Annotated in this window: 54 protein-coding genes and 2 pseudogenes (2 of these 56 running past the window's edge); 37 read left to right on the forward strand and 19 right to left on the reverse strand. The window is 66.5% G+C overall.

Annotated elements, in window-relative coordinates; genetic code table 11:
- Together TEP_RS17905 and TEP_RS17910 are read right to left on the reverse strand one after the other, a co-directional pair.
- Positions 1-148 carry the start of an MFS transporter gene (locus TEP_RS17905; protein WP_132826176.1) on the reverse strand. The gene continues 1217 nt to the left of window position 1, outside the view, so only the first 148 of its 1365 coding nucleotides appear in the window; it begins with the start codon at positions 146-148; the stop codon falls past the left edge of the window.
- Positions 145-945, reverse strand: a complete 801-nt coding sequence (locus tag TEP_RS17910; protein ID WP_132826177.1) for an exodeoxyribonuclease III — start codon at positions 943-945, stop codon at positions 145-147. Before TEP_RS17910 ends, TEP_RS17905 begins: the two co-directional genes overlap by 4 nt.
- 163 nt (positions 946-1108) lie before the next feature.
- On the opposite strand from TEP_RS17910, the gene pyrE reads away from it, so the two are divergent.
- The 8 genes from pyrE (at position 1109) to TEP_RS17950 (ending at position 10567) form a co-directional block, all read left to right on the forward strand.
- Entirely contained in the window at positions 1109-1768 is a 660-nt protein-coding gene (gene pyrE / locus TEP_RS17915; RefSeq protein ID WP_025879424.1) for an orotate phosphoribosyltransferase, read from the forward strand.
- Between the two features lie 18 nt (positions 1769-1786).
- Positions 1787-2461 carry a hypothetical protein gene (locus TEP_RS17920; RefSeq protein ID WP_132826178.1) on the forward strand — a complete coding sequence of 225 codons (675 nt, stop codon included), beginning with the start codon at positions 1787-1789 and terminating at the stop codon, positions 2459-2461.
- Between the two features lie 174 nt (positions 2462-2635).
- Positions 2636-2728, forward strand: coding sequence for a potassium-transporting ATPase subunit F (locus TEP_RS17925; protein ID WP_005407770.1), 93 nt, complete (start codon positions 2636-2638; stop codon positions 2726-2728).
- Positions 2729-2740: 12 nt separating this feature from the next.
- Positions 2741-4450, forward strand: coding sequence for a potassium-transporting ATPase subunit KdpA (kdpA, locus tag TEP_RS17930; protein ID WP_132826179.1), 1710 nt, complete (start codon positions 2741-2743; stop codon positions 4448-4450).
- Positions 4451-4459: 9 nt separating this feature from the next.
- Positions 4460-6520, forward strand: a complete 2061-nt coding sequence (kdpB, locus tag TEP_RS17935; protein WP_025879421.1) for a potassium-transporting ATPase subunit KdpB — start codon at positions 4460-4462, stop codon at positions 6518-6520.
- On the forward strand, positions 6517-7161 hold the full coding sequence (kdpC, locus tag TEP_RS17940) for a potassium-transporting ATPase subunit KdpC (RefSeq protein ID WP_132826180.1): 645 nt from the start codon (positions 6517-6519) through the stop codon (positions 7159-7161). Before kdpB ends, kdpC begins: the two co-directional genes overlap by 4 nt.
- A gap of 51 nt (positions 7162-7212) precedes the next feature.
- Positions 7213-9873 carry a sensor histidine kinase KdpD gene (locus tag TEP_RS17945; protein ID WP_132826181.1) on the forward strand — a complete coding sequence of 887 codons (2661 nt, stop codon included), beginning with the start codon at positions 7213-7215 and terminating at the stop codon, positions 9871-9873.
- A complete protein-coding gene (locus tag TEP_RS17950) occupies positions 9854-10567 on the forward strand; it encodes a response regulator transcription factor (RefSeq protein ID WP_132826182.1) in 714 nt (237 codons plus the stop codon). The genes TEP_RS17945 and TEP_RS17950 overlap by 20 nt, the downstream gene beginning before the upstream one ends.
- Positions 10568-10885: 318 nt before the next feature.
- On the opposite strand, the gene TEP_RS17955 is transcribed toward TEP_RS17950, so the two are convergent.
- Genes TEP_RS17955 through coaBC form a run of 3 tightly spaced genes read right to left on the reverse strand, consistent with a single transcriptional unit; the run spans position 10886 to position 14988 of the window.
- Positions 10886-13234 carry a phosphomannomutase/phosphoglucomutase gene (locus TEP_RS17955; protein WP_132826183.1) on the reverse strand — a complete coding sequence of 783 codons (2349 nt, stop codon included), beginning with the start codon at positions 13232-13234 and terminating at the stop codon, positions 10886-10888.
- 12 nt (positions 13235-13246) lie between these two features.
- On the reverse strand, positions 13247-13735 hold the full coding sequence (gene dut, locus TEP_RS17960) for a dUTP diphosphatase (RefSeq protein WP_089241345.1): 489 nt from the start codon (positions 13733-13735) through the stop codon (positions 13247-13249).
- Positions 13732-14988 (reverse strand): bifunctional phosphopantothenoylcysteine decarboxylase/phosphopantothenate--cysteine ligase CoaBC, encoded by a 1257-nt coding sequence (gene coaBC / locus TEP_RS17965; RefSeq protein ID WP_132826184.1) that lies wholly within the window; start codon positions 14986-14988, stop codon positions 13732-13734. Before coaBC ends, dut begins: the two co-directional genes overlap by 4 nt.
- A gap of 225 nt (positions 14989-15213) precedes the next feature.
- Between coaBC and TEP_RS17970 the strand changes: the two genes are divergently transcribed.
- The 4 genes from TEP_RS17970 (at position 15214) to TEP_RS17985 (ending at position 19337) form a co-directional block, all read left to right on the forward strand.
- Entirely contained in the window at positions 15214-15840 is a 627-nt protein-coding gene (locus tag TEP_RS17970) for a response regulator transcription factor (protein WP_093821309.1), read from the forward strand.
- Between the two features lie 71 nt (positions 15841-15911).
- Entirely contained in the window at positions 15912-16616 is a 705-nt protein-coding gene (radC, locus tag TEP_RS17975) for a DNA repair protein RadC (protein WP_032977045.1), read from the forward strand.
- 114 nt (positions 16617-16730) lie between these two features.
- Entirely contained in the window at positions 16731-18419 is a 1689-nt protein-coding gene (gene argS, locus TEP_RS17980; protein ID WP_132826185.1) for an arginine--tRNA ligase, read from the forward strand.
- 21 nt (positions 18420-18440) lie between these two features.
- Positions 18441-19337 carry an SPOR domain-containing protein gene (locus TEP_RS17985; RefSeq protein WP_132826186.1) on the forward strand — a complete coding sequence of 299 codons (897 nt, stop codon included), beginning with the start codon at positions 18441-18443 and terminating at the stop codon, positions 19335-19337.
- 85 nt (positions 19338-19422) lie between these two features.
- Here the strand turns inward: TEP_RS17985 and TEP_RS17990 are convergent, their stop codons facing one another.
- Entirely contained in the window at positions 19423-20175 is a 753-nt protein-coding gene (locus TEP_RS17990; protein WP_132826187.1) for an SDR family NAD(P)-dependent oxidoreductase, read from the reverse strand.
- Between the two features lie 88 nt (positions 20176-20263).
- Positions 20264-20758, reverse strand: coding sequence for a hypothetical protein (locus TEP_RS17995; protein WP_132826188.1), 495 nt, complete (start codon positions 20756-20758; stop codon positions 20264-20266).
- Positions 20759-20843: 85 nt separating this feature from the next.
- On the opposite strand from TEP_RS17995, the gene TEP_RS18000 reads away from it, so the two are divergent.
- On the forward strand, positions 20844-21311 hold the full coding sequence (locus TEP_RS18000) for a DUF1456 family protein (RefSeq protein ID WP_025878370.1): 468 nt from the start codon (positions 20844-20846) through the stop codon (positions 21309-21311).
- Here the strand turns inward: TEP_RS18000 and TEP_RS18005 are convergent.
- Positions 21280-22133 (reverse strand): annotated as a pseudogene (locus TEP_RS18005) (LysR family transcriptional regulator). The gene TEP_RS18000 and the pseudogene TEP_RS18005 sit on opposite strands and share 32 nt — an antisense overlap.
- On the opposite strand from TEP_RS18005, the gene TEP_RS19980 reads away from it, so the two are divergent.
- Both TEP_RS19980 and TEP_RS18010 read left to right on the forward strand, forming a co-directional pair.
- On the forward strand, positions 22053-22220 hold the full coding sequence (locus tag TEP_RS19980; RefSeq protein ID WP_240790724.1) for a hypothetical protein: 168 nt from the start codon (positions 22053-22055) through the stop codon (positions 22218-22220). The pseudogene TEP_RS18005 and the gene TEP_RS19980 overlap by 81 nt on opposite strands.
- A gap of 90 nt (positions 22221-22310) precedes the next feature.
- Positions 22311-23459: an MFS transporter gene (locus TEP_RS18010; RefSeq protein WP_343134009.1), complete on the forward strand. Its 1149-nt coding sequence runs from the start codon at positions 22311-22313 to the stop codon at positions 23457-23459.
- On the opposite strand, the gene TEP_RS18015 is transcribed toward TEP_RS18010, so the two are convergent.
- Entirely contained in the window at positions 23456-24154 is a 699-nt protein-coding gene (locus TEP_RS18015) for a TorF family putative porin (protein ID WP_132826190.1), read from the reverse strand. The two genes, TEP_RS18010 and TEP_RS18015, sit on opposite strands and share 4 nt — an antisense overlap.
- A gap of 165 nt (positions 24155-24319) precedes the next feature.
- Between TEP_RS18015 and TEP_RS18020 the strand changes: the two genes are divergently transcribed.
- On the forward strand, positions 24320-24709 hold the full coding sequence (locus TEP_RS18020) for a DUF6165 family protein (RefSeq protein ID WP_132826191.1): 390 nt from the start codon (positions 24320-24322) through the stop codon (positions 24707-24709).
- A gap of 9 nt (positions 24710-24718) precedes the next feature.
- On the opposite strand, the gene TEP_RS18025 is transcribed toward TEP_RS18020, so the two are convergent.
- Both TEP_RS18025 and TEP_RS18030 read right to left on the reverse strand, forming a co-directional pair.
- Positions 24719-25396, reverse strand: a complete 678-nt coding sequence (locus tag TEP_RS18025; protein WP_132826192.1) for a response regulator transcription factor — start codon at positions 25394-25396, stop codon at positions 24719-24721.
- Positions 25397-25587: 191 nt separating this feature from the next.
- Positions 25588-26160 (reverse strand): Ax21 family protein, encoded by a 573-nt coding sequence (locus TEP_RS18030; protein WP_025878364.1) that lies wholly within the window; start codon positions 26158-26160, stop codon positions 25588-25590.
- A 279-nt stretch (positions 26161-26439) separates the two neighbouring features.
- Between TEP_RS18030 and TEP_RS18035 the strand changes: the two genes are divergently transcribed.
- Positions 26440-26799 carry a DUF1428 domain-containing protein gene (locus tag TEP_RS18035; protein ID WP_132826193.1) on the forward strand — a complete coding sequence of 120 codons (360 nt, stop codon included), beginning with the start codon at positions 26440-26442 and terminating at the stop codon, positions 26797-26799.
- 15 nt (positions 26800-26814) lie between these two features.
- On the opposite strand, the gene TEP_RS18040 is transcribed toward TEP_RS18035, so the two are convergent.
- Both TEP_RS18040 and TEP_RS18045 read right to left on the reverse strand, forming a co-directional pair.
- Positions 26815-27507, reverse strand: coding sequence for a hypothetical protein (locus TEP_RS18040; protein ID WP_132826194.1), 693 nt, complete (start codon positions 27505-27507; stop codon positions 26815-26817).
- A 137-nt stretch (positions 27508-27644) separates the two neighbouring features.
- Positions 27645-28262, reverse strand: a complete 618-nt coding sequence (locus TEP_RS18045) for a histone (protein ID WP_132826195.1) — start codon at positions 28260-28262, stop codon at positions 27645-27647.
- Positions 28263-28751: 489 nt separating this feature from the next.
- Between TEP_RS18045 and TEP_RS18050 the strand changes: the two genes are divergently transcribed.
- From TEP_RS18050 to TEP_RS18095, 10 genes are all read left to right on the forward strand, one after another.
- The gene (locus tag TEP_RS18050) at positions 28752-30185 is read left to right on the forward strand and encodes a Do family serine endopeptidase (RefSeq protein ID WP_025878360.1); all 1434 of its coding nucleotides are present in this window, start codon (positions 28752-28754) and stop codon (positions 30183-30185) included.
- A 104-nt stretch (positions 30186-30289) separates the two neighbouring features.
- A complete protein-coding gene (locus tag TEP_RS18055) occupies positions 30290-30652 on the forward strand; it encodes a hypothetical protein (RefSeq protein ID WP_025878359.1) in 363 nt (120 codons plus the stop codon).
- Positions 30653-30660: 8 nt separating this feature from the next.
- Positions 30661-31131, forward strand: coding sequence for a phage holin family protein (locus tag TEP_RS18060; RefSeq protein ID WP_025878358.1), 471 nt, complete (start codon positions 30661-30663; stop codon positions 31129-31131).
- The gene (locus TEP_RS18065) at positions 31128-31565 is read left to right on the forward strand and encodes a protein sip-5 (RefSeq protein ID WP_132826196.1); all 438 of its coding nucleotides are present in this window, start codon (positions 31128-31130) and stop codon (positions 31563-31565) included. The genes TEP_RS18060 and TEP_RS18065 overlap by 4 nt, the downstream gene beginning before the upstream one ends.
- Before the next feature lie 67 nt (positions 31566-31632).
- Positions 31633-32739 carry an AI-2E family transporter gene (locus TEP_RS18070; RefSeq protein WP_025878356.1) on the forward strand — a complete coding sequence of 369 codons (1107 nt, stop codon included), beginning with the start codon at positions 31633-31635 and terminating at the stop codon, positions 32737-32739.
- Between the two features lie 96 nt (positions 32740-32835).
- Complete coding sequence (locus tag TEP_RS18075; RefSeq protein WP_132826197.1) at positions 32836-33306, forward strand: hypothetical protein; 471 nt, start codon at positions 32836-32838, stop codon at positions 33304-33306.
- A gap of 62 nt (positions 33307-33368) precedes the next feature.
- Complete coding sequence (locus tag TEP_RS18080; protein ID WP_132826198.1) at positions 33369-34097, forward strand: HAD-IA family hydrolase; 729 nt, start codon at positions 33369-33371, stop codon at positions 34095-34097.
- A 3-nt stretch (positions 34098-34100) separates the two neighbouring features.
- On the forward strand, positions 34101-35468 hold the full coding sequence (locus TEP_RS18085) for a M17 family metallopeptidase (RefSeq protein ID WP_132826199.1): 1368 nt from the start codon (positions 34101-34103) through the stop codon (positions 35466-35468).
- 167 nt (positions 35469-35635) lie between these two features.
- Positions 35636-36742, forward strand: a complete 1107-nt coding sequence (locus TEP_RS18090; protein ID WP_132826200.1) for a catalase family peroxidase — start codon at positions 35636-35638, stop codon at positions 36740-36742.
- On the forward strand, positions 36739-37275 hold the full coding sequence (locus TEP_RS18095; protein ID WP_132826201.1) for a cytochrome b: 537 nt from the start codon (positions 36739-36741) through the stop codon (positions 37273-37275). The genes TEP_RS18090 and TEP_RS18095 overlap by 4 nt, the downstream gene beginning before the upstream one ends.
- Before the next feature lie 530 nt (positions 37276-37805).
- On the opposite strand, the gene TEP_RS18100 is transcribed toward TEP_RS18095, so the two are convergent.
- The 3 genes and pseudogenes from TEP_RS18100 to TEP_RS18110 form a co-directional block, all read right to left on the reverse strand.
- Positions 37806-38408 (reverse strand): response regulator transcription factor, encoded by a 603-nt coding sequence (locus TEP_RS18100; protein ID WP_025878350.1) that lies wholly within the window; start codon positions 38406-38408, stop codon positions 37806-37808.
- Entirely contained in the window at positions 38405-39619 is a 1215-nt protein-coding gene (locus tag TEP_RS18105; RefSeq protein WP_132826202.1) for a sensor histidine kinase, read from the reverse strand. Before TEP_RS18105 ends, TEP_RS18100 begins: the two co-directional genes overlap by 4 nt.
- A gap of 33 nt (positions 39620-39652) precedes the next feature.
- Positions 39653-39961, reverse strand: a pseudogene (locus tag TEP_RS18110) (ATP-binding cassette domain-containing protein); the annotation flags it as partial.
- Positions 39962-40163: 202 nt separating this feature from the next.
- Between TEP_RS18110 and TEP_RS18115 the strand changes: the two are divergent.
- From TEP_RS18115 to TEP_RS18135, 5 genes are all read left to right on the forward strand, one after another.
- Positions 40164-41411, forward strand: coding sequence for an efflux RND transporter periplasmic adaptor subunit (locus tag TEP_RS18115; RefSeq protein WP_132826203.1), 1248 nt, complete (start codon positions 40164-40166; stop codon positions 41409-41411).
- Positions 41412-41527: 116 nt separating this feature from the next.
- Positions 41528-42217 (forward strand): ABC transporter ATP-binding protein, encoded by a 690-nt coding sequence (locus TEP_RS18120; protein ID WP_025878346.1) that lies wholly within the window; start codon positions 41528-41530, stop codon positions 42215-42217.
- 14 nt (positions 42218-42231) lie between these two features.
- The gene (locus tag TEP_RS18125; protein ID WP_132826204.1) at positions 42232-43389 is read left to right on the forward strand and encodes an FtsX-like permease family protein; all 1158 of its coding nucleotides are present in this window, start codon (positions 42232-42234) and stop codon (positions 43387-43389) included.
- Between the two features lie 13 nt (positions 43390-43402).
- Complete coding sequence (locus tag TEP_RS18130) at positions 43403-44719, forward strand: ABC transporter permease (RefSeq protein ID WP_025878344.1); 1317 nt, start codon at positions 43403-43405, stop codon at positions 44717-44719.
- Between the two features lie 426 nt (positions 44720-45145).
- Entirely contained in the window at positions 45146-48004 is a 2859-nt protein-coding gene (locus TEP_RS18135) for a TonB-dependent receptor (RefSeq protein ID WP_132826205.1), read from the forward strand.
- A 116-nt stretch (positions 48005-48120) separates the two neighbouring features.
- Here the strand turns inward: TEP_RS18135 and rarD are convergent, their stop codons facing one another.
- Together rarD and yedA are read right to left on the reverse strand one after the other, a co-directional pair.
- The gene (rarD, locus tag TEP_RS18140; RefSeq protein WP_132826206.1) at positions 48121-49020 is read right to left on the reverse strand and encodes an EamA family transporter RarD; all 900 of its coding nucleotides are present in this window, start codon (positions 49018-49020) and stop codon (positions 48121-48123) included.
- The gene (yedA, locus tag TEP_RS18145) at positions 49017-49922 is read right to left on the reverse strand and encodes a drug/metabolite exporter YedA (protein WP_025878341.1); all 906 of its coding nucleotides are present in this window, start codon (positions 49920-49922) and stop codon (positions 49017-49019) included. Before yedA ends, rarD begins: the two co-directional genes overlap by 4 nt.
- A 651-nt stretch (positions 49923-50573) precedes the next feature.
- Here yedA and TEP_RS18150 point away from each other — a divergent pair.
- The 5 genes from TEP_RS18150 (at position 50574) to TEP_RS18170 (ending at position 55847) form a co-directional block, all read left to right on the forward strand.
- Positions 50574-51509, forward strand: coding sequence for a HEAT repeat domain-containing protein (locus TEP_RS18150; RefSeq protein ID WP_132826207.1), 936 nt, complete (start codon positions 50574-50576; stop codon positions 51507-51509).
- An 8-nt stretch (positions 51510-51517) separates the two neighbouring features.
- Positions 51518-52444 carry a transposase gene (locus TEP_RS18155; RefSeq protein ID WP_132826208.1) on the forward strand — a complete coding sequence of 309 codons (927 nt, stop codon included), beginning with the start codon at positions 51518-51520 and terminating at the stop codon, positions 52442-52444.
- Positions 52431-53171: an ATP-binding cassette domain-containing protein gene (locus TEP_RS18160; RefSeq protein WP_132826209.1), complete on the forward strand. Its 741-nt coding sequence runs from the start codon at positions 52431-52433 to the stop codon at positions 53169-53171. Before TEP_RS18155 ends, TEP_RS18160 begins: the two co-directional genes overlap by 14 nt.
- A 47-nt stretch (positions 53172-53218) precedes the next feature.
- On the forward strand, positions 53219-54289 hold the full coding sequence (locus TEP_RS18165) for an ABC transporter permease (RefSeq protein ID WP_240790725.1): 1071 nt from the start codon (positions 53219-53221) through the stop codon (positions 54287-54289).
- Positions 54290-54512: 223 nt separating this feature from the next.
- The gene (locus TEP_RS18170; protein ID WP_093820724.1) at positions 54513-55847 is read left to right on the forward strand and encodes an MFS transporter; all 1335 of its coding nucleotides are present in this window, start codon (positions 54513-54515) and stop codon (positions 55845-55847) included.
- A 185-nt stretch (positions 55848-56032) separates the two neighbouring features.
- Here the strand turns inward: TEP_RS18170 and TEP_RS18175 are convergent, their stop codons facing one another.
- A protein-coding gene (locus tag TEP_RS18175) for a M28 family metallopeptidase (protein ID WP_132826570.1) crosses the window boundary here: on the reverse strand, positions 56033-56224 show its final stretch. 1461 nt of this gene lie beyond the right edge of the window; only the last 192 of its 1653 coding nucleotides appear in the window; its start codon lies beyond the right edge, outside the window; it ends in the stop codon at positions 56033-56035.

A 56224-nucleotide genomic window follows, 5' to 3' on the forward strand; every position in this document is an offset into this window, starting at 1 on the left:
TGCGCATCCAGAAGCCAAGCGTGTTGCCCACCAGGTAGATCGGGAGCCCCGAACTGAAGCCCAGCAGCAGCATCGCCAGCACCTTGCGCTGGCGCAGGTTGGCCAGCACCTGCCGCCAGGATCGGCGCGGCTTGGCAGCCTCGGTCACAGGTCGTAATCCACGATGAACGGCGCGTGGTCGGAGAAGCGCTGGTCGCGGTAGATCGAGCAGCTGCGCAGGCGGTCACGCAGGCCCGGGGTGATGAACTGGTAGTCGATGCGCCAACCAACGTTGTTGGCGCGGGCGGCGCCTCGGTTGCTCCACCAGGTGTAGTCCTCGCCGGTCGGGTTGAGCAGGCGGTAGGCATCGGCCCAGCCGCGACCTGCGCCCACATCGGTTGCCTGGCCATGGTCGGCACACAGGGCATTGAGCCAATCGCGTTCCTCGGGCAGGCAGCCGGAGTTCTTCTGGTTGGACTTCCAGTTCTTGATGTCCAGCGCAGAGCGGACGATGTTCCAGTCGCCACACAGCACGTAGTCGCGGCCGCTGCGCGCCCATTCCTCGAGGATCGGCCGCAACCACTCCATCACTTCGAACTTGAAGCCCTGGCGCAGGTCGCCCGAACTGCCCGACGGGATATAGAAGGAGACCACGCTGAGGTTGCCGTAGCGCGCCTCGATGTAGCGGCCTTCGTCGTCGAACGGGGCCCAGCCCAGCGAGGTGATGACCTGGTCCGGTTCGCGCTTGCTGTAGATCGCCACGCCGCTGTAGCCCTTCTTGGTGATGGCATCGCGGTAGAAGCAATGGTGGCCGTCCGGGCGGAACATCGGGTCGGTCAGCTGGTCTTCCTGGGCCTTGGTCTCCTGGATGCACAGGACGTCGGCGTCCTGGCCACGGAACCAGTCGAGGAAGCCCTTGGTGGCGGCCGAGCGGATGCCATTGGCGTTGAAGCTGATGATGCGCATGCGGAAGAACCTACGGCGGGAAACCGGGCAAGCATACCGGTTGCCTGCCGGGCTGAGCAGCCCGCGGGGGCAGCTGCCGATACCTGCGTGAAGGGGCCGGACGAGCGCAGAAAGCCCAGCTGGATTAGGATTTGCGCTCCAAATGAAGATGAATCGAGTTTTGATGAGCGACCACCGTCACCGTTTCCTGCAGCTGGCCCTGACCGCCGACGCCCTGCGCTTCGGCCAGTTCACCCTCAAGTCCGGCCGGCTGAGCCCCTATTTCTTCAACGCCGGCCGTTTCGACTCCGGTTCCCTGCTGTCGCAGCTGGGTGCGTGCTATTCCGACGCCATCGACGCCACCGGGATCAAGTACGACGTGGTGTTCGGCCCGGCCTACAAGGGCATTCCGCTGGCCACCGCAATGGCCTGCGAGCTGGCCCAGCGTGGCCGCGACCTGCCGCTGTCGTTCAACCGCAAGGAAGTGAAGGACCATGGTGAAGGCGGCCAGTTGATCGGCGCCGACATGACCGGCAAGCGCGTGCTGATCGTCGACGACGTGATCACCGCCGGCACCGCCATCCGCGAGGCGCTGGCGATCATCCGCGCTGCGGGCGGTATTCCGGCCGGCATCGTGGTGGCCCTGGACCGCCAGGAGATCGCCTCGGACAGCGACCATCGCTCCGCCGCACAGGCCGTGGCCGAAGAAGCCGGCATCCCGGTGATCGCCGTGGCGACGCTGGCCGACCTGCTTGATTTCGCATCCGGAAATCCGGAACTTGTAGGCTACCGGCAGCCGCTGGAGGCCTATCGCGCCCAGTACGGCGTCCGTTCCACGCGCTGACCACCAGGGGAAGGTCGCATGTTCCGAGTTCCTGCCATCGTCGCCGCCAGCCTGCTGCTGGTGATGCCGCAGACGCTGCTGGCACAGTCCAGCGGCAAGGCCGCAGACAAGAAGCTGTACTGCTGGAACGAGGGCAAGGAGCGGATCTGCAGCGATGCGCTGCCGGCCGATGCGGTCAACCACGCCCGTGATGAGTTCAGCGCCAACAGCGGCCTGCGCAACGCGCAGGTGCAGCGCGCGTTGAGCGATGAGGAACGCGCTGCCGCCAGCACGGCGGCAGCGCAGGCCCAGCTGGACCAGATGGCCGAGCAGACCCGGCAGCGTACCGAACAGGCGATGCTGACCACCTACGGTGATGAGAATGCGCTGCGGCGCGTGTTCGCCGAGCGCCAGGAGGTGCTCGACAACAACCTCAAGACCGCCCAGTACAACGTGGCCAGCCTGCGCGAATCGCTGGTGGCCCTGCTCGCTGCCGCCGGCGATCGCGAACTGGCCGGTGCCAAGGTGGCCGACAAGCAGGCCCAGGCGATCGGCCAGCGCCATGCGCAGCTGCAGTCGCAGCAACGGCTGCTGGCCAGTTTCGAACAGCAGCAGCAGGCATTGAAGGTCGAAATCGAAAGCAGCCTGCAGCGCTATCGGCAGCTGAAGGGATTGGCGCCGGTGGACATGCCGGCACAGCCCCCGGCGGGTTGAGCGGCGCGCTGCGCGCCGGGCATGGCCCGGTGCTGCCGCATGCCGGGTTACGGCCTGGCCCCCGAAATTTATGCACTCTTTACGCGTCGGCCCTGTCCGGCGCGTAGTGCGTTTATGGGGGCGGGGACGACGATGGCGGCCTGAGGTGGAGGGGTTCCACCAGGTCTCAATTCCATGTCCCCCTGGCTGTCGTTGCTGTGTGGCGTGCTGGTGCTGGTTGCCGCCGCCTATCTTCTTTATGTCGTGCTGCGGCCCGAGTCGTTCTGAGCGGAGCCTGCCATGACTGAAATTCTTGCCATTCTTGCCGCCAGCCTGCTGCTGGCCTGGCCCCTGGGCCTGTATCTGGCCCGGGTGATGCGCGGCACGCCGATGAAGGTCGACGTGCTGTTCCACTGGATCGAAAAGCCGCTGTACAAGGTGCTCGGCGTTGATCCTTCACGTTCGATGTCCTGGCGCGGCTACGTGCTGGCATTCGTGCTCAGCAACGTGGTGATCGCGGTGCTGACCCAGGCCGTGTTCATGACCCAGGCGTGGTTGCCGTTGAATCCGGACCAGATCCCGAACATGCGCTGGGACACGGCGCTGCACACGATGATCTCGTTCCTGACCAACACCAACCAGCAGCACTATTCCGGCCAGGCCCAGCTGTCCTACTTCTCGCAGATGACCGGTATCACCGGCCTGCAGGTGGTGACGCCGATGATGGGCCTGGCGCTGGCCGTGGCCACGTTGCGTGCATTGTTCTCGCGCGCGCCGAAATCGGTTACCGCGCCCGCCGCGGGCGATGACCGCCAGGTGGCGGTGGGCAATTACTACGCCGACGTCGTGCGCCTGTGCGTGCGCTTCCTGCTGCCGCTGTGCCTGGTATGGACGCTGCTGCTGACCAGCCAGGGCGTGCCCTCCACGATGGCCGGTGGCCCCCAGGCCACGCCGATCGATGCCAGTGCCGGCATGGCGCAGCAGAAGCTGCCGCTGGGCCCGGTTGCGGCAATGGTCGCGGCCAAACAGCTGGGCGCCAACGGCGGCGGCTGGTATGGCCCCAACAGCAGCTTCCCGCTGGAGAACCCGACCCCGGTGTCGAACATGCTGGAGGTGATCGGCATCCTGCTGGTGCCGATGGCGGTGATCTTCATGATCGGCGCGTTCACCGGGCGCCGTCGTTTCGGCGCGCTGGTGTTCAGCTGCATGCTCGGCATGTCGCTGCTGTCCACCGGTGCGATGGTATGGAGCGAGGGCCATAGCGCCAGCGCGACCACGCCGCTGCTGATGGAAGGCAAGGAAGTACGCTTCGGCGCCGATGGCACCGCGCTGTGGGCGGCGGTGACCACCCAGGTCTCCAACGGTTCGGTCAACGGCATGCACGATTCGCTGAGCCCGCTGTCTGGCGGCCTGGCGATGGTCAACATGCTGGTCAGCGCGATCTGGGGCGGCATCGGCTGCGGCCTGCAGCAGTTCATCGTGTACCTGCTGCTGGGTGTGTTCCTGGCCGGGCTGATGACCGGCCGTACACCGGAACTGTTCGGCCGCAAGCTGGAAACGCCGCAGGTGCGCCTGCTGGCACTGCTGGTGCTGCTGCAACCGATCACCCTGCTGCTGTTCACCGCGATCACGCTGGCCGTGCCGGGTCTGGCGGGCACCTCCAATCCCGGCTTCCATGGCATCAGCCAGGTGTTCTACGAGTACGTCTCGGCCTACGCCAACAACGGCTCGGGCTTCGAGGGGCTGGGTGACGCCACGCCCTGGTGGAACCTGAGCTGTTCGCTGGTGCTGCTGCTGGGCCGCTTCCCGCTGCTGATCATCCCGCTGGTGGTGGCCGCGCAGCTGGCCGCCAAGCGGCAGGCCCCTGAATCGGCCGGCAGCCTGCAGATCGAAACCCCGACGTTCGCCCTGACCCTGGTCTCAGTGATCGTCATCCTGACCGTGCTGCAGTTCATGCCGGCGCTGGTACTCGGCCCGATCGCCGACCACCTGAGCCTGGGACTGCACTGAGGACACCCCATGAGTAGTCACGCAACCGCAAACCGTTCCTCTTCCGTGGCTTCCCGCCCGGCCCTGCTCGATGCCGCCGGCCTGCGCCGGGCGCTCATCGAGGCCGTACGCAAGCTGTCGCCGATGCATCTGGTGCGCAGCCCGGTGATGGCGGTGGTGATGGCCGGCACGATCGTCGCCGCGATCATCACCCTGACCGGCAATGCACCACTGGGCTTCGGCCTGGCGGTGACCGCGATCCTGCTGGTCACCGTGCTGTTCGGCAATTTCGCCGAGGCCGTGGCCGAAGCACGTGGCCGTGGCCAGGCCGCCTCGCTGCGCCGCGCCCGCCAGGACCTGGTGGCGCGTCGTCTGGCGTCGGCGCAGGCCGGTGCCAGCGAGACCCAGGTGCCCGCCGCGGAACTGCGCCCCGGTGATCATGTGATCGTCAGTGCCGGCGAGCTGGTGCCGGCCGATGGCGAGATCGTGCAGGGCCTGGCCACCATCAACGAAGCGGCGGTGACCGGCGAGTCGGCACCGGTGCTGCGCGAGGCGGGTACTGATCGCTCCGGCGTGATCGGCGGCACCAAGGTGCTGTCCGATCAGATCGTCGTACGCATCACTGCCGAGCCGGGACACAGCTTTCTGGACCGCATGATCGCGCTGGTGGAAGGCGCCAACCGTCAGAAGACCCCGAATGAAATCGCGCTGACCCTGCTGCTGGCGGCGATGACGCTGACCTTCCTGGTGGTGGTGGCAACGCTGCCGGCGATCGGTGCGTCGGTGGGCGTCAAGGTGGATCCGCTGCTGCTGATCGCACTGCTGGTGTGCTTGATCCCGACCACCATCGGTGGCCTGCTGCCGGCCATCGGCATCGCCGGCATGAACCGTGCGCTGGCGGCCAACGTGCTGGCCAAGTCGGGCAAGGCGGTGGAAGTGGCCGGTGACGTCGACGTGCTGCTGCTCGACAAGACCGGCACCATCACCTACGGCGACCGCCAGGCCAGCCACTTCCACGCACTGGCCGGAATCGACGCCGACCAGCTGCGTGAGGCGGCACTGCTGTCATCGCTGGCCGACCCGACCCCGGAAGGCAAGTCGATCGTGCGCCTGGCCCGCGAACAGGGCTGCACCACCGCCGAGCCGGACCAGGCCGACTACCTGGCCTTCAGTGCGCAGACCCGCATGTCCGGTGTCGACCTGATGCACGGCCGGCAGATCCGCAAGGGCGCTGCCGATGCGATCCGCGCCCATGTGCAGGCGCTCGGCGGCACCGTACCGGCCGAACTGGCCGGGCGCGTGGACCAGGTCGCGCGCAACGGTGCCACGCCGCTGGTAGTGGCCGAGGGCCGCCATGTGCTGGGCGTGATCGAGCTGTCGGACGTGGTCAAGCACGGCATGCGCGAGAAGTTCGCACAGCTGCGGGCGATGGGCATCCGCACGGTGATGATCACCGGTGACAACCCGCTGACGGCTGCTGCGATCGCCGCCGAAGCCGGCGTGGATGACTACATCGCCGAGGCACGGCCCGAGGACAAGCTGGCCCGCATCCGTGCCGAGCAGGCCGGTGGCCGCCTGGTGGCGATGGTCGGCGACGGTACCAACGATGCGCCGGCGCTGGCCCAGGCCGACATCGGCCTGGCGATGAATTCGGGCACGCAGGCGGCCAAGGAAGCCGGCAACATGGTCGATCTGGATTCGGATCCGGCCAAGCTGCTGGCGGTGGTGGAGGTGGGCAAGCAGCAGCTGATCACCCGCGGCGCGCTGACCACGTTCTCGCTGGCCAACGATGTGTCCAAGTACTTCGCGATCCTGCCGGCGTTGTTTGCCGCCACCGTGCCTGCGATGGCCGCGCTGAACGTGATGCAGCTGTCGAGCCCGCGCAACGCGGTGCTGGCGGCGCTGATCTTCAATGCCCTGGTGATTCCCGCCCTGATCCCGCTGGCATTGCGCGGTGTGCGCTTCCGCCCGGCCACCGCAACGGCGCTGCTGCGCCGGAACATGCTGGTGTACGGCCTGGGTGGCGTGCTGCTGCCGTTCGCGGCGATCAAGTTGATCGACCTCCTTCTTGTCCTGGTATTCGGCGCATGAACCGTTCTGACTCCCCTTCCCTTTCCCGCGAGCTGAAGCGCGGGGCGCGCGTGGCCACGCTGCAGGATGGCGCCAGCTGGCGCCCGGCCATCGGCCTGGGCGTGGCCACCCTGCTGCTGGCCGGTGCGGTCTACGCCGGCATCGCCACCGGTTTTGCCGGCCTGTCCTTCCCGGCGCAGGCCGAAGGCAGCCTGCTGCGCGATGGCAGCGGCCAGGTGCGTGCGTCGGCATGGCTGTCGCAGCCGTTCACCGGCGATGGCTACTTCCAGGCGCGACCGTCGGCCGCCAACTACGACCCGATGGCGGCGGCCGGCTCCAACCTGGCCCGCAGCAGCCCGGCGCTGGCCGAGCGTGTGGCGGCGAGCACCGCAGCAGTGGCCGCGCGCGAAGGCGTAACGCCCGCGCAGGTGCCTGCCGATCTGGTCACCCAGTCCGGCGGCGGGCTGGATCCGCAGTTGTCGCCGGCGGCAGCGCAGCTGCAGGTGGCCCGGGTGGCACGTGCACGCGGCCTGCCCGTCGAGCAGGTGCAGGCACTGGTGAAGGCCAACACGCAGGGCCGGCAATGGGGCGTATTCGGCCAGCCACGGGTGAACGTGGTGACGCTGAACTTCGCACTGGACCACACGGCACGCACGCCGTGATGCAGGGCTGCACGCGCTGCGCGCACAATGGCGGCCATGACAGCGGCTCCCATGACTGATCTGCGGACCCGCCAGGCCAACGCCCTGGTGGAAGGACTGCAACGCGAGGCCGGTGGCAAGCTCACCGTGTTCCTGGGCGCTGCGCCCGGCGTCGGCAAGACCTACGCCATGCTGACCCGCGCGCAGGAACAGCTGCGCCGTGGCGTGGACCTGGTGGTCGGGCTGGTGGAGACCCATGGCCGTGCCGACACGCAGGCCCTGCTGGAAGGCCTGCCACGGCTGCCGCTGAAGGACGTGGCCTACCATGGCCACGACCTGCAGGAGATGGACCTGGACGCCGTGCTGGCGAGGAAACCCGCGCTGGTGCTGGTGGACGAGCTGGCCCATCGCAATGCACCGGGCAGCCGCCACGAACGGCGCTGGCAGGACGTGATGGAACTGCTGGACGCCGGCATCGACGTCTGGACGACGGTCAACATCCAGCATCTTGAAAGCCTCAACGATGTGGTGATGCGCATCACCGGCGTGCGTGTCAGCGAGACCGTGCCCGATGGCGTGCTCGACCGCCTGCATGACATCGTGCTGGTCGACCTGCCGCCGCGCGAACTGATCGCGCGCCTGCAGCAGGGCAAGGTGTACGTGCCCGAGCAGGCCGCGCAGGCCCTGCAGGCGTTCTTCTCGCCGGCCAACCTGACGGCATTGCGCGAGCTGGCGATGCAGGAGGCTGCCGACCGTGTCGACAGCAGCCTGCGCGAAGCCCGCGCCGCGCGCGGCGAGAGCAATCTGCCGCTGCGGCGTGGCGTGCTGGTGGCGATCGATGGCGGCGGCCAGAGCGAATACCTGGTGCGGGTGGCACGGCGCATCGCCGAACGCCGCGATGCACCGTGGACGGTGGTGACGGTGCAGGGGCGCCGCCAGGACGAAGCGACCCGGCGCGAGATCGATGCTGCGTTCGCGCTGGCCCGCCGCCTGGGCGGCGAAGCCGAGCTGCTGCATGGTTCAAGCATCGCCGATGCATTGCTCGACCACGCCGCGCACAACGGCGTATCGACGCTGGTGCTGGGGCGTACCCGCGAACGGCCGCTGGCGCGGATGTTCAACCGTACCCTGACCCAGCAGCTGATCCAGCGCGGCGCGCATTACGAGATCACCATCATCAGCACGCCGCAGGCGCGTGCGCGTTCCCGTCGAGAGGGCCTGCTGCCACCGATGCGCGGGGTCAGCCACGAGCCGTTGCAGGCCCTGATCGCCACCGCCCTCGCCTGCGCGGTGGCGTGGCTGGTCGAACGCTGGGTGGGCATGGCCGATCTGTCGATGGTGTTCATCGTGGCGGTGGTGCTGGTGGCCGCACGTACCCGCGCCAGTGTCGCGGTGATGGCGGCGATCCTGTGTTTCCTCGCCTACAACTTCCTGTTCATCGCGCCGCGCTTCACCTTCGCCATCGGCGCGCGGCAGGGCGTGATCACCGTGTTCCTGTTCCTGGCGGCAGCGCTGGTGGCCGGACGCCTGGCGTCGCGCCTGCGCATGCAGGTGATCGCATTGCGCGCGGCCAACCGCCATGCACGCGCACGCCAGCAGCTGGGCCGGCAGCTGGCCAGCGCGGCCGGCAATGGCGAAGTGGCACAGGCCGGCCGGCATGCGCTGGAACAGGCCATGGACGTACCGGCCTGGCTGCGGATCGGCGCCGATACCGCGACCGGTGGCCGCAGCCTGCCCGGTGATACCGATCTGGCGGCGGCCGACTGGGCCCTGCGCCATGGCCAGCCCAGTGGCCGCTTCACCGATACCCTGGCCGGCGCGCAATGGTGGTTCCTGCCGCTGCTGGACGGCGAAGACCGCGCGATCGGCGTCGCTGGCCTGTACCTGCCGGGTGCGCAGGCGCGGCTGCTGCCCGAACAACGCCAGCTGGCCGAAGCGATGGTCGACGACATCGCCCAGGCCGCGCTGCGCACGCGCCTGGTGGCCGAGCTGGAACAGGCGCATGTGAGCAACGAGACCGAGCGGCTGCGCTCTGCCCTGCTTTCCTCGGTGTCGCACGACCTGCGTTCGCCGCTGGCAGCGATGATCGGCTCGGCCGACAGCCTGGCCAGCTACGGCGCGGCGATGGATCTGGCCGACCGCCGCGCGTTGCTGGACACCATCCTGGTCGAAGGCGAGCGCCTGGACCGCTACATCCAGAACCTGCTGGACATGACCCGGCTGGGCCACGAGGGCCTGAAGATCAACCGCGACTGGATAGGCGTGGACGAGCTGATCGGTTCGGCCGCCCGACGCCTGCAGCGCTACCAGCCGAAGGTACGGCTGGAGCTGGACATTCCGGCAACGCTGGCACCGATCTGGGTGCATCCGGCACTGGTGGAACAGGCGGTGTTCAACGTGATGGAGAACGCTGCCAAGTTCTCGCCAGCCGATGCCGCCGTGCAGGTGCTGGCGCGCGAACTGGACGGTCAGCTGCGCATCGACGTGATCGATGCCGGCCCCGGCATTCCCGACGAAGAGCGCGCGCGCATCTTCGACATGTTCTACAGCGTCGAACGCGGCGACCGCGGCCGTCACGGCACCGGCCTGGGCCTGACCATCTGCCAGGGCATGATCGGCGCACACGGCGGCAGCGTGCAGGCGCTGCCCGGGCGCGACGGTCGCGGTACCCTGATCCGCATCACCCTGCCCCTGCTCAAGCCAGCCTCCCACGATGAGTCCGACCCCGACTGATGCCAGCGCGCCGGCCCCGCGCGTGCTGGTGATCGACGATGAAACCCAGATCCGCCGGTTCCTGGACATCAGCCTGCGTGCGCTGGGCTACCAGGTGCGCCAGGCCGGGACCGGCCAGGAAGGCCTGCAGATGGCCGCCAGCGAGGACATGGACCTGGTGATCCTGGACATCGGCCTGCCGGACATGGAAGGCCACGAGGTACTGGAGCAGCTTCGGCAGTGGAGCCAGGTGCCGGTGATCATGCTGACCGTGCGTGCCGGCGAAACCGAGAAAGTGCGTGCACTGGACAACGGCGCCAACGACTATGTGACCAAGCCCTTCGGCACGCAGGAGCTGATGGCACGGGTACGGGCGCTGCTGCGCACGCGCAGCGTGCCCAGTGATGGCACGCCACCGGTGTTCGACGATGGCCACCTGCATGTGGACTTGGTGCGCCGTGAAGTGGCGCTGGACGGCGAGCCGGTAGCGTTGACCCGCAAGGAATACGCGTTGCTGTCGCTGCTGCTGCGCAACGCGGGGCGCGTGGTGACCCAGCCGCAGATCCTGCAGGAAATCTGGGGCCCGACCCACCAGCACGACACCCACTACCTGCGCATCCTGGTCGGCAAGCTGCGGCACAAGCTGGGCGATTCAGCGCTGGATTCGCGCTACCTGTTCACTGAACCGGGTGTGGGATTGCGGTTCAAGGGGTGAAGGTGTGCGGGCCAACGGTCGGCGCCCACCATGCGTGGATGAATATCCATCGAAGAGCATCCACGCATGGCGTGGATCTACCGTGTCGACCAAGGTCGACACCCACCAACAGCACCGGGAAATTGTCAGAGGTGGGGCGGTGTCGGAGTGCGGGGTGTCAGCCGCATGGATGCGGCTGCCAAGCCTACAAGGACGTACTTGCGGCGTCCCCGCACTCCGACACCGCTCCACCAACCCACGGAGTGCCCGCTGTTGCTGTTGAGGTTGCCGGCCAGCGGCCGGCACTACCGCGGGTGCCGGGCGCAGCCCGGCCTCACCTCAGAATCCCAGCGGGGTGTCGCCCAGCACCGGCTGCAGCTGGCTGCGGAACAGCGCCTGGATACGCTCCAGTGCCGCTTCGTCGTTGCCTTCGAAACGCAGCACCAGCACCGGCGTGGTGTTGGAGGCGCGAACCAGGCCCCAGCCGTCGGCGAAGTCCACCCGCAGGCCGTCGATGGTCGACAGGCGCCCGCCGACATAAGGGTTGTCCGGCGACTGCGCAGCGGCCACCAGCATCGCCACCAACGCATGCGGGGTGCCCTCGGCCACCGGCACCTTCAGCTCCGGCGTCGCCACCATTTCCGGCAGTTCGGCCAGCACTTCCTCCGGCGTTTCCTCGCGCTGGGCCAGGATCTCCAGCAGGCGTGCAGCGGCGTACAGGCCATCGTCAAAGCCGAACCAGCGTTCCTTGAAGAAGAAATGACCGCTCATCTCGCCCGCCAGTTCGGCGTCGGTCTCGCGCATCTTCGCCTTCATCAGCGAGTGCCCGGTCTTCCACATCAACGGGCTGCCGCCGTTGCGCAGCACGTGATCGGACAACCTGCCGGTGCACTTCACGTCGTAGATCACCATCGCGCCCGGGTTGCGCATCAGCACGTCGGCGGCGAACAGCATCAGCAGACGGTCGGCGTAGATGATCCTGCCTTCACTGGTGACCACGCCAAGGCGATCGCCATCACCATCGAACGCCACGCCGAGGTCGGCGCCAAAGCGCTTGACCGTCTGCACCAGGTCTTCCAGGTTGGCCGGCTCGCTGGGATCGGGGTGATGGTTGGGGAAGGTGCCGTCGACATCGCAGTACAACGGGATGACTTCCGCGCCGATCGCTTCCAGCAGCTGCGGGGCGAAGGCACCGGCCACGCCGTTGCCCGCGTCGGCCACCACTTTCAGTGGTCGGTCCAGCTGCACGTCATCGGCAATACGCTGGATGTAATCGGCGGCGACCTCGCGCTGCTGGTAATCTCCCGGCTCCGCAGCCTGCACCAGACGGCCTTCGACAATGCGCTGGTAAAGGTCGGTGATCGCATCGCCGGACAGGGTCTCACCACCGATGACGATCTTGAAACCGTTGTAGTCCGGCGGATTGTGGCTGCCGGTGACCGCTACACAGGTACCGGTGCGCAGATGGAAAGCGGCGAAATACACCACCGGGGTCGGCGCCAGGCCGATATCGATGACCGCACAGCCGGCACGCCGCAGGCCTTCGGCAAGACCGGCCGCCAGTTCGGGACCGGACAAGCGCCCATCGCGACCGATCACCACCTCGCGCAGGCCCTGCTCGAGGGCGACGGTGCCGATGGCCTGGCCGATCAGCGCGGCGGTGCGGGCAGTCAGCTCGCTGCCGACGACGCCGCGGATGTCATAGGCGCGGAAGATGCCTGCAGCCAGCTCGTCGGCCGGAACCGGTGGCGGCGGAGGTGGCGCAGCCTCGGTCACGGTCTCGCCGGGCACCGTCGGCGGGACCATCTGCAGGCTTTCGCGCAGGGTCGGGCCGTGATCGGCGTCGGCCACCGCGCTGCGCCGGCTGGGCAGCGGCAGTGATTTCGGCAGCCGGCCACGACCTACCACCAGCAGTACCGCGATGAAGCCCAGCAGCAGGGCGACAATCGCGCTGGCCAGGGCTCCCAGCCCCAGCGGGCCGGGTTCCACATTGGGCACCCCGGCGGCCAGCCGCAACGGCGTTCCCGCCACCGGGCGCGCCATTGCCTCTGCGCTCTCGGACAGGCCGGTATCACCCTGCACCACGATGTTGTGTGTTCCTTGGCGCAGCGCCAGGAAGCCATTGCCGGGGGCATGTACCTGGTCCAGCGGCGCGGTCAACCGCAGCAGCGGCTGGCGGACATAGACCACTGCCGGCCCGACACCGGCCAGCTGCACCGGCGCGGCCAGACCCAGGCGGTTGCCGCCGCCATCGCGGACCACGCGCAGGCTTGCCTTGCCTTCGGCCAGCGCCGATTCCAGCAGGGCCAGGCGTGCGTATCCAAAGGTGGCCGCATCGGCATAGCCTGCGGCCAGGTCAGCGCCCAGCACCTCCACCTGTTCGACGCCGGTCCAGCTTTCCCGCAGCGCCAACGCGGCGCCGGCGGCATCACCGGCCTGCAGCGCCTGCTGCACGCGGTCGCCCTTCAACTGCTGCTGCAGCTGCTGCAACTGGCCGGAGGCAGCCTGCTGCAGCCCTTGCACGGCCTGGTCGCGCGCCTGTTCCAGCGCGTCACCGCTCGCCGCCTGCCGCCACTGCTGCACCGCGCTCCAGCCGAACCAGGCGGCCAGCAGTACCAGCAGCACGCCCAGCAATGGCGCGCTGCGTCCCAACGTCTTGCCCCGCTGTGCTTCCCCGATGCCGCTCATCGATGTCCCCTGTCAACGCACCCCGGTATGGCCGAATCCACCCGTTCCCCGCACGCTGTCGGTGAAAGTATCCACCACCTGCAGGCTGACGCGGGCAATCGGCACGACCACCAGCTGGGCGATGCGATCACCCGGCTCGATGGTGAAGGCCTCGCGGCCACGGTTCCAGACGCTGATCAGCAGCGGCCCCTGGTAATCGGCGTCGATCAGGCCGGTGCCGTTGCCGAGCACGATGCCATGGCGGTGGCCCAGGCCCGAACGCGGCAGGATCACTGCGCACAGATGTGGATCGGCGATATGGATGGCCAGGCCGCTGGGGACCAGTGCGGTATCGCCCGGCTGCAGGGTCAGCGCGGTTTCCAGCGCCGCGCGCAGGTCCATGCCGGCGCTGGCTTCGGTGGCATAGGCCGGCAGCGGCCAGCTGTCGCCGAAGCGCGGGTCGAGCAGCTTGACCTGCAACGGTTGCGGGGTGAATCCGTGGGTGTTGCTTGCCTGGGTCATGCCTGAAGCCTCCGCGCGATCAGCGCCAGCAGTTGTTCGGCCAGCTCACGCTTGGAAGTAGCCGGGAATACCTGCTCGCCATCCTGCCAGAAGGCCGTGGCGGCATTGTTGTCGCTTTCGAAACCACCGCCGCTGATGCCCACCTGGTTGGCAATCACCAGGTCCAGGCGCTTGTCGACCAGCTTGCCGCGCGCATATTTCTCCACGTCGTGGGTCTCGGCGGCAAAGCCGACCACCAGCTTCAACGACTGCGTCTGCGCGGCAACCTCGGCCAGGATGTCCGGGGTTCGCACCAACTCGATCACCAGCGACTGGCTGTCGGCGGTCTTCTTCAGCTTCTGCGCGGCCACCTGCCGCGGGGTGTAGTCGGAAACGGCGGCAGCACCGATGTAGATGTCGGCCGGCAGCGCATCCAGTACCGCCTCGCGCATCTGCGCGGCAGAGCGCACATCGATGCGCTGCACGCCGGGCGGCGTCGGCAGCTGCACCGGGCCGCTGACCAGCACCACCTGGGCACCCAGCCCGGCGGCAGCGGCGGCCAGCGCGTAGCCCATCTTGCCGCTGCTGCGGTTGCCCACGTAACGCACCGGATCGATGTCTTCATAGGTCGGGCCGGCGCTGATCAGCAGGCGCAGGCCCTGCAGGGCGCGCGTTTCCGGCGCCGCGGCAGCGGCAGCGCCGTTGGCGGCCAGGGCGGCGACGATGTCGGCCGGCTCGGCCAGACGACCGGGGCCGGACTCGCCTTCGGCCAGCGGCCCATCGACCGGACCGATCACCTGTGCGCCACGCTGGCGCAGCAGGGCGATATTGGCCTGGGTGGCCGGATGCAGCCACATCCGATGGTTCATTGCCGGGCACACGGTCAGTGGTGCGGTGCTGGCCAGGCACACGGTGCTGACCAGGTCGTCGGCGTGGCCTTGGGCCAGGCGGGCCAGCAGGTCGGCGGTACCCGGCGCGATCACGATGCGATCGGCCCAGCGTGCCAGTTCAATGTGGCCCATGGCCTGTTCGGCGGCGCTGTCCCACAAGGTAGTGCGGGTCGGCTGGCCGGAAAGGGCCTGGAAGCTGAGGGGTGTAACGAACTGCTGGGCGCCGGCCGTCATCGCCACCTGCACCAGCGCACCGGCATCACGCAGGCGTCGAACCAGTTCCAGGGCCTTGTAGGCCGCGATCCCGCCACCGACACACAAGAGCAGTTTCTGGCCTTCCAGCGCGCGGGTCCGCGTCGGGGAAGCGTTGGGAGAATCAGCCACCTGGAATTCCTGTGCAAACGAGGGCGTTAGCTTACCCGAAGGCCAGCAACCTCCCGGTGCACGCGGCACATAGCGGGCGGCTATCAGCACATGGGCGGGGGCCGATGGAGTTTTCCGGGTTTGCTGCGCGCCGATTCGGAACTTTCCTATACCTCTTCGCGTCCCCGCTTTGCAGAATCATTGCTGGCCACCGAGGTGTGCCGTTCGATTTCCCAGGAGTTCCCCGTGCAACCGCGCATCATCATTGCCGACGACCATCCGGTCGTCCTGCACGGCATCCGAATCGTGCTTGAGCGTCACCAGATGGACGTGGCCGGTGCCGCTGCCGACGGTGCCGGACTGCTGCAGCTGCTGGTCCAGCAGCCCTGCCACGCCGTACTCACCGACCTGTCCATGCCCGGCCCCGGCCCGGACGGCCCTGAACTGCTGGCCGAGCTGCGCCAACGCCATCCCGACCTTCCCGTGGTAGTGCTGACCGGGGCCAGGCACCCGGGGTTGCTCGATGGCCTGCTGCGCGATGGCGTACACGGCCTGGTCGACAAGAGCGCCGACTTCGCCGAACTACCGCAGGCCCTGCATGCCGCCATGGCCGGGCAGGTGTTCGTTTCCGACCAGCTGCGGCGCCACCTGCAGGCCCGCGATCTGTTGTTCCCCCACCCACCAGCCGCATTGTCGACACGCGAACTGGAAGTGCTGCAGCTGCTGACCGACGGCCTGAACATCAATGCCATCGCCGACCGCAGCGGGCGCAGCCCGAAGACGATCAGCCGGCAGAAGGCCGAAGCCATGCGCAAGCTGGGCCTGCAGACCAACCAGGAACTCTACGACTACCTGCAGACCCGGCGCGGCTGAGGGCTTGGCCGACCCGCAGGTGCGGCAAGGGCTTATGGGAGCGGTCGGCGATGATCGCCATGATGGGCGCCATGCCCATCCATGAATGGCCCGAAGAAGAGCGTCCCCGCGAGAAGCTGCTGGCCCGCGGTCCCACCTCGCTGTCCGACGCCGAACTGCTGGCCCTGTTCCTGGGTTCCGGCATTGGCGGCCGGGACGCCGTACAGACCGCGCGCGACCTGTTGCTCGCCCACGGCCCGTTGCGGGTGCTGCTGGACCGCTCCGCCCGCGAACTATCGAAACTCCCCGGGTTGGGGCCGGCTCGCAGCTGCACGCTGGCCGCAGGGCTGGAGCTGGCCCACCGCTACCTGGCCGCTGAACTGCAGCAGGGCGAAGCGGTCGGCAACAACCCTGCCGCCGTCGGCCGTTACCTGCAGCACCGTCTGCGTGGGCAGGCAAGGGAACTGTTCGTGGTCCTGTTCCTGGACAACCGCCACCGCCTGATCGCCTGCGAGGAACTGTTCGCCGGTACCATCAACGCGGCCCCGGTCTACCCCCGTGAAGTGGTGCGCAGAGCCCTGCTGCACAACGCCGCCGCGGTCATCCTCAGCCATAACCATCCCTCCGGCGACCCGGAACCCTCGGCCGCCGACGCGCAGATCACCGAGGAACTGCAACGGGCCCTGGCACTGGTCGACATCCGCCTGCTGGACCACTTCGTGGTCGGCGAGGGGCGTCCGGTTTCGTTTGCTGAACGGGGTCTTCTGCCACCGCTGCAGGCCCGCCTGGTCGGATGAGCCCCGCAGCAGCACCCCGCGACGCGTGCCCTGGCAGGCAGGCCCCGGTCAGCGTTGAGGCCGGCATCTGCGCTAAAATGGGCGATTCCGCCGCTCATTCTCTCAGCAGGCCTCGTGAAAAATCTCCTCCGCGCCCTGATCAGCCAAGGCATCGAAGCCTTGCGCGCCAATGGCACCCTGCCCGTCGACTCCCTGCCGCCGGACTTCGTGGTCGAGCGCCCGAAGACCCGCGACCATGGCGACTTCGCCACCAACGCCGCGATGCTGCTGGCCAAGGCCGCGCGCAGCAATCCGCGCGCACTGGCACAGGCGCTGGTCGAGGCACTGCCGCGCAGCGAAGACGTCAGCAAGGTCGAGATCGCCGGCCCCGGCTTCATCAATTTCCACCTGGCGCCGGCCGCGTACCAGCGTGAAGCCGTCACCGTCATCAAGGAAGGCGCCGATTACGGCCGCAACCTGTCCGGCAATGGCCGCACGGTGGGCGTGGAGTATGTGTCGGCCAACCCGACCGGCCCGCTGCATGTCGGCCACGGCCGCGCCGCGGCCATCGGCGACTGCGTGGCACGCGTGCTCGATGCCAACGGCTGGAACGCCAAGCGCGAGTTCTACTACAACGATGCCGGCGTGCAGATCGAGAACCTGGCGCTGTCGACCCAGGCCCGGGTGAAGGGCATTGCCCCGGACCAGGAAGGCTGGCCGGAAGGCGGCTACCGTGGCGAGTACATCGCCGACGTGGCCCGTGCCTACATGTCCGGCGCCAGCGTCGACCTGGAAGGCACCCTGGTGGTCGGCGCCAAGGATCCGGACGACCTGCAGGCGATCCGCCGCTTCGCCGTAGCCTACCTGCGCAACGAGCAGAACCTGGACCTGGCCGCGTTCGGCGTGGATTTCGACATCTACTTCCTGGAAAGTTCGCTGTACGCCGATGGCAAGGTCGCCGAGGCGGTGGCCAAGCTGCAGGCGTCGGGCCACACCTATGAGGAAGGCGGCGCGCTGTGGCTGCGCAGCACCGACTTCGGTGACGACAAGGACCGCGTGATGCGCAAGTCCGACGGCACCTTCACCTACTTCGTGCCGGACGTGGCCTACCACCTGTCGAAGTGGCAGCGCGGCTACGAGCGCGCGATCACCGAACTGGGCGCGGACCACCACGGTTCACTGGCGCGCGTGCGTGCCGGCCTGCAGGCCATGGAAGTGGGCATCCCGCAGGGCTGGCCGGAATACGTGCTGCACCAGATGGTCACCGTCATGCGCGGCGGCGAGGAAGTGAAGCTGTCCAAGCGTGCCGGCAGCTACTTCACCCTGCGCGATCTCATCGAAGAAGCCGGCCGCGACGCCACCCGCTGGTTCCTGATCGCGCGCAAGCCCGATTCGCAGCTGACCTTCGACATCGATCTGGCCCGTCAGCAGAGCAACGACAACCCGGTGTTCTACGTGCAGTACGCGCATGCCCGCGTCTGCAGCCTGCTGCGCCAGGCGCAGGAGAAGGGGCTGGTCTACGAACAGGGCACCGGCCTGTCCAATCTGGGCCGCTTGGCCGATGACGCATCGCTGGCCCTGATGAACGAGATCTCGCGTTATCCGGAAGTGGTGGAAGCGGCCGGCGTGGCGCTGGAACCGCATCTGGTCGCGCAGTACCTGCGCGAATTGGCGCACGCCTTCCACACGTGGTATCACGGGACGCCGGTGCTGGTGGACGACGCGACCGATCGCAATGCCAAGTTGACCCTGGCCTGCGCGGCGCGCCAGGTACTGGCCAACGGCCTCGACCTCCTGGGCGTTTCCGCCCCGGAAAAAATGTAAGCCTCAGGAGACGCAGTAGACATGGCAGCACGACGCGGCAAGACACAGGCTCGGCGCAACAGCAGCCAAGGCACGCCCGGATGGGTGTGGCTGGTTGCCGGCGTGGCGATCGCCGCCGTGGTGTTCCTGGCGGCGCCGAACCTGTTCAAGGGCGAGGGCGATGGCTTCCTGCGCGCCGGTCCGCAGCCGAACCCGAACGCGCAGCCGGCGCCGGTGGCCGATGGCGAAGGCGATGTCGGCACCCAGCCGGCCGCACAGCCGGCCACGCCGAAGCCGGCTGAGCCGGAAAAGCCGGCCGCCACCCAGTACGACTTCTACACCCTGCTGCCTGGCAAGGAAGTGGAGATGTCCGACGCCGAACTGGCCGCCAGCGCGCGCGCCGAGGAACAGCGCCGGAGCAAGGCCGAAGCGCAGCGCGCGCAGGCCGCACTGGAAGGCAAGCCCGTGCCGGCGGCGGTTGCGGCCGCAGCCCCTGCGGCGACGGCGAGCGTTGCCAGCACCGCGCCGGTGACCGCCACCAGCCGTCCGCTGCCGACGCCGGTGAGTGAACGCCCGACGACCGCCACGCCAGCGACCGCCACCACCGCGCCGGCCAGCGCCAGCACCGTTGCCACCGCTCCTGCGGCGCGCAGCGAAACCGCGCCGGCCACCGCCAGCACTGCAGCAGCCCCGGCACCGGCCGACAACGCCCGCTACATCCTGCAGGCCGGTGCGTTCGGCGCGTCCGGCGATGCCGAAGCGACCAAGGCCAAGCTGGCGATGATGGGCCTGGCCGCACGCGTGGAGTCGGCGCAGATCAACGGCAAGACCGTGTACCGCGTACGCATGGGGCCCTATGGCACCGCCGGTGAGCTTTCCGAAGCCAAGCAGAAGCTGGATGGCACCGGCCTGCAGGCAATGGCGATCAAGGCGCAGTAAGCGTGCGGGCATAATGAAAAAAGCCGGGCATTGCCCGGCTTTTTTTTGCCCGTGCAGCGCCGGGCTCGACACTGCAGACAGCGGATCAGCTTTCGCGGGCAACCTGGAAGCCAGCGAACGACTGGCTGACCGGCATCAGTTCCAGGCGATTGATGTTCAGGTGCGGGGGCAGGCTCGCCACCCAGAAGATCTGCTCGGCGATGTCTTCGGCGGTCATCGGGTTGGCGCCGGTGTACAGCTTGTCCGACGCAACCTGGTCGCCATGGGTGCGGACCACGGTGAACTCGGTTTCGGCCATGCCCGGCTCGATGGTGGTCACGCGTACACCGGTACCGTGCAGGTCCGAACGCAGGCCCAGCGAGAACTGGCTGACGAACGCCTTGGTGCCGCCATAGGCGTTGCCGCCCGGATACGGATAGACACCGGCCACCGACGAAATGTTGATGATGGCGCCCTTGCGCTCCACCAGCTGCGGCAACAGGCGATGGGTCAGGGTGACCAGCGCGGTGATGTTGGTGTCGATCATCGTCGTCCAGTCCTTCAGGCTGGCGCTCTGCGCCGGCGCGGTGCCCTGGGCGAGACCGGCATTGTTGACCAGCAGGTCGATGTCACTGAAGGCCGGCGGCAGCGCCAGCAGTGCCGCTTCCATCGCGACCGGATCACGCACGTCGAACACGGCCGCGTGCACCACCTCCTTGCCGTAGCGCTCGACCAGCGGCTGCAGGCGTTCGCTGCGACGGCCGGTGGCGATCACTTTCCAGCCCGCCTGGGCGAAGCGGTGTACGGCAGCGGCGCCGAAGCCGGACGTGGCGCCGGTAATCAGGACGGTTCGGGTCATCAGACAACTCCGTGGGAAACCAGACCGCCATTCTGGCACCGTCGGCCCACGGCTGCGTTGCCTGATCGGCCCGCTGCGGTGCGCGCGGTCAGCGCAGGCGGAACACGCGTGCCTTCGGCAGATCTTCGTCGACCTGCAGGAACCAGCGCCCGGCGATACCCGGAACCACCTCGATCTGCGGTGCCTGCAGGGTCTTGCGCAGCTTCATCTGGCCCTTCATCACCTGCCACTGCTGACCGTTGTCGAGGGTGAACACCGTGCCCGGCTGCCACCCCGCAACGTCGCCGACCACGCGGGCGTTGACCGGCCCCTCCTCCAGGCCCAGGTGCATCGCCGCCGGGGCGGGAACGTTGGCCGGCACCGGCGCGCCGGTGTTGGCCGCAAACGCCGCCCGCGTGGGTACGGGCGTAGATGCCTCGGCCTCGCGCAGCACGCGGTTCAGGGTCTGCAGCTGGGTCGCGTCCAGGCCCACTTCGGCCAGCTGGGCCGCGCTGAGACGCTGCTCCACGGGCACGAAACGGTCCTGGGCGGTGGCGGCGAAGCTGCTGGCGACCAGCAGAACGGAAAGGAGGTACCGGCGCATCGGAGAGGGTCTCTGCAGAACAGCGCTCACGATGCTGCAATCCGGTGACAGTCCGGTTACAGCCGCAGGCCCGGTACAATGGGCCATGATCAATAATGATGTACTGCGCAGCGTGCGCTACTCCCTGGACCTCGGCGACCACCACGTGGTGACCCTGTGCCAGATGGCCGATCCGGCGTTCGAAGTGGATGTCGACCAGGCCAAGGCCTGGCTGCTGCGTGAAGACGAGCCGGGTTTCCAGCCGATGAGCGACAGTGCGCTGGCGCACTTCCTCGATGGCCTGATCCTGCACCTGCGCGGTCACGATGAGGGCCAGGCGCCGCGCGCGGTGGAAACCCGCATCGACAACAACCTGGTGTTGAAGAAGCTGCGCGTGGCTTTCCAGCTGCGCGATGTCGACATGATGGAGATCTTCACCAGCATCGGCTTCAACGTCTCCAAATCCGAACTCGGCGCGTTGTTCCGCCAGCCCGGCCACAAGAACTACCGGCGCTGCCTGGACCAGATGCTGCGCAACTTCCTCAAGGGCCTGAGCCTGCGCCTGCGCAGCTGAGCACGGCGTCGACGAAGGCGCGTGCGGCCGGCGTCGGCAGGCGCTGCCAGACCAGATGCACGCGCCGGGTCGGGGTCGGTTGCAGCGGCACCTGCACCACCCCTTCGAAACCGTCGGCGATCCGCACCGGCACGATGCCCACCGCCAGGCCGTGGCGGACGAAGCGCTCGACCAGTTCCATCAGGTTGACCTCGAAACGCACCTGATGCGGCAGGCCCGCTGCGGCGAACGCATCATCGGTCTGCCGGCGCGCGCCGGTCCCCCGCGGGAAATCGACCAGGGCCTCATCCTGCAGCGCCGCCAACGGCAATCGCTGGCGCGTGGCCAGCCGATGCTGCGGCGCCAGCACGGCCACCAGATCCTCTTCCTGCAGCATCTGGTGGCAGACGCCCTCCAGATGGGCCGACGGCGCCAGCCCCACCAGCGCCACGTCCAGTGCGCGCGACTGCACCTGCTGCAGCAGGGTCTCGCTCTTGTTCACCCGCAACTGGAACTCCACCTGCGGGTGCTGCTGCTGGAAAGCAGCCAGCATGGCCACCACGTCGACGCCGGTCAGCGACGAGATCTGCCCGATCGCCAGCAGCCCGCGCACGTCACCACTGACGGCCGCGACGTCGGCACGCAGGTGGCGCAGGCTGGTCAGCACCTGCCGGGCGTGCACGAGCAACGCCTCTCCCGCCGCGGTGGCGCGCACCTGGCGCGGCAGCCGCTCGAACAACACCGTGCCCAGCTCCTGCTCAGATGGGCAATCTGATGGCTCAGGGCCGACTGCACGACGTGGCAGCGCGCGGCCGCACGGGTGAAGTTGCCCTCTTCGGCCAGGGCCACGGCGAACTCGAGCTGCTTGAGGTTCACACCCGTATCTCAATTCCAGATGACAGCGATGATGATGATTTATTTCCATCATGACAGCAGCAGGCGGACACTGTGCTGCCCTGCTTCACGGAACATCGCGTGTCCCCTTCCCTTCCTCCCCTGCAGCGCTGGCAGATCCTGTTGATGTCGGTCGCCACCGGTGTCGCGGTGGCCAGCAATTACTACGCGCAGCCGTTGCTGCATACCATCGCCGATGCCTTCGGCGTGCCTTTCGGCCAGGTCGGCATGGTGGTGACCGCTGCGCAGTTGAGCTACGCCGTTGGCCTGATCCTGCTGGTGCCGTTGGGTGATCTGTTCGAGCGCCGCCGGCTGATCGTGGTGATGACGTTGTTGTCGGCCAGCGGACTGGTGATCAGCGCATGCGCGCCGTCGTTGCCATGGCTGCTGGCCGGTACCGCGATCACCGGGTTGTTCTCGGTGGTGGCGCAGGTGCTGGTGCCGTTCGCCGCCACCCTGGCCGCACCGGAGCATCGCGGCCGCGTGGTCGGCACGCTGATGAGCGGGCTGCTGCTGGGCATCCTGCTGGCACGCACCGTGGCCGGGCTGCTGTCGAGCCTGGGCGACTGGCGCCTGGTCTATGCGATCGCTGCAGGTACGCTGGTGCTGACCGCGCTGGCCCTGCAGCGCGGCCTGCCGCGTTTCCACCACAGCGCCGGGCTGAGCTACTTCGCGCTGCTGCGCTCGATCGGCACGCTGTTCGTGCAGGAGCCGGTGCTACGCCAGCGCACGCTGCTCGGCGCGTGCAGCTTTGCGATGTTCGCGATCTTCTGGACGCCACTGGCCTTCCTGCTGGCGCAGCCGCCGTATGCCTACAGCGACGCCACCATCGGCCTGTTCGGGCTGGTCGGTGCCGCCGGCACGCTGGCTGCCGGCGTTGCCGGGCGCATGTCCGATCGTGGCCAGGCCGGCCGGGCCACGGCCATTGCGTTGGTGCTGTTGCTGCTGTCCTGGCTGCCTCTGGGGCTGTCGGCGCATTCGCTGCTGGCGCTGCTGGTCGGCGTGGTGGTGCTGGACCTGGCCGCGCAGCTGCTGCATGTCAGCAACCAGAACCTGATCTACGCACTGCAGCCGGAGGCACGCAACCGCCTCAATGCCGGTTACATGACCGGCTATTTCATCGGGGGTTCGCTGGGCTCGCTGCTGTCGGCACAGGTCTACCCGCGTTTCGGCTGGACCGGCGTGTGCGTGGCCGGTACCGCGGTGGCGGTACTGGCCCTGCTGGTGTGGCTGTCCAGTGCCTGGCGCGCACGCCAGGCCGCGTCGGCCGACTAGAAGCTGCCCTGCAGCGCCAGTTCCCAGCGTCCACCGGCATTGCCCGGGAACAGACGCTTGGCGGCGCTGTCGGTGTCATGCACGGTGGCGCGCAGTTCCCAGGCCGGCGTCAACGTGGCAATGGCACTGAGCTGGCCATGCAGGTAGTCCAGCCCCTGCGCGGTGGCCAGCCAGTACTGCCCCACCGCCGCTTCCAACCGCACGCGCTCGTTCAACGGCACCCGCACGCCCAGCTGTGCGTAGGTGCCGCGACGGCCGCCGGCCAGGGCGTCGTTGGAGTGGGCAACCTGCAGCCAGGCGCGTTGCTTCCAGGTGGTGGTGACGTTGAGTTCGGTCCAGTCCAGTGCGCGGCCAGTGCCCGGATAGACATACCGTGTGAGGTTCGCATCCAGGCTCCAGTCCGGCGACAGCGCGCCGGACCAGCCGGCGACGAGATCGAACTCGCTGCGTGCCCCGCTGTCCGGCGTGAACGAGACATTGGAGCCCCATGCGCTGGCATACCAGCCCGAACCCACCGTCACCTTTGCCCCCACCTGCGCGGCCGGATCGCCCTCGCTCTGCGAACTGCCGCGCCAGACATAGTCGCTGGTCAATGCCGCCGTGCCACTCACCTGCACCTGTGCCTGCACGCTGCCGGCGCACAGCAGCCCCGCCAGTGCGGCCGCGCTGGCCACGATCATCCCCTTGCTCTTCACTGCACTCACTTCCTCGTCGGAGGCGGTCTGTCCGCCGGGACGGCAGTGTCGATGGCAGGGCCGTAACGGTTCGATGGCGATGCTGCCGTGCCAGCGCAAATTCAGCGTAAATCCGCGCTGCGGTGGGCGCGGTATCATGCGGGCCTATTTCCAGGAACCAACCACGTGGACGCCATCCTGACCCCGGTATCGATCGGCGAGCTGATCGACAAGATCACCATTCTCGAGATCAAGGTCGAGCGCATCGACGATGCGACCAAGCTGGCCAACGTGCGCACCGAGCTTGACGGCCTGCTGCCGCTGCTGCAGCAGCAGCTTGATGCGCAGCCGGCACTGGCCGCGCTGAAGACGCAGCTGAAGGTTATCAACGAGCGCATGTGGGAGATCCAGGACCAGCTGCGCGACAAGGAAGCGGCGCAGGTATTCGACGAGGCGTTCATCCAGCTGGCGCGCGGCGTGTACGGCACCAACGGCGAACGCGTACAGGTGAAGAACGAGATCAACCGTGTTGCCGGTTCGGCGCTGGTCGAGGAAAAGCAGTACCAAGGCGAGTAAGCGCGCCGGTCAGCCACACTCCAGCAGGTGGCGGATGCGGAACAGTTCGACATCGCTGCGGATGCCGAGCTTCTGGTAGGCCGCTTTCTTCTGCGTGCTGATGGTGCTGGCCGAGCGCTGGAAGCGCCGGGCCACTTCGCCGGTGCTGCACCCCTGCAGCACCAGCCGCAGCACTTCGCGTTCACGCCGGCTCAGTGGCGTCAGGCTGGGCGCCGACATGCGCCGCGCGCGCGATCGATTCAGCTGCGTGCGCAGCTCCGGGGGCACGAACCGCCCGCCGCGGGCCACCACGTCCACCGCCCGCAGCAGCATTTCCGGCGTGGTCGCCTTGGACAGGAAGCCGCGTGCGCCGGCCTGCATCGTCGTGGCCACGGTGCTGGCATTGCAGTGCGCCGACAGCACCAGTATCGGCAGGCTGGGCCAGCGCAGGGACAGTGCGCGCAGCAACTGCAACCCGTCGCCAAGATCCCCCAGCGGCAGCGCATCGATCAACAGCAGGTCAACGCAGCCCGGTTCGCTTTCCAGCAGCGCCACCAGCTCACCTTCGTCGGCGTAGCTGCCGCGCACGTGCACGCCGCTGTGCTGGTGCAGCAGCACTTCCACCCCCAGCCGCAGCACCGGATGCGGATCCAGCAGCGCCAGACGGCGCGGCCGGTCGGGGAGCAGCGGTGGGAGTACGGGCGGCATCGCGGTGTATCCGGCAGCACGGGATATCCACCGTAGGCCGCCACCGGCGGTGGCGGAATCCAATTCATTGCAATGCAACATGACGCCGCGCATCGCAGTCAGACTCTGTTCTGATTCCCCACAACGCAACAGGCCCGGCAATGCCGGGCCTGTTTCAGCACGAACAGCGCGCGGGCGCGCCGTAGATGCAATTACCAGCTGAAGCGCGGGCCGACGGTGTATTCCTTGTCACCGTGGCGGTTCATCTTCAGCTCGCCGTTCAGGCCCCAGTTCTGGTTCAGCTTGACCTGACCACCCAGGCGGCCGTACCACTGGCTGTCGATGTCAACGCCGTGCTTCTTCGAATAGTCCTCGTAACCGACCAGGCCGTAGACCTCAGCGTGGGCACCGAACGCGGTACGGATACCGGCTTCAGCGCTGTAGCCGTTGAAATCCAGGCCGTGCTTCTGGTCGAACTTCTGGTAGGCGACGCGGGCAACGAAGTCGGTCGACGGAGCGATTTCGACGTTGTAGCCGGCACCGACCTTCCACTGGTCAACCTTGATGTTGGTGTGGTCGACTTCCTGACGGCTGTACTCGCCGAAAGCGTGGAAGTTCGGCAGGAAGCCGTAGGAGCCCTTCACGCCCCAGCCATCAGCCTTGATGCCGTCAACGTCGGTCTTGGCGTAGTCAGCCTCGGCGTAGTTGTAGGACAGGTTCTCGGCGGCCGAAGCGGTGAACGGCAGGGCAGCGGCCAGAGCCAGAGCAATCAGCGAATTCTTCATGGGGGTACACCTTTACTTTCTTATGGTGTGCAGCAGCGCCAGGGCGCCATCGCATCGGGAATGTAAATTCTCCGTTATTTGCCACAACGCTCCCTGAAAACAGCAGTCTTCGCATTGCTGAATTTTTTGCATTGATTCAGCAAGGCTCAGGCATACGCGCGCGGTACGCGCACGCGCTCCGATCACAACGAGACGGCGGCCGATGTCGATTTGCCGCACCGTGAAGCGTCGATTCAATGAAGGCCGTGCACCTGGCACGGTCCATTCCGGAGGCAAGCGATGAGCTACATCGATGGTTTCGTCCTGGCGGTGCCGACCGCCAACAAGGAGAAGTTCCTCGCCCACGCGCGCAGCGGCGACGTGGTGTTCCTCGAACACGGCGCGCTGCGCGTGGTCGAGTGCTGGGGCGATGACGTGCCGCACGGCAAGACCACCGACTTCTTCGGCGCGGTGAAAGCCACGACGGAGGAGACCGTGGTGTTTTCCTGGATCGAATGGCCGGACAAGGCCACCCGCGATGCAGGCATGCAGAAAATGATGGAAGACCCGCGGTTGGACCCGTCGAAGAATCCCATGCCGTTCGACGGTGCACGGATGATCTACGGCGGATTCGAGCCGATCTTCGAACTCAAGCGCTGACCCGGGCGGGCGTCCTCAGCGGGCGCCCGCTTCATCCTCACCGGCCGCGTGGCCGGCACCCAGCGCAGCACCGGCACCAACACCCAGCCCGCCCATTCCGGCACCCATGCCGCCGCCACCGCCGCCACCGGTGCGACCGCCCTTGGCTTCGCCCTCGTTGCGGCCCTTGCCACTTCCGCCACCGCTGCCCGCAGGGCGGGTAGGCCCCTGGCGCGGGATCTCCAGGTCGGCCGGTACCGGCGCAAGGTCCAGCGCCTCGCGGACGAAGTCGCGCAGCGAGATCACCAGTTCGTGTGTGTGCACCGCACGCCCCTGTGCCAGTTCACTGGCAGCGCGCGCGGCCAGTCGTACCTGCTCGTCGGTGCCCAGCAGCAGGATGTCCGACAAGGCCGCTTCGACCGCGTCGCGGATGCGCCGGGCCCGATCCGAGCCCGGCTCGGCGATGCCTTCTTCGTGGGCCCGCTGGCGCAGGTCGCGCAGGTGGGTTGGATCGACCCCCAGCTCACCGGTGAAGGAGCCGCCCAGCGTCTTGTAGGCTGCCATCAAGGTACGCAGCCGCTCATTGATCTGGCGGTTTTCGCGTTCGCGACGCTGCTGCAGGGTCTGCATCACCAGCAGGCGGATGCCCACGCCGAGCAGGGTGATCAGGACCAAGCCGGCCAGGGTGGACAGCACGCCCTGCCAGGAACTGAAATCGATACCGCGCATGGTCACAGCTCCTGCGGAAGACCTTCATCTTGCCCCAGGCTGCTGCCGCAGATCCACGCCAGGCAATGATCAGTCCCCCCGAAAACGCAGAAGGCCCTCCCGCCCGATGAGCGGAAGGGCCTTCGAACCACGCGCGATTACTTGCGCTTGGCAGCCTTGCGCACGGCCTTCTTGGCCGGAGCCTTCCTGGCCACGGCCTTCTTCAGCGGTGCAGCCTTCTTGGCGACGGTCTTGCGGGTAGCGGCGGTCTTCTTGCCGACNACCTTCTTGGCAGCNNCGGTCTTCTTGNCNACNNCCTTCTTGGCGGTCGCAACCTTCTTGGTGGCGGCCTTCTTNGCGGTAGCGACCTTCTTGCCGGCAGCCTTGGTGGTCTTCTTGGCAGCAGCAGCCTTCTTGGTCACGGCCTTGCCGGCAGCCGCCTTCTTCTTTGCCACTTCCTTCTTCAGGGCAGCCGCTTCGGCCTTGGCGTTGTTCTTGGCCGCTTCCAGCTTCTTCTTGGCGTTGGCAACGGTCTTGCCGACCGACTTGGCGGCCTTCTCGGCCTTCTTGGCAACGGTCTTCTCGACCTTGGCCACGACCTTCTTGGCCTTGGCGACGCGGGTGGTGGCAGCCTTGCTGGCGCGCTTGACGGTCTTCTTGACCGACTTCACTGCGTCTTCGGCGGCGTGGGCGATGGTCTCGCCGACGTTGGTGGCGGCTTCTTTCACGTTCTCGACGGCGTCGGTCACGACCGACACACCATTACCGTTGCTCATGTTGCCCTCCTGGGGGCCTGGATTGTCAAAACGGGGCGATGCTATACCGACAATGGCTATCGTGGAACGGGCACGCCTGATCAATCGCATCCAGTGCGACGCAACTGATGTAGGCAATGGCGGCAGCTGACGCGCCCCGCAGTCAGGAAACCCCTTTTTTTAAGCAGTGTGCTGCGCAGCCTGCCTGGCGCTGGCATGCCGATGCAGGCACGAGCAGCAGCCACACATCCGCGCAGCACTGGGCGTCATCGCAAGGTCGGGATGCGCGGAACTGCGCAAGTGTCACGGTGTATCAAGGCGCTGCCGGCATGCCTGACGGCGCGCGATCGCGGCTGTCGCGAACAGCGTTGTGGTGCGCGCGTCGGCTTTCCGGCGCCCTCGGCGAGGGTCGGATTTTCATGGGGCATTTATCCAGACCGCGACACACTCATTCAGCTTGTTCTACCGTATGCGTCAACGGCCCCAACCTCAGCCTGCGAACCGACTCCCATGCGACCGCTTCCCACCCTGCTTACGCTCGCAATCGCCGCCGCCTTCGGCGGCTTCGTTGCCACCGGCCTCAATGCGCACCTGGACAACCGTGCCGATGCCGCTCCGCTGCCGGCGGTACTGCCCACCTCCGCAGCGCTGCCGGCCGCGGTTGCCGGGCAGGCGGTGCCTTCGCTTGCACCGATGCTGGAAAAGGCGATGCCGGCGGTGGTCAGCGTCAACACCAAGCAGGTGGTGCGGGTACGCAACCCGTTCTTCAATGACCCGTTCTTCCGCCGCCTGTTCCCGGACATCCCGCAGGAGCGGATCAACGAGTCACTCGGCTCGGGCGTCATCATCGATGCCACCGAAGGCCTGGTGCTGACCAACCACCACGTCATCGACAACGCTGATGACGTGCAGGTGACACTGGCCGATGGGCGCACGGTGAAGGCCGAGTTCCTCGGCTCGGACCGCGACACCGACATCGCGCTGATCCGCATTCCGGCGCAGAACCTGACCGACATCAAGCTGGGCAACAGCGACCAGCTGCGGGTAGGCGACTTCGTGGTCGCGATCGGCAATCCGTTCGGTTTCAGCCAGACGGTCACCTCGGGCATCGTCTCGGCGGTGGGCCGCAGTGGCATCCGCGGGCTGGGCTACCAGAACTTCATCCAGACCGATGCATCGATCAACCCGGGTAATTCCGGAGGCGCGCTGGTCAACCTGCAGGGCCAGCTGGTGGGCATCAACACCGCCAGCTTCAACCCGCAGGGCAGCATGGCCGGCAACATCGGCCTGGGCCTGGCGATTCCGTCGAACCTGGCCCGCAGCGTGGTCGACCAGCTGGTCAAGCATGGCGTGGTGGTGCGCGGCACACTGGGCATCGAAAGCCAGAACCTGAGCGCGCAGATCGCGCAGGGCCTGGGCCTGGGCGAAACCCGTGGCGCCCTGGTGACCCGCGTGCTGGCCGGTTCGGCCGGTGCCGCCGCAGGACTGAAGCCGGGCGACGTGGTGGTATCGGCCAACGGCCAGCGTGTGGACAGTGCCGAAGCCCTGCACAACGTGGAAGGCCTGGCGGCGGTGGGCAGCGTGCTGACCCTGGATGTTCGCCGCGAAGGCAAGCCGCTGCAGATCAAGGCAACGCTGAAGGAACAGGCGCGCGTGGTCAGCGGCGAGAGCCTGGATCCGCGCCTGACCGGTGCCAGCTTCGTCGACCTGCCCGAATCGCTGCGCCAGTCCGGGGTGGGCGGCGTGCTGGTCAGCGAGGTCAAGCGCGGCAGCCGCGCCGCGACCAATGGCCTGCAGCAGGGCGACATCATCACCGACGCCACGGTGGGCGAGTTCGCCGACCTGGCCAGCTGGCGCGCCAATTTCCAGCAGCGCCCGCCCACCCTGGTGCTGCGCGTGCTGCGCAACAATGGGCAGCAGCAGGGCCAGTTGGTGATGCGCTGATCGCTTGGCCGTAACGTCCCCTATACCCGCGTGATGCTATTGCTGTAGACCCAGGTCGGCCGAGCGCCGATCGCCCGTTCCCCCATCGCAACAGGAGTGATTCGATGAGCCCCACCAATACCGAGAACCTGAAGGACCACCTGGGTGAAGCCGGTTCCCACCTGAAGCAGGCCGCCAGCGCTGCCGGCGGTGCGATCAAGGGCGCTACCGGCGCCGCGACCGACGAACTGCGCATCGGCAAGGCCAACGTCAAGGCTGAACTTTCCGACAGCGCGCTGTCGGGCTTGGCGGCTGCCGAGTTCGGTGGTGCCGCCGCCAAGGAACAGGTCGATGCGCTGATGGACAAGGGCAAGGACCTGATCGACAGCGCTGCTGAGCTGATCCGCGAACGTCCGCTGGCTTCGTTCGGCGTGGCCTTCGCTACCGGCTGGATCATCGCCAAGCTGGCCCGCGGCAGCGACAAGTAAGCTGCGGCGTGAGCGAAGACACCACGCAACGTCCCGATCCGGCGGCCACGCCGCCGTTGGACGAAAGCATCCGCCAGGTCGGCGCAGCCGGCCGGGCGACTGCCGATTCGGCCAAGCACTCACTGCGTTCGCTGCGCCGGTTGGCGTCGGCGGACTTCGCGCTGGCGCGCAGCGCGTTCGGCCGCGCATTGGCCTGGGCCGGCGTCGCCATCGTGTTCGGTGCGTCGGCCTGGCTGTTGCTGGCCGCCACCCTCATCGCCCTGCTGCAGAGCTTCGGCCTGAGCTGGCTGCAGGCCCTGCTGATCACCTCGTTGCTGAGCCTGGCCGTCACCGGCTATGCGATCTGGCGCGTTTCCTACTTCTTCCACCACACCGGCATGCACGCCACCCGGCGTCAGTTGTCCCGGTTGGGCCTGTTCGATGAGCCCACCGATGATGATCCCGATGCCGGCGTGCAGATTCCGGAGGGCAAGCCATGAAGTTCGGTGCACTGCAGCGGCGTGTGAATCGTTGCGAACAGGTGATGGCCGTGCGCCTCGGCGAGACCCAGGACCACTGGAACGTGCTCAGCCAGGTCTGGCGACAGGGCTGGTCGCCACTGCGCATCGTGGCGGTGGGTCTGGCCGGTGGGTTCATCGCCGGCAAGCTGGAGGTTCCGGGCAAGGTCAACGGAGCGCGCTGGCTGCAGATGGTCGGTTCGGTGTCCAGCCTGTTCGCCAGCGCCCAGGCCGCGTTTGCTTCGGTGATGGCGGCGCAGGCGGCGGAAACCGCAGACGATGCCGCCGACCAGGTGGATGAAGCGGCCGGGCCGCCACCCGCCGCCGCGGCACGACCGGCAGCGCGCCCGGTGGCCGAGCCCGAGCCGCATGAGCCCCGTCCGGCCGAAGCGGCGACCGAGTTGTCCGAACGTTGACGAACCTTATCCGCCGCGTTGATCGCGGCGGTCCGATAATGGGCATCTCTTTCTGGTCGGTGCGTCGATGAGCGAGTCCCTGTTGTCCCCGTCGTCGCCTGCGCCGGACGAGTCCGCCCCCCTGCCGCCCCCCTCGCGCCCACGTGGCCCGATGTCGCTGGTGATCCTGGCGACCCTGGCCGTGGCGTTCACCCTGTGGGCGGCGCAGGACATCATCCTGCCGGTCCTGCTCGCGATGTTCTTCGCCCTGGTCGGCAACCCCATCCTGCGCCTGCTGCAGAAGCTGTGGATTCCGCGCGCGCTCGGCGCCCTGCTGGTGCTGGGCGCCGGCCTGGGCGTGACCGGTGCGCTGGCGGTGCAGCTGATCGGCCCGGCGATGGACTGGGCACAGGAAGCACCGCAGCAGCTGCGCAAGGTTGCGCGCCAGGTGCAGGACCTGACCAAGCCGGTGCAGCAGGCCAACCAGGCCGCAGAGAATTTCGCGCGCGTGGCCGGCGGCGACGGCAACCGCAAGGTGCAGGTGATCCGCACCCAGCTGGACGACCCCTACCGCATGCTCACCCGTGCGCCGCGGCTGGCCGCCTCGGTGCTGGCCGTCGTGCTGCTGACGCTGTTCTTCATGATCTACGGCCAGAGCCTGCAGCGTGCAGCGATCGCCCTGTTCCCGAACCGGCAGCAGCAGCGTTTCACCAGTGACATCCTGCGCTCGATCGAGCATGAGGTGTCGCGCTACGTATTGACCATCAGCGTGATCAACACGGTGGTCGGCCTGCTGTTGGCCGGGGTGCTGATGCTGCTGGGCATCGGCCTGCAGGAGGCGCTGCTGTGGGGAACCGTGGCGGCGCTGCTGAATTTCGCGCCCTATGTCGGCCCGCTGCTCGGCGTCGCATTGATGCTGCTGATGGGCTTTGTGGAGTTCCGCGACCCGCTGCAGGCACTGCTGCCTGCGGCCGCCTACCTGGCCCTGCATACCCTGGAAGGGCAGCTGGTGACGCCGATCGTGCTTGGCCGGCAGATGAAGCTGTCGCCGCTGGTGCTGATCCTGGCGCTGATGGTGTTCGGCTGGGCCTGGGGCATGATCGGCCTGCTGCTGGCGGTGCCGCTGCTGGTCTGCATCAAGCTGGTGCTGGCACGGCTGGACGGCATGCACGGCTGGGCGCGACTGCTGGAGTGAGCGCGGTCCAGCGACCGGCGTGCTGGGAGAGCAACGGTGGGACGGCCAACGCTGGCAGAATATGCGCCCGCTTTTTCCCAGGATGGAACCCTCCCCATGTTCTCTTTCGCGCGTCGATGCCTCGCCCTGACCTGCCTGGCCGCCCCCGCCTTCGCCGCGGCCCCGCCCAGTGCGGAAGTGGCCCGCACCCAGCTGGTGGAGGCCATCACCTGCCAGCGCCATCTCACACCCGAACAGTTCGATGCCATGGCCAAGGTGCTGATGCCCGCCGGGGCCAAGACCAGGGACGAGTACGACGACGGCTACACACTGGCCTCGCCGCTGATGGTGCTTGGCCTGCCGGTGACCCATGTGACCTCCTACGACGGCTCCAGCGGCGAGGATGGCGTGGACAGTTACACGGCATACTTCGGCAACGCGGAAATCAGCAAGGTCGCCGCCTTGGCGAAGATGCCGCCGCCGGTGGCCGGCGGCTACCGGCGCGAAGTGGGCAGGCATGACCTGAGCGTGGATCGCGTCGATGGCCAGACCGTCCTGTACTGCTCCTACGACCTGCGCAGCCACTGACGGCGGCAGCGCCTGCCCGCCGCGCGCATGAAAGCCCGCGCGGGCAGGCGTAGAATGGCGGGGTGAAATTCCCTGTCCTTGCCATCACCCTCGACCTCGACGATACGCTGTGGCCGTTCGCTCCGATCGGCGCCCGCATCGACCAGGTCCTGTTCGACTGGATGCGCGAACACAGCCCCGCCACCGCCGCGATGTATCCGGTGGCGGCCATGCGCGAACTGCGCGAGCGCTCGTTCCGCGACAACCCCCACCTGCATTTCGACCTGAGCGCGCTGCGCCGGCTGACGATCCAGGAGGCGCTGGAAAACAGTGGCGCCAGCCTGGATCTTCTGGAACCGGCGTATGAAGTGTTCTACGCCGCGCGCAACCAGGTGGAGTGCTACCCCGATGCGCTCGATGCACTGACGCGTATCGCCGCGCGGGTGCCGGTGGCCGCGTTGAGCAACGGCAACGCCGATCTGGAACGGATCGGCCTGGCCCATCACTTCAGCTTCCAGCTGGGCGCGCGCGAGCATGGCGCGGCCAAGCCCGAAGCGAGCATTTTCCACGCTGCCTGCGACCGCCTGGGCGTCGCCCCGGCGCAGGTGCTGCACGTGGGCGACCACGTCGAGATGGACGTGGCCGGCGCGATGGCTGCCGGCCTGCGCGGCTGCTGGATCAACCGCGAAGCGGCCACCTGGAACCATCCGCAGCTGCAGCCTGACCTGCAGTTCGACACCCTCACCGGCCTGGCCGATTGGCTCGATGCCAACCTCGACGCCGCCGACGCTGACGCATCCCGGAGTACCTGACGCATGAGCGAGATCACTGGCTTCACCGCCGACACCACCGCCGCACTGCCGCTGCACGTGCTGGATCGCAGCCAGTTCGAGGCGTGGAAGAACAGCCAATCCGCTGCCATCCAGGCGTGGCTGAAGTCGCAGGGCTTCACTGCGGGCGCGCATTCGGTTGCGCTGCTGCCCGGCGCCGATGGCCTGGCTGGCGCGGTGATCGGCGTCGGCGATCGTGCCGATGCCTACAGCTACGCCCATGCACCACATGCCCTGCCGGAAGGCAGCGTGTGGCAGTTGGCCAGCGACCTGCCGGCCGCCGAGCAGGCGCTGCTGCAGCTGGGCTGGGGCCTGGGCAGCTACCGCTTCGACCGCTACCGCAAGCGCAACCGCGCGCCGGCCCAGTTGGTGGCTGCACCGACCGGCGAAGTGGCCGACCTGATCGCCGCCAGCCTGCGCGTGCGTGACTGGGTCAACACGCCGACCGAAGACATGGGCCCGCAGCAGCTGGAAGACGCCGCGCGTGCCCTGGCTGAAGCGCATGGCGCGCAGGTGGAAGCCATCACCGGCGACGAACTGCTGGCGCAGAACTTCCCGGCCATCCATGCGGTGGGCCGTGCCTCGCACCGTGCGCCGCGGCTGATCGTGCTGCGCTGGGGCAAGGAGACCGACCCGGCGCTGGCACTGGTCGGCAAGGGCGTGTGCTTCGATACCGGCGGCCTGGACATCAAGCCGGCCGATGGCATGCGCAACATGAAGAAGGACATGGGCGGCGCCGCACACGCGCTGGCCCTGGCCGGGCTGGTGATGGCCCAGCAGCTGCCGGTGCGCCTGACCCTGCTGATACCGGCGGTGGAAAATGCGATCGGCCCGGATGCCTTCCGTCCGGGCGAAGTGATCGCCACCCGCAAGGGCCTGAGCGTGGAGATCGACAACACCGATGCCGAAGGCCGGGTGATCCTGTGCGACGCGCTGACCTTCGCCGGTGAGCAGAAGCCGGACCTGGTGCTGGACTTCGCCACGCTGACCGGCGCGGCACGCATCGCGCTGGGCCCGGACCTGCCGGCGCTGTTCAGCAACGATGACACGGTTGCCCAGCAGTGGCTGCAGGCTGGCGACGCCACCCGTGACCCGGTGTGGCGCATGCCGTTGTGGCGCCCGTACCTGCGGTACCTGAGCAGCGGCATCGCCGACCTGGCCAATGCCGGTTCGCGCATGGCCGGCTCGGTCACCGCCGCGCTGTACCTGGAACGCTTCCTGGAAGACGGACAGCGCTGGGCACATCTGGACGTGTATGCCTGGAACGATGGCGAGCGCCCGGGCCGCCCGGCCGGTGGCGAAGCCCTGGCCCTGCGTTCGGCGTGGACGATGCTGAAGGCACGTTACGGCTGATGGAGCCGCCGGGCATGGCCCGGCGCTACCCGTGCCGGTGGGTGCCGACCTTGGTCGGCACTGCATCACCTGCAAATCTGACGAAAAATTGAATTTCGGCTCCGGCCGGGTTCTGCGAGGATGGTGTGGTCGCCCACCCACACATCCGTGAAGGCAGGACTCCGACCATGTCGCTCTTCCGCTATACCCGCGCCGGCCAGGAGCCGGGCGCGTTGCGCCGGCATTCGCCCTTGCCCTGGATCGCCCTGATCGCACTGATCCTGGGCATCGTTGCCCTCGCCTTCGCCTGGCTGGCCGGCTGGATCGGCCGCGACCGGCTGACCGCACAGCGCTTCACCGACACCATTGAGGCAACCGGCCCTGCGCATCCCGGCTTCCGCCGCGCGCACAGCAAGGGCGTGTGCGTGAGCGGCTGGTTCGAACCCAGCGCGCAGGCGCCAACACTGTCCAGTGCGCGGGTGTTCTCGCAGGCGCGCGTACCGGTGCTGGGCCGCCTGTCGATCGGTGGCGGTGACCCCTACGGCGCCGACAACACCGCACGGGTGCGCAGCATCGCGGTGCAGATGGTCAGCGATGACGGGCAGGAATGGCGGATGGCGATGAACAGCTTCCCGTTCTTCGCCGTGCCCACCGCCGAAGCCTTCTACGAGCAGACCCGCGCGCAGATTCCCGACCCGGCCACCGGCAAGCCCGACCCGCAGAAGATGGCCGCCGTGCTGGCGAAATATCCCAGCGCACAGGCCTTCCAGCAGTGGGCCAAGAGCGCACCGTGGACCAGCAGCTGGGCCAACACCACCTTCAACAGCGTCAACAGCTTCTGGTTCACCAACGCGCAGGGGCAGAAGCGCGCGGTGCGCTGGCGCTGGCAGCCGCAGGCACCCGTGGTGGAGATGGATGCGGACGCACGCAAGCAGGCCAACGTCGATTTCCTCAGCCAGGAACTGCAGCAGCGCCTGGCCGCCGGCCCGGTGCGCTGGAACCTGGTGGTCAGCGTGGCCGCGCCGGGCGATGCCATCGATGATCCCTCGGTGCCGTGGCCGGAATCGCGCGAACAGGTGGTGGCCGGCGTGCTCAGCCTCGACCGCATGCAGTCGCAGGAGGAAGGTGCCTGCGGCCAGCTCAACTTCGATCCGCTGATCGTGCCCAGCGGCGTACGCGGCAGTGACGACCCGATCCTGGCGGCGCGCTCGGCGGTGTATTCGCAGTCGTTCAACCGACGCGAACGCGAGCGCGCCAGCGGCAACGTCGAGCAACCGCAGGAGGCTGCGCAATGAACACTGGCAACGGCCACTTCAACCTGCTCGCCCGGGTGCTGCACTGGTCCATGGCGCTGATGATCATCGCCATGCTGTTCATCGGCGTGACCATGGTCGCCTCGCTGCACCTGCGCCCCCTGCTGATCGACCTGCACCGGCCGCTGGGCATCGCCATCCTGCTGCTGGCGGTGCTGCGCCTGTACAACCGCCTGCGCCATCGCCCCCCGCCGCTGCCAGCGGATCTTCCCGCGTGGCAGGTGCTGGCAGCGAAGGCTTCGCACTGGATGCTGTACGCGTTGATGCTGGCGATGCCGCTGATCGGCTGGGCGATGCTGTCGGCCGGCGGCTACCCGATCGTGCTGGGTGGTGGCCTGCACCTGCCGCCGATCGTGCCGCACACCCCGGCGCTGTACGCCGCGCTGCGCAATGCGCACAGCCTGCTGGCCTACGTGTTGTTCGCCACGGTGCTGATGCACGTGGGTGCGGCGCTGTTCCACCTGTGGGTGCGCCGCGATGGCGTGTTCCAGGCGATGGCACGCGGGAAGGATTGAATGGGTTCGCCGGGGGTTCCCGGCTGGTCATTCCCGCGACTGCGGAGGGGTGTCACTTTTCTTTTCGCGCGAAAAGAAAAGTAACCAAAAGAAACGCGCCGCCAGCCGCGAGCCGGTGCTGCGCACCGGTGCCCTGCGCTTCTCGGTGAATCAGGGGACGGCGCCGAACTCGCTGCGCTCAGACATCGGCGGCGCTCAGACACCCGCGCCTCTTCGCCCTCGCCGGACCTGCGGTGCTCGGCTCGCTTGAAGGCGGACCCAACGTCAAAAGCCGCAGCTGCACCCAGTAGATCCACGCCATGCGTGGATGCCTTTGCCGTTGATCTTGACCTTCCATTCCGCCTTCTAGCGAGCCGAGCATCGCAGGGGAATCAGGGGCGAAGAGGCGCCGATGTCTGAGCGCAGCGAGTTCGGCGCCGTCCCCTGATTCACCGAGAAGCGCAGGGCACCGGTGCGCAGCACCGGCTCGCGGCCGGCGGCGTGTTTCTTTGGTTACTTTCTTTGCACGAGCAAAGAAAGTGACACCCCCCCTACAACCACCCCTTCTGCCGCGCCAGCCGGTACGCCTCGATCCGGTTGGCCACGCCCAGCTTGCCGATGCATTCGGACAGGTAATTACGCACCGTGCCGTGCGACAGCCCCAGCTGCTCGGCGATCTCGCTGGCGGTGCGGCCCTCGCCTGCCAGGCGCAGTACGCGGCGCTCACGGTCGGTCAGCGGGTCGGCCTGCGACCACGCGTCCAGCGCCAGCTGCGGATCGATCGCACGGATACCCTGCTTCACCTTGCGCAGCGCTTCGGCCAGGTTCTCGGCCGGTGCATCTTTCAGCAGATAGCCCAGTACGCCCGCTTCCAATGCGCGACGCAGGAAACCGGCACGGGCGAAGGTGGTCACGATCACCACCTTGATCGGCAGTTCATGGCGGGCGATGCGCTGGGCGAGTTCCAGCCCGCTCAGCCCCGGCATCTCGATGTCGGTGACCAGGATGTCCGGCTGCAGCTGCTGCAGCATGCGCCAGGCGGCTTCGCCGTCGGCAGCACTGCCCAGTACCTCGATATCCGGTTCCAGGCCCAGCAACGCCGATAATGCGCCACGCACCATCGCCTGATCCTCGGCCAGCAGTATGCGGATCATGCCGCGCCTCCCTGTGCCAGCGATGCCGGCGACAGCGGCGTAGTCGCGGCCACCAGCGGCACGCGCACGGTCAGCAGCGTGCCTTCCCCGCGCGGCGACTGCAGCGTCAACTGGCCACCCAGCGCCGCTGCCCGCTCACGCATGCCACACAATCCGTTGCCCTCGGCCTGCACGCCACCACGGCCGTCATCGCGTATCTGCATCACCAACTGTCGGTCCTCAAGCATGAAATCCACCTGCACCCGGGTCGCCTGCGCGTGGCGCACGATGTTGGTCGCCGCCTCGCGCAGCACCAGTGCCAGCCCACGCTCCACCTCTACTGGCATCGGAGGCGGCGGCATGTACTGCAGGTGTACCTGTTGGCATTCCAGCAGCAGGCGTGCCGAGGCCAGCTCGCCGGCCAGGTCGCTGGCGCGGATGCCGGTGACGGCACTGCGTACCTGCGCCAGCGCCTCGCGGGCAATGTCCTCGGCCTCGCCGATTTCCTGCCGGGCACGCGCGTCATCGCGGTCGTACAGCTTGCGCGCCAGTTCCAGCTTCAGCGTGATCAATGACAGCGTATGCCCCAGCAGGTCATGCAGATCACGGCCGATGCGCTCGCGCTCGGCGGTGGTCGCCAGGCGCCGCACCTCGTCCTGGGACAGCTGCAGGGCGACGTCGCGCTGATGGCTCAAGGCCTCCACGTTGACCACCAGCCCGACAATGAACGACACCGCCGGCATCCACACCATGGCCTGCCACGGATAACCGAAGTAGAGCGCGGTGCTGCAGAACAGGAGATTCAGCCCGGTGAGCTGCAGCAGGTACACCCACCAGCCCCCTCGGCTGCTCATGCGGATCATCACGCAACCGAACACGAAGTAGCTCAATCCCGACGGGTACCACGGCAGCAGCACCAGGGCCATCGCGATCATGCCCAGCGCGTAGCGCCACGCGTGGTGCCGTGGCGCCAGCATCACCTTCGCATAGAGCAGCAGGAACAACGGATAGCTGATCAGCGTCAGCAGTCCCCAGCGCAACGTGAAGCCGTTGCCGAGCACCGGGGTGAGGAAGATCCATACCGACCACAGCAGGTGGATCGCGCCGCTCCAGGGCGACTTGCCTCGCCGCAGCAGTTCGGCCACCGCCGAATCCGGCGCGGGGCGCAACAGGGACGCAAGCCAGCTCGGTGGCACGGAAGATTCCAGGAGGGGACGATCGCTGCCGATCATGCCAGTTCAGCCGACCCGGCGCAGGCGGCGGCGCGCCTGCGCCACCAGTTCATCCACCTGCAGCATCGGCGGCAGGCTGGTGCTCTGCAGCATCACGCCGAGGCCAAGCCGATGACCGCGCTGCTGCGGATCACCGCCCAGCAGCTCGAGCTGGCCGGCGTCGGCACGGCGCAGGCCCAACAGCACGCTGATCGCGGTACTCTTGCCGGCACCGTTGCGGCCCAGCAGGGCCAGTACCTGGCCAGCGCGCACCTGCAGGTCGATGCCGTGCAGGGCGGTATGGTCGCGGTAACGCACCTGCACCTGCTGCAGGCGGGCCAGCGACGGGGCGATCGTATCCATGGGCGGTACCGGCAGCGGCGACGTTGCCATCCTGTGCCGCCGTGGTCACATTTCGCAGTTGCCGCCGTCAATGACATCGGATGACAGCTGTCACTGCCATCGCCGATGCACCTGCCTTCATGCTGTGCCGCACGCTCCACCGCCGGAACCGCCGCTGCTTGCCCTTCCGGTCACACCCGCCCGAACGCCTGTGATGGAACGAATGAACGCTTCTGCCGAGCTGTTGAAGGAACTCCGTATCGACCGCAAGTCGCCGCCGCCCGCCTCCAGTGGCGGCAGTGGTGGCCGCCGCTGGCTGTGGATCGCCGTGGCCGTGATCATCGTGCTGCTGGCCGGTGGTGCATTCGCACTGTTCGGCCGCGCGCCCACCGTGGAAGTGGACACCGCACCGGCGGTGGCCATCCAGCAGGGCAGCGCCAGCAGTTCGGTGCTCGACGCCAGCGGCTACGTGGTCGCCCGGCGCATGGCCACGGTGTCGGCCAAGATCACCGGCAAGGTGCGCGAGGTCATGATCGAAGAAGGCATGCGGGTGGAACAGGGGCAGATCATGGCCACCCTGGACCCGATCGATGCCGACGCGCAGCGCAACCTGTACGCCTCGCAGCTGCAGGCCGCGCGCAGCCAGGTGGTCGGCCTGGAAGCCCAGCAGAAGCAGGCCGCCGCTGAAGCCAGCCGCCTGCAGGCGCTGGTCGGCCAGCAGCTGGTCTCGCGTTCGCAGTACGACCAGGCCGTGGCCCAGCGTGACAGCCTGCGTGCGCAGCTGGAAACCGCACGACGCAACGTCAAGGTTGCCAACGACCAGCTGTCCATCGCCGACCTTGGCGTGGACAACAACATCGTGCGCGCGCCGTTCTCCGGCGTGGTCACCGCCAAGGCCGCGCAGCCCGGCGAAATCGTCTCGCCGCTGTCGGCCGGTGGTGGCTTCACCCGTACCGGCATCGGCACCATCGTCGACATGGAATCGCTGGAGATCGAAGTCGAGGTCGGCGAAGCCTTCATCGGCCGCGTGCAGCCGAAGATGCCGGTGGAAGCCACGCTCAACGCCTACCCGGACTGGAAGATCCCGGCCGAGGTGATCGCCATCGTTCCCACCGCTGACCGCGGCAAGGCCACGGTGAAGGTACGGGTCGCACTGAAGGTGAAAGACCCACGCATCGTGCCGGAGATGGGCGTGCGGGTCAGCTTCCTGGAACAGGCCAGGCCGCAGAGCGAAGCCAAGCCGCAGGGCGTGCGCGTTCCGGCCACTGCGGTGGTCGAGCGTGAGGGCGCGTCGGTGGCCTTCGCACTGGGCGATGACAACCGTGTGCAGCAGCGCACGGTCGAGGCGGGCCAGGCGATGGGCAAGGACCGCCAGATCCTCAAGGGCGTGAGCGCGGGGGAGTCGGTGGTGGTCAACCCGCCGGACACCCTGCGCGACGGCACCAGGGTCAAGCAGAAGCAAGCGCAGTAACGGCCCGGCGCCCACCTGGCGCCACCGGCAGTACCGCTGGAAAGCACCACTGATCGACGCGTGCCGGCCGTTGGCCGGGATGCATCCCGTTTCCCGCCTTTCGTGGAGAACCCCCCATGTCGACCCTGGTTTCACTGCGCAACATCACCAAGACCTACCAGCGTGGCCCCGAGAAGGTGCAGGTGCTGCACGGCATCGACCTGGATATCGCCAGCGGCGATTTCGTCGCGCTGATGGGCCCGTCCGGTTCGGGCAAGACCACCCTGCTCAACCTGATCGGCGGCCTGGACAACCCCACCGGCGGCGAGATCAGCATCGAAGGCGAGCGCATCGACCAGATGAGCGGCGGCCAGCTGTCGACGTGGCGCAGCCACCATGTCGGCTTCGTGTTCCAGTTCTACAACCTGATGCCGATGCTGACCGCGCAGAAGAACGTGGAACTGCCGTTGCTGCTGACCCACCTCAGCGCGGCGCAGCGCAAGCGCAATGCCGAGATCGCGCTGACCCTGGTCGGCCTGGCCGACCGCCGCAGCCATCGCCCCAACGAACTGTCCGGCGGCCAGCAGCAGCGCGTGGCGATCGCCCGCGCGATCGTCTCCGACCCGACCTTCCTGATCTGCGACGAACCTACCGGTGATCTTGACCGCCAGTCCGCCGAAGAGATCCTGGGCCTGCTGCAGCAGCTCAACCGCGAACACGGCAAGACCATCATCATGGTCACCCATGACCCGAAGGCTGCCGAGTACGCCACCCACACGGTGCACCTGGACAAGGGCGAGCTGGCCGACGCGCCGCTGGCCCACTGACGGAGGCCACAGCGATGAAATACTTCTCGTTGGTCTGGGCGCAGCTGTTCCGCAGCCGCACCCGCACCCTGTTGACCCTGCTGTCGGTGGTGGCCGCGTTCCTGCTGTTCGGCATGCTCGACTCGGTGCGCGTGGCGTTCTCGTCCGGTGGCAGCGTAGAAGGTGCCAACCGGTTGGTGGTGGCTTCGCGCCTGTCGATCACCCAGTCGCTGCCGATCCGCCTGGAAACGCAGATCCGCCAGGTCAGCGGCGTGCGCGATGTCACCTACGGCATGTGGTTCGGCGGCATCTACCAGGACCCGAAGAACTTCTTCCCCAACTTCTCGGTGGCGCCCAACTACTTCGATGTCTACCGCGAGCTGCAGATCGACCCGGCGCAGCTGCAGGACTGGCAGCAGACCCGTACCGGCGCGATCGTCGGCGAGACGCTGGCCAAGCAGTTCGGCTGGAAGATCGGCGACACCATCCCGCTGCAGGCCACCATCTTCCCGCGTGGCGGCAGCAACGACTGGCCGCTGGAACTGAAGGGCATCTACCGCTCGAAGGATCGCGCACTGGCGGCCAATGAAGAACGCCAGTTGATGATGAACTGGAAGTACTTCGATGAGTCCAACGACTACATCAAGAACCAGGTGAGCTGGTACACGGTGACGCTGGACAACCCGGAGCAGTCGTCGAGAGTGGCGCAGGCCATCGATGCGATCTCGGCCAACTCCGACCACGAAACCAAGACCCAGACCGAATCGGCGTTCCAGCAGGCGTTCGTGAAACAGTTCGCCGACATCGGCATGATCGTCACCTCGATCATGGGCGCGGTGTTCTTCACCCTGCTGCTGTTGACCGGCAACACCATGGCCCAAGCGGTGCGCGAGCGCGTTCCGGAACTGGCCACGCTGAAGACGCTGGGCTTCAAGGACAGCACGGTGCTGACCCTGGTGATGGTGGAGTCGGTACTGCTGATCGGCCTCGGTGGACTGATCGGCATGGGCCTGGCGGCGCTGATCCTGCCGGCCATCAGCCCCAAGAGCATGGGCATGCTGCCGCCGCACGTACCGACGTCGACCTGGCTGGTGGGCATCGTCCTGATCGTGGTGATCGGCATCGTGGTCGGGCTGCTGCCCGCACTGCGCGCCAAGCGCCTGAAGATCGTCGACGCGCTCGCCGGCCGCTGAAGAGGACACCGACATGAACAAGCTCAAGAAGTGGCTGGGGAACGCGGTGACCGTGCTGCTGCTGGTCGTTGGCCTGGTGGTTTGGATCAGCCTGCCGTGGATCGGCGTCGCTGCCATCGCGGTGCTGCTGGGGCTATGGCTGGCGCTCACCCGCAGTGGCCGGCTGGCCCTGGCCGCCACCCGCATCGGCATCGCCAGCCTGCCGCAACGCTGGGGTGCCTCCTCGGTGATCGTGGTCGGCATCGCCGGCGTGGTCGGCGTGCTGGTGGCGATGCTGGCGATGGGCGAAGGCTTCCAGGCCACGCTCAACAACACCGGCGATGACACCACCGCGATCGTGCTGCGCGGCGGTTCGCAGGCCGAGACCAACTCGGTCATCACCCGCGAACAGGTTCCGACGCTGTCCACCCTGCCCGGCATCACCCGCGATGCGCAGGGGCGGCCGCTGCTGTCGCCGGAACTCTCGCAGGTGGTCAACCTGGTGTCCAAGGCCGATGGCACCGACGTCAATGCGCAGTTCCGCGGTGTCGGCCCGCAGGCGTGGGCCGTGCATGACAAGGTCAAAATCGTCGAAGGCCGCCGCTTCGCCGCCGGCCTGCGCGAGATCGTGGTCGGCCAGGGCGCCAGGAGCCAGTTCCGCGACATGGATGTTGGCAAAACGCTCACCCTGGGCAACCAGACCTGGACGGTCGTGGGCGTGTTCGCTACCGGCGATGCGCATGACTCGGAACTGTGGACCGACGCCGACACGCTGGCCACCACCTACCAGCGCAGTGCCTGGCAGTCGATCAGCGTGCGTACCGACGGCAAGGCCGGCTTCGAGCAGTTCAAGGCCGCCGTGGCTGCCGATCCGCGCCTGAAGCTGGACGTGGAAACCACCCGCGTCTATTACAGCAAGCAGGGTGGTGGGTTGACCAAGCTGATCGACATCCTCGGCAAGGTGATCGGCACCATCATGGCGGTGGGCGCTGTGTTTGGTGCGCTCAACACCATGTATGCCGCCGTGGCCACGCGCGCACGCGAGATCGCCACCATGCGTGCGATCGGCTTCCGTGGCCTGCCGGTGGTGACTGCGGTGATGCTGGAAACCATGCTGCTGGCCCTGCTCGGCGGACTGCTTGGCTGCGCTGTGGCATGGCTGCTGTTCAACGGCTACAGCGTGTCCACCATCGGCAGCAACTTCAGCGCGGTGGTGTTCAAGTTCCATGTATCGCCGGAGCTGCTGTGGAGCGGGCTGAAGTGGGCGCTGGGCATCGGCCTGGTGGGTGGCTTGTTCCCGGCGCTGCGCGCAGCACGCTTGCCGATCACCACGGCGCTGCGCGAGACCTGAGCATCACGCATTGATTGAATGAACGTTGCGCAGGGGACGGAGCGAAGGCTTCGTCCCTTTTTTTTTGCACGTCATCCACGCATGGCGTGGATCTACTGGCCCATCCGCATGACGTGGACGCCGACGTTGTTGCAGTAGATCCACGCCATGCGTGGATGGATGCATGTACGCACGCAACAACGATTACAGATTGCGCAAACACCGCCGCTATCGATGCCTCTGCCCATCGCATGCGCAATGCGCGTGACGTTGCGCACAGTGCACCTGTGGATTGTTGGTTGCGATTCATTTTCGCGGCGTTACAGCGCGCGCGGACAAACAGTTACCGATGAAAACACTCTAGAATCCGGCCCCCACGTTGGTTTGCAGCACCCCACGCGTCCATAGAACGGACGCATGTTTTTTCTGAAACACGAGATTTCACGGATGTCCCTGAAGACCACCCCGCTGCGCAACGCGATCGTCATCGCGCTGGCCGCCAGCTGCACCACGCCCGCTTTCGCACAGGAAGCCGGCGATACCCCCACCAACCTCGACCGCATCGAGATCACCGGCTCGCGCATCCGCCAGGCCAGTGTCGAGACCGCGCAGCCGGTGGTGGCACTCAACCGCGCCGACATCGAGAAGAAGGGCTACGTCAATGTCGCCGACATCCTGCAGGACGTCACGGCAGCCGGCGCACCGAGCCTGAGCCGTTCGTCCTCGCTGAGCTCGTCGCGCGATTTCGGCGGCATGTATGTCAGCCTGCGCAACCTCGGCCCGGAACGCAGCCTGGTGCTGATCGACGGCCGCCGCATGGGCGTCAGCGCCGGCGGTTACTCCGACCTGGCCTCGATTCCGTCGGCGATCGTGGAACGCGTGGAAGTGCTGACCGATGGCGCCTCGGCGCTGTATGGCTCGGACGCCATCGCCGGCGTGGTCAACATCATCACCCGCAAGAACTTCGACGGTGGCGAAGCCAGCGTCTATGTCGGCCAGTACGGTGAAGGCGACGGCCAGAAGCGCTCCTATAGCGCCACCTTCGGCAAGACCTTCGACCGCGGCTGGTTCAGCGTCGGCGCCGAGCGCACCAAGGAAGACGAGATCCTCGGCGATGCGCGCGCGTTCAGCCGCTACCCGGGTGGCCCGCGCCATGCCGACGACGTCGACGCGCTGAGCCCGACCACCCAGTGGGGCACCGTCACCGTCGGTGGCAAGCCGCTGACCGTGGGCCCGGGCGGCGACCCGAGCAGCGCCGGCAACTTCCACACGCCGGATCCGGCTGACGGCGCCAACGCCAAGACCAACATGAGCCTGCTGAGCGGCCTGGAGCGCACCTCGGTGTTCGCCAACGGCGGCTTCTCGATCACCGACAACCTGCGCATCGTCGCCGACGCGCTGTACAGCAAGCGCGAGTCGACCAAGCACCTGGCCGGCTACCCGTACTCGGTCTCGGCTGCGCAGTCGCGCAACGGCACGCGCGCTGCGCTGTCCAAGGACAGCACCTTCAACAAGTGGGGCCAGGACGTGCTGTTCTCGCACCGCACCGAAGAGCTGCCGCGCGGTACCGAGAACACGCTGGAAACCAAGCGTGCCAGCCTTGGCCTGGAAGGCAGCTTCGAAACCGGTTCGCGCTACTGGGACTGGAACGTCAGCTACATGTACAACCGCAATGAAGGCGAGCGCGTTGGCACCGGCAGCATGTACCAGCCGAACGTCAACCTCGCCGTCGGCCCGTCCTTCATGGACGGCGACGTGGCCCGCTGCGGTACGCCGGGTGCGGTGATCGCCGGCTGCGTGCCGTGGAATCCGGCTGCGCCGATGGGCTACACCGGCCCGGGCTCGCTGGGCAACCAGGACGTGCAGGACTACCTGTTCACCCGCTTCGTCGACAAGATGCGCAGCACCACCAAGGTCGCCAGCGCCAACATCTCCGGCTCGCTGTTCACCCTGCCGGCCGGCGACATCATGGGCGCGATGGGCGTTGAGCACCGCAGCGAAGAAGCCAGCTACACCCCGGACCTGATGGTGCAGAAGGGCCAGATCGCCGGCACCACCGGCCAGCCGACCCGTGGCGACTACTCGCTCAACGAGGTCTACCTGGAAATGCAGGTGCCGCTGCTGGCCGACATGGCCTTCGCCCGCGAGCTGTCGCTGGACCTGGCCGGTCGCTACACCGACTACAACACCTTCGGTTCGACCACCAACAGCAAGTTCGGCCTGAAGTGGAAGCCGATCGACAGCCTGTTGGTGCGCGCCACCTACGGCACCGGCTTCCGTGCACCGACCGTGGACGACCTCTACGGCGGCGCGGTGTCCAGCCGCGATTCGTTCACCGATCCGTGCGACACGAAGTTCGGCATCGCCGCCAGCAGCCCGACCGTGGCAGCACGCTGCCAGGCGCTGAACGTGCCCGCCAACTTCCGTCAGCAGACCGGTTCGGACGGCAACCTTGCCAACCGCCCGGGCCAGCAGGCCACCTCCGATTTCAACTCCGGTTCCAACCCGGAACTGAAGCCGGAAACCGCCAAGACCTGGACCGTCGGCCTGGTCTACAGCCCGGAATTCGTGCAGGGCCTGGACGTCAGCCTGGACTGGTGGAAGATCCGCATCGACAACGCCATCGTGGGCGAGTCGGCTACCGACATCCTCAACCAGTGCTACGTGCAGGGCGTGGATTCGGCATGCGGTCGCTTCACCCGTTCCACCGCTGCGGCCACCCGCGGCCAGGTTTCGGCGCTGGATCGTTCGCTGGTCAACGCCGGCTACCGCGAAACCGCCGGCTATGACATCGGTGTGCGTTACCGCCTGCCGGAAACCGCATACGGCAAGTTCGCCATCAACTGGAACACCACCTACACCGACTACCTGGAGCAGCGCAACGACAGCGCCGCCACCACCCCGGTGGAGCAGCGCGTGGGCTGGGCCGGTGACTTCCGCGTACGTTCGACCTTCAACCTGGATTGGCAGTACGGCAACCTCGGCATCGGCTGGACCGCCCGTTACTACTCGGGCATGAAGGAAGCCTGCTCGTACGATCTGGGCGGTGGCCCGGACTGCAACATGGCCGACTTTGTTTCGCCGTATACCGATGCACAACCGAGCCGCAAGGTGGGTTCCAACACCTTCCACGACCTGCAGGTGCGTTACAGCCTGCCGTGGGATGGCACCGTGTCGTTGGGCCTGAACAACGTGTTCGACCACCAGGGTCCGATCATGTACAGCCAGCCCAACAGCAGCTTCACCTACTACGGTGGCTTCGACATCGGTCGTTTCATGTACATGAAGTACCAGCAGCGCTTCTAAGCCTGCAACCGCGTTCCCGCCCCGGCCAACTCTCTCCTGGCCGTGGATGGAAGCAGAACGGCGCCCCTCGGGGCGCCGTTCTTTTTTGCACCATCTTCGCCGGGCATGGCCCGGCGCTACCGTTTCGCAACCCGCATCGCGCGTACGTTGTCACCGACGTACAGGACCAGGCCGGCCCAGATCGCGGCAAAGCCGATCGCCTTGGCCGTGTCGAACGCTTCGTGGAAGAAGAACACGCCCAGCAGCAGCTGCAGGCTCGGTGCGATGTACTGCAGGATGCCGACCAGCGACAGCGGAATGCGCTTGACCCCGTAGGCGAAGCCGATCAGCGGCACCGCCGTGATCACCCCGCCGAAAATCAGCATCAGGTCGTTTGCCCAGCCCCAGCCACCGAAGAAGCCACCGCCATGGCCGTTTTCCGACCACAGCGCGAAGCCCAGCGCGGGCAGGAACAGGTACAGGCTTTCCACGCCCAGCCCGGCCACCGGATCGACCGACACCAGCTTGCGCAGCAGGCCGTACAGGCCGAACGAGCACGCCAGGCCCAGCGCGATCCACGGCGGCGTGCCCGCATCGATGGTCAGCCAGGCCACGCCCACCGCGGCGATGGCTACCGCCAGCCACTGCACGCGGCGCAGGCGCTCCTTCAGCACCAGCACGCCCAGCAGAACGTTCACCAGCGGGTTGATGAAGTAGCCCAGGCTGGTTTCGATCACATGCCCTGCGTTGATCGCCCAGATGTACAGGCCCCAGTTGAAGGCGATGGTCAGGCTCGATACCGCCAGGATCGGCAGCGCGCGCGGCTGCGCGGCGATCTTCTTCCACCAGCCCAGCCGTGATGCGATCAGCAGCCAGGCCACCACCAGCACCGCGCTCCAGATGATGCGATGGGCGATGATCTGGAACGAAGGCACTTCGTTGAGCAGATGCCAGTACACCGGCACCAGCCCCCACAGCACGAAGGTGGAGGCAGTGATCAACAGGCCCCGTCGCTGTTCTTTCTCGTCCATGCTCATCGCTTGCGTGTCCTTGCCATCGTCAGTACCACCACACCCAGCAGTATCACCGCCATGGCCAGGAAGTCGCGCCAACCAAAGCGTTCACCATTCAATGCAGCCCCCAACAGGACAGCAATCACCGGATTGACGTAGGCATAGCTGCCGGCCAGCGCCGGGCGCACGTTCTGCAGCAGCCAGACGTAAGCGGTGAACGCCACAATCGAACCGAACACGCACAGGTAGGCCATCGCTAGCAGGCCACCGCTATCGGGCAGGGTGGTGGGGCGCTCGCCGACGACCAGGCCGATCAGCACCAGCAGCACGCCACCGCAGATCATCTGCCCGGCCGCCGTCATGAACGGCCCCGGCAGGTCCTGCCCGCGTGCCCACACCGAGCCGAACGCCCAGCCGACCGGCGCGATCAGCAGCAGCACCAACCCGGTGGGCGATGCGGTGAGGCTGCTGCCGGCGTTGAGCCAGACCACGCCGACGAAGCCAACGGCGATGCCCAGCCATTCGCCCTTGCTGGCATGCTGCCCGCGCAGGGCCGAGAACAGCGCCATCCACAAGGGCACCGAGGCCACCGCGGTAGCGGCCAGGCCGGATGACACCTCGCGTTCGGCCAGCACCACCATGCCGTTGCCCAGCACCAGCATGGTCACGCCCATGATGACCAGGTTGCGCCACTGCCGCAGGGTGGGTCTGGGCATCTTCCAGAACAGGCGCAGCGCCAGGTACATCAGGCCGCCGGCGATGATGAACCGGCTGCCGGAGACCATCGTCAGTGGCAGCGCGCCGCCATGCAGAGCCTTGGCGATACCCAGGTAGGTCGAGCCCCAGACCACGTAGACCAGCAGCAGAGCCAGCACGACAAGGCCACCCCGGGGGGCAGCCGCAGACGGAACGGGGGGAGCCGACATGACACACCAGGGAGCTGGGGGAACACGGATTTTAGGACGTTCGGCTGACGGATATCACCCCAGTTTTCGACAAGCTGATTTTCGCCTACGGCAGGCTCGGATTTTTCCCGGCCCGCACTCAGTCTGCGGCTGATGACCTCCGGCCGAGGAGACACCTTTTCCGCGCGGCGGCTGACGCGAATCAACCGGGGACGCGGAATTGGGAGTTGCGTCAAGTAATCACGGCATTTGATGCACGACAACGAACCTGCCTGCACAGATCTGCGGGCCATCAGAACCTCACATGGAGTGAATCAAGTGCACACCTCATTACCCCCTTTGGCCATACCGGTAGGGATGACTGGAACATCCCTGCTCTGCTCTCCCATCGAGCCGGTCTTGATTGCCGTCGCAATCGTAATTGCCGTTCTGCCTACCTGAGGAAATGACAATGAAATCCTCCGATCTGCCAGTGCAGAAGAGATCCGTAGGCATGTACGGATCCTGTGTTCTTATCGAAACCACTGGCCCAGGTTGCGCCGCAGTTGGCATTGTCGTCGGAATATTCATCAACCGGGGTATCCATCCAACCCCGCAGTGAATCGGATGCCAAGGTGGACCGGATTCCCGGTCCACCAACTCTTGGGAGGCACCATGGAGAATCCTCAAAGGATGTCCGATCTGGCTGACGAACCTGCGGAGCTGCGCAGTTTGAAAGCCATCTACGGCAGCAAGAAAACGCTTTTCGATGTCTTGACAGAATCTGGCTGCGCAGCGCGGGTTCATCAGCTCAGCCTGGATATCAATGGCTGCGGCGACGTACATCTGAACGAGCGCCTGATGATATCGATCTGTCGTCAGTTTGACCCGATCATTCTGGCCGACCATTTCCTGCATGAATGCAAAAAACATCTCAAAAGCCCGCTCTACGTTACCCCAGAGCGCTTTTTTGCCAAGTCACCGCTGAATGGCCTGGTCATCTACAAAGATTCTGCAGTACAGGTTCACTACATGCAGAGCCTGCCGACCAAGCTCAATCTCTCAACGCGATCAACTGCCGACACCGGGATTTCAATCTCCGGCTCAGACTCATTGATCCTTTTCGCCCGTGGGCAGGATGTGGAGTGCCGGACATTCAACGTCGAGTCTGGCGATGCCGACTGCGAAGCCCGTCTTTCCACGCCACAGATCAAGCGAGCTTGCGCTGACGACCACGTCTTCCTTGAAGGCGGAAAACAGGGCATGCATCTTTGCAACGGAATGCGCCCGGTAGGGATGCTGATCTGCATCTCACGCCAACCACGCCTGAGCACGACACAGCACTTCGCTGTAGGCAGCGGCACACTCTTTGGTCATACGGCAGCCAATGTAGAGGATTCACGACTTCACCTCCTCGCCAGCGTTCTCGCCGAGATTCCGGGCCAACGGAATGTGCAGATGCTGTTGCACATCTCAACGCATCCGACACCTTTCATACGCTGGCATGCGATTCGATCACTCCACCGGTTGGATCCGGAGGCGGCACGTCGGAGGCTCCACGAAATGTCGAGGTTGGATTCCGACGACGAGATCCGGATGCTTGCCGCGCAATGTACGAACAATGGATGAGATCAACCATGCCCGTTCATATTCAATGTGAATCACCTGAAGTCATCGAACTTTCCGACTTGGTCGAACACCTGCGACAGTCTTCGCTCGACCCCCGGGATCATGACTCAATGATCTCCGTCGCCCCTGCACTCAAGCAGCTGGCGAACAATCGCGACTTCCTTTCGGAGATGATCTGTGGGGAGCTCAAAGACAATCAAGACATTCAGGCCGACAATGACTATACGCCGCAGGTGTTCATGCTCCATGCGCCTCAGGTGGCTGGACAGAGTTATTTCCTGCGGGCCTGCTTCTGGCCGGGGGAGAACGATGAAATCCTGCTCTCCAGCGGAAAGGGCGCCTTCTTCTATGGCGTCCCTCACGATCACAACTTCAATTTCCTGACCGTTGGCTATCAGGGTCCTGGATACAGCAGCGACTACTTTGAGTACGACTACGCCAAAGTGTCTGGCGTTCCTGGCGAGCAGGTCGACCTGAAGTTCATCGAGAGATCCGCTTTGTCAGAGGGAAAGATCCTGCTGTACAGAGCTTTCACGGACATCCATCGACAGATCGCACCAGAGCGATTCTCCGTAAGCATCAACATCATGGAGCACTCTCTGCGCAGCGTCACAATGGACCAATACGAGTTTCATCCCGAGAACTGGACGATCTCGAATGTGATCAACAGATCCAGCGCACTCCCGATGTTCATGATTGCCGCGGGGTCCGGGGATGGCGAGGCGCAACATGTGCTTCGCGACATCTTCCGCAGCCACACCGTGGAACGGGTCCGAATGGCTGCACTGGAAGCATTGGTTGCCACCAGTCCGACGCCCGACGCCGCACTTCAGTTGGTCAGGCTTGTCCATTCCAGACACAGCCGTTTCATGAGGGGAAGGGCACTCCAGCTCGCGGCCCGGATCGAGCAGGGGGCCGGTCATGTTGACAATTGATCGCATCTGCAAGCGCTTTGGTGAGAAGGCTGTTCTGCACGAACTCGACCTTGAGGTCTGCGCTGGCGAAATTGTGGGGCTCATTGGCGCGAACGGCGCAGGAAAGACAACGCTCTTCCGCATCATCTGCAATCTCATTCCCGCCGATTCTGGTCATGTAAGTCACTGGGATGGGATGCGCTCGTTTCCGCTTTCGCATGCCGAAATCGGCTACCTCCCCGAATCAAGGAGTCTCTTTGGAGAAGTTACGGTGGGACGGTCGCTTGAATTCTGGGCGCAGCTCAGAGGCATGAGTGGAGCGCGGGCCAAACAGGCGCGACATCAATGGCTTCAGGAAGTGGGTCTCCTCGACCGGGAGTCACACCGGGTTTCCAGCCTTTCCAAGGGAAATATGCAAAAACTGCAGCTGGCATCGTGCATGCTCCATCACCCTAAAGTGCTGATACTGGATGAACCATTTTCCGGCCTTGATCCCGTCAATCAGGTCGCAGCTGCAACTCTCATCACCCGGGCATCCCAGCAGGGGGCAGCCGTCCTTCTCTCAGCCCATCACCTCGAACTGCTGCAGCGTCTTGCAACGCGGGTACTGGTGCTGAAGGAGCGTCGCCTGGTTCCAGCAACAGCGTTTGATCTTTGCCCTGGAACCATAAAGGGGACCAGCGGTGACGACGCTTCGACCATTCCGGGTGGTCCCTATGGAAAAGGAATGAAAACATCATGCGGATGAGAAGATTCGCTGTCATATGCGGGTTTGAGTTCCGAAGGCATCTGGATATGAAAGGGGAACTCCTGGGAATGCTTCTGCTAATCGTGATCGCCTTGGTGAAGCTCGCCGGCGATGCCGTTGTCACCCGCGAAGCCGCTTCTGTCGTGTATCTGCACGCTGCTGATACGCCAGTGGCGGGTCTGACGCACGATCGCTTCCGGTTTCTGGACACAGGAGAGATCACTGCAAGCGACAGCTATCCCATTCTGAAATCCCGCGAAGGCGGCTACTCACTCGAGATCGCACGCTCCCCCAGCTGGGCGGGTGATCTTCAGCAGAGTCTCAACGTGCTGCAACGTCGCCAAATCCTGTCTTCCCTTGACGTATCCGCTGAGGAACTGCAGGAAGCCGATAACCCCGTCCTGTTGCAGGTCATGGATCAGAACGGCGTGATCATTGGGGGTCAAGCGCCGCTGGCTGCCATCTCCATCGCGATGGTCGTTCTGACAATGCTGTCCATCCTGGGCTGTCTTGGAATGTTGTTCCATGGCTTGTTGGCAGAGCGGTTTGCTTCGGCCACTGAGATGATCCTGAGCGCGACGCCACCAGGCTTCTGGCTTGACTGCAAAGTGAGCGCTGCAATCCTCCATGGCCTCAAGACGGTCACGGTGTATGGCGCCTATGCACTGGCTGGATGGGTACTTGTTTCCGGTAGCACGATGGGGCCCATCCACCTTCCAGACAATTCCTGGACAATCGCATCAAGTCTTTTGGCCTTCTGCCTGTTTGGCCTGCTGCTCTGGAACTGGTTCTTCGCCGCGTGCGCCACAATGATACGCTCCCCCCATTCAGCATTCCGGAACAGTCTGGCTGCCTTTCCGGTGACCATGATCATGATCGGCTTTGGCGGATTGCGCGCCCCGGATGGCACGTTCATCCAGCTGCTCTCCTGGTTTCCGTTTACCTCGATGGCCGCCATGCCGGTGCGCCTCCTGTATGTCGACGTCCCTGCGTGGGAAGTTGCAGCGTCGGTAATGCTTCTGGCCGCCACCGCCGCACTTTGTCGCATTTGGGCCCGAAACAGCTTCAGAACCGCCATTGTGTCCCCGGTCGAAACTTCGCGTCCCCACAAGTCCTGAAGATGCCGCCAGACGCGCGGCTCAGGGATCCGGTCTAGGACGTTTTGGTTATGGCCTGACCTCCCGCCCGCTGGCACCCTGTAGGGTCACATCCCCCGCCCGCCCGTTTCGGCACCCGGCGTTGACGTGGGATGCAGTACCAAGGAGGCTGGCCGGCAGCGCACCGCGCGCCTGGCAGCGCAATTTCCCGCATGGACGCACCGCATCGAGGATCCCCACCCGGATGAGCACCACGTCCCAATCCGCTGTCCCCAGCACCGACGGCGCCGCCCTGCGGCGTTCCATCTCCAACACCCTCAAAGGCTCCGCCGGCAACCTGGTGGAGTGGTACGACGTCTACGTGTACTCGGTGTTCGCCGTGTACTTCGAATCGCAGTTCTTCTCACCGGATGACAAGAACTCCACGATGTATGTGTGGGCGATCTTCGCGGCGACCTTCCTGATGCGCCCGATCGGCGCCTGGTTCTTCGGCCGCTTCGCCGACCGCCATGGCCGTCGGCTGGCGCTGACCGTGTCGGTCACGCTGATGGCGCTCTGCTCGTTCCTCATCGCCATCACCCCCACCGCCGCCAGCATCGGTATCTGGGCGGCGGTCATCCTGCTGCTGGCGCGCCTGCTGCAGGGCTTTGCCACCGGCGGTGAATATGGCGCCAGTGCCACCTACATGTCCGAGGCCGCCATCCCCGGTCGCCGCGGCTTCCTGTCCTCGTTCCACTACGTCACCCTGGTCGGCGGCCACGTGCTGGCCCAGCTGACCCTGCTGCTGATGCTGACCTTCTGGGGCAAGCCGGAAATCTCCGAATGGGGCTGGCGCATCGCGTTCGGCATCGGTGGCATTGCCGCCGTGGTCGTGTTCTGGCTGCGCCGTGGCATGGACGAGTCGCTGTCGGAGTCGTCGATCGAAGCGGCCCGCGAGGGCAAGGACAGGAAGTCCGGCTCGATGTACGAACTGTTCGTGCACCAGTGGCGTCCGCTGCTGCTGTGCTTCCTGATCACCGCCGGTGGCACCGTGGCCTTCTACACCTACTCGGTGAACGGCCCGAAGATGATCCAGAGCGCCTTCGCCGGCAACGACCCGATGACCGGCACCCTGATCAACCTGGGTGTGCTGGCCTTCCTGATGGTGTTGCAGCCGGTCGGCGGCTGGCTGTCGGACATCATCGGCCGCAAGACCCTGCTGGTGTTCTTTGGCGTGGGCGGCGTGCTCTACAGCTGGTACCTGATCACCGCGCTGCCGCACCAGCATGATGCGACGCTGGCGTTCCTGACCCTGGCACTGGGCTTTGTCATCCTCACCGGCTACACCTCGATCAACGCTGTGGTGAAGGCCGAACTGTTCCCCACCCACGTGCGTGCACTGGGCGTGGGCCTGGGTTATGCATTGGCCAATTCGCTGTTCGGTGGCACCGCGCCGCTGCTGTACCAGGGCGCGCTGAAGACCGGTCATGTGGACTGGTTCGCCATCTACGTCACCGCAACGATCGCGGTATCGTTGGTGGTCTATGTGTTCTTCCTCACCAACAAGGGCCCCAACTGGCTCGACGGCACGCGCAAGTAAGCATGCCGTCGTGATCGCGGCCACCGGTGCAATGCCGGTGGCCGCCGCGTGGCTGAAGATGCGGCAGTGCCGGCCGCTGGCCGGCATCTGCACATCCGTTTGGAAGGTTCAGGAGGTTGCCGGCCAGCGGCCGGCACTACCGTGCGTTTGAAGGTTGCCGGCCAGCGGCCGGCATTGCCGTGCGTTTACCGGCGGGCGGCTTCGCTCTTCTCGCGGGCGCCGTGGAATTCCGATTCCTTCTCCCACTGCGGCCAGCGACGGCTGTTGGCCAGTTCGGCGCCCAGGTCGTAGACCAGCAGGGTGTCGGCCGCGTGGCCCGCCGGATCCCAGCCCGGTGTCCACGCATCGCAGGCCTGGTGGTAGCAGTCGGCGAAGTA

Source organism: Stenotrophomonas sp. TEPEL (genome assembly GCF_004348785.1).
In the GTDB taxonomy this organism is placed as follows: Bacteria; Pseudomonadota; Gammaproteobacteria; order Xanthomonadales; family Xanthomonadaceae; genus Stenotrophomonas; species Stenotrophomonas indicatrix.

Excerpts from the sequence above, each read along its gene's own strand:
- TEP_RS17910 (WP_132826177.1), bottom strand. The coding sequence starts at position 945 with ATGCGCATCATCAGCTTCAACGCCAATGGCATCCGCTCGGCCGCCACC.
- pyrE (WP_025879424.1), top strand. The coding sequence starts at position 1,109 with ATGAGCGACCACCGTCACCGTTTCCTGCAGCTGGCCCTGACCGCCGAC.
- TEP_RS17920 (WP_132826178.1), top strand. The coding sequence starts at position 1,787 with ATGTTCCGAGTTCCTGCCATCGTCGCCGCCAGCCTGCTGCTGGTGATG.
- TEP_RS17925 (WP_005407770.1), top strand. The coding sequence starts at position 2,636 with ATGTCCCCCTGGCTGTCGTTGCTGTGTGGCGTGCTGGTGCTGGTTGCC.
- kdpA (WP_132826179.1), top strand. The coding sequence starts at position 2,741 with ATGACTGAAATTCTTGCCATTCTTGCCGCCAGCCTGCTGCTGGCCTGG.
- kdpB (WP_025879421.1), top strand. The coding sequence starts at position 4,460 with ATGAGTAGTCACGCAACCGCAAACCGTTCCTCTTCCGTGGCTTCCCGC.
- kdpC (WP_132826180.1), top strand. The coding sequence starts at position 6,517 with ATGAACCGTTCTGACTCCCCTTCCCTTTCCCGCGAGCTGAAGCGCGGG.
- TEP_RS17945 (WP_132826181.1), top strand. The coding sequence starts at position 7,213 with ATGACTGATCTGCGGACCCGCCAGGCCAACGCCCTGGTGGAAGGACTG.
- TEP_RS17950 (WP_132826182.1), top strand. The coding sequence starts at position 9,854 with ATGAGTCCGACCCCGACTGATGCCAGCGCGCCGGCCCCGCGCGTGCTG.
- TEP_RS17955 (WP_132826183.1), bottom strand. The coding sequence starts at position 13,234 with ATGAGCGGCATCGGGGAAGCACAGCGGGGCAAGACGTTGGGACGCAGC.
- dut (WP_089241345.1), bottom strand. The coding sequence starts at position 13,735 with ATGACCCAGGCAAGCAACACCCACGGATTCACCCCGCAACCGTTGCAG.
- radC (WP_032977045.1), top strand. The coding sequence starts at position 15,912 with ATGCCCATCCATGAATGGCCCGAAGAAGAGCGTCCCCGCGAGAAGCTG.
- TEP_RS17985 (WP_132826186.1), top strand. The coding sequence starts at position 18,441 with ATGGCAGCACGACGCGGCAAGACACAGGCTCGGCGCAACAGCAGCCAA.
- TEP_RS17990 (WP_132826187.1), bottom strand. The coding sequence starts at position 20,175 with ATGACCCGAACCGTCCTGATTACCGGCGCCACGTCCGGCTTCGGCGCC.
- TEP_RS17995 (WP_132826188.1), bottom strand. The coding sequence starts at position 20,758 with ATGCGCCGGTACCTCCTTTCCGTTCTGCTGGTCGCCAGCAGCTTCGCC.
- TEP_RS18000 (WP_025878370.1), top strand. The coding sequence starts at position 20,844 with ATGATCAATAATGATGTACTGCGCAGCGTGCGCTACTCCCTGGACCTC.
- TEP_RS19980 (WP_240790724.1), top strand. The coding sequence starts at position 22,053 with ATGGGCAATCTGATGGCTCAGGGCCGACTGCACGACGTGGCAGCGCGC.
- TEP_RS18010 (WP_343134009.1), top strand. The coding sequence starts at position 22,311 with ATGTCGGTCGCCACCGGTGTCGCGGTGGCCAGCAATTACTACGCGCAG.
- TEP_RS18025 (WP_132826192.1), bottom strand. The coding sequence starts at position 25,396 with ATGCCGCCCGTACTCCCACCGCTGCTCCCCGACCGGCCGCGCCGTCTG.
- TEP_RS18030 (WP_025878364.1), bottom strand. The coding sequence starts at position 26,160 with ATGAAGAATTCGCTGATTGCTCTGGCTCTGGCCGCTGCCCTGCCGTTC.
- TEP_RS18035 (WP_132826193.1), top strand. The coding sequence starts at position 26,440 with ATGAGCTACATCGATGGTTTCGTCCTGGCGGTGCCGACCGCCAACAAG.
- TEP_RS18040 (WP_132826194.1), bottom strand. The coding sequence starts at position 27,507 with ATGCGCGGTATCGATTTCAGTTCCTGGCAGGGCGTGCTGTCCACCCTG.
- TEP_RS18050 (WP_025878360.1), top strand. The coding sequence starts at position 28,752 with ATGCGACCGCTTCCCACCCTGCTTACGCTCGCAATCGCCGCCGCCTTC.
- TEP_RS18055 (WP_025878359.1), top strand. The coding sequence starts at position 30,290 with ATGAGCCCCACCAATACCGAGAACCTGAAGGACCACCTGGGTGAAGCC.
- TEP_RS18065 (WP_132826196.1), top strand. The coding sequence starts at position 31,128 with ATGAAGTTCGGTGCACTGCAGCGGCGTGTGAATCGTTGCGAACAGGTG.
- TEP_RS18070 (WP_025878356.1), top strand. The coding sequence starts at position 31,633 with ATGAGCGAGTCCCTGTTGTCCCCGTCGTCGCCTGCGCCGGACGAGTCC.
- TEP_RS18075 (WP_132826197.1), top strand. The coding sequence starts at position 32,836 with ATGTTCTCTTTCGCGCGTCGATGCCTCGCCCTGACCTGCCTGGCCGCC.
- TEP_RS18085 (WP_132826199.1), top strand. The coding sequence starts at position 34,101 with ATGAGCGAGATCACTGGCTTCACCGCCGACACCACCGCCGCACTGCCG.
- TEP_RS18090 (WP_132826200.1), top strand. The coding sequence starts at position 35,636 with ATGTCGCTCTTCCGCTATACCCGCGCCGGCCAGGAGCCGGGCGCGTTG.
- TEP_RS18095 (WP_132826201.1), top strand. The coding sequence starts at position 36,739 with ATGAACACTGGCAACGGCCACTTCAACCTGCTCGCCCGGGTGCTGCAC.
- TEP_RS18100 (WP_025878350.1), bottom strand. The coding sequence starts at position 38,408 with ATGATCCGCATACTGCTGGCCGAGGATCAGGCGATGGTGCGTGGCGCA.
- TEP_RS18105 (WP_132826202.1), bottom strand. The coding sequence starts at position 39,619 with ATGATCGGCAGCGATCGTCCCCTCCTGGAATCTTCCGTGCCACCGAGC.
- TEP_RS18115 (WP_132826203.1), top strand. The coding sequence starts at position 40,164 with ATGAACGCTTCTGCCGAGCTGTTGAAGGAACTCCGTATCGACCGCAAG.
- TEP_RS18120 (WP_025878346.1), top strand. The coding sequence starts at position 41,528 with ATGTCGACCCTGGTTTCACTGCGCAACATCACCAAGACCTACCAGCGT.
- TEP_RS18125 (WP_132826204.1), top strand. The coding sequence starts at position 42,232 with ATGAAATACTTCTCGTTGGTCTGGGCGCAGCTGTTCCGCAGCCGCACC.
- TEP_RS18130 (WP_025878344.1), top strand. The coding sequence starts at position 43,403 with ATGAACAAGCTCAAGAAGTGGCTGGGGAACGCGGTGACCGTGCTGCTG.
- TEP_RS18135 (WP_132826205.1), top strand. The coding sequence starts at position 45,146 with ATGTCCCTGAAGACCACCCCGCTGCGCAACGCGATCGTCATCGCGCTG.
- rarD (WP_132826206.1), bottom strand. The coding sequence starts at position 49,020 with ATGAGCATGGACGAGAAAGAACAGCGACGGGGCCTGTTGATCACTGCC.
- yedA (WP_025878341.1), bottom strand. The coding sequence starts at position 49,922 with ATGTCGGCTCCCCCCGTTCCGTCTGCGGCTGCCCCCCGGGGTGGCCTT.
- TEP_RS18150 (WP_132826207.1), top strand. The coding sequence starts at position 50,574 with ATGTCCGATCTGGCTGACGAACCTGCGGAGCTGCGCAGTTTGAAAGCC.
- TEP_RS18155 (WP_132826208.1), top strand. The coding sequence starts at position 51,518 with ATGCCCGTTCATATTCAATGTGAATCACCTGAAGTCATCGAACTTTCC.
- TEP_RS18160 (WP_132826209.1), top strand. The coding sequence starts at position 52,431 with ATGTTGACAATTGATCGCATCTGCAAGCGCTTTGGTGAGAAGGCTGTT.
- TEP_RS18165 (WP_240790725.1), top strand. The coding sequence starts at position 53,219 with ATGAAAGGGGAACTCCTGGGAATGCTTCTGCTAATCGTGATCGCCTTG.
- TEP_RS18170 (WP_093820724.1), top strand. The coding sequence starts at position 54,513 with ATGAGCACCACGTCCCAATCCGCTGTCCCCAGCACCGACGGCGCCGCC.